Here is a 57,671-nt window from a genome sequence, read left to right as displayed (position 1 = left end):
GCCGCGGTGGCTGGCGATGAAGGTGCAGGCGGCGATCACGTAGTCGCCATTGCGCGTGCCGTCGGGGTCGTCCTCGAACTTGAAGCTGCGCCCGGCCGCGACGTCTGGCCACGGCGTGAGCGCCCAGTGGCGGTCGCGGCGCGCGTTGAGCTCGTCGCCGCGCAGCTTGGCGCGCGTCTCGGCGTCGTCGCCGGTGAAGTAGCCGCCGGGAAACTCGAACATCTCGAACTCCGCGAGCTCGTGCTGGTCGGAGCTGTCGATGTCGGCGCCCAGCTTCTTCTTGATGGCCTTGAAGTCGCTGTCGCGCGACGCATGCTTGCCGGTGTCGAACTGCCGCGCGCTGACCCAGCGCGAGATCTCGTTGAAGCGCGGTTCGGCCGCGTTGACCGCCATGTGGCGCAGCGTGTCGGTGGCGGGCAGCTTGTCGTGCGCCATGTCGCTGGCGTCCGACAGGTGCATGGTGCCGGGCGCGTCGTGCGCGTCGAACCAGTAGTAGATGCCCTCGTCTTCCAGCAGGCGCGACAAAAACTGGTAGTCGCTCTCCTGGTGCTGCACGCAGTAGCGGCGCGGGTTGTGCGTGCCGATGACGTTGGTGGCCTTGGTCTTCTTGAAGCGCTTGATCGGGCTGTCTTCGAACACCGCGTCGAGCACTTCGAGCACCTTCTTTTCCTGGTGGATGCGCGAGTTGGCGCGCTTGGTAAGCAGCCAGAACCACGAGCGCAGCGTGATGCGGTACTCGTAGTGCCGCCCCATGTGGCCCGCGCGCACGAAGCGCACGGCATGGCCCTGGCAATGCCGCTCGTGCGCGCCGCCGTCGGCGTCCTGGAACGCGATGACGACGTCGAAGGCGTGGCCCAGGATGTCCTTGGCGGCGAGGTCCTTGTTCTTCGACAGCACGGTGAGCTCGTAGGCCGCGGGGCGCGCCAGCGCCTCGTGCCCGACGATGCGCCAGAACATCAGGTCGTCCTTGGCGGGCGAATCGCTCTCGATGCGGAACTCGTGGTCGGCCATCTTGGGTCTCTCGGAAGTGGGGCGTCTCGCTGCGCGGGGGTCAGTCGAACGCGTAGGTGAAGTCGGCGTCCTTCACGTCGAGCGCGACGCGGCGGATCTCGCCGCCGGAGGCCAGGCGTTGCAGGTACTCGACCGAAATGGTGGGCAGCACGGTGTTGGTCAGGATCGCGTCGATCACGCGCCCGCCCGACTCCGGGTCCTGGCAGCGCGCGACCACCTGCTCGATCACCGCCTCGGTGTATTCGAAGGGCACGCCGTGGTTGGTTTCCACGCGCTTCTTGATGCGGCCCAGCTGCAGCCGCACGATCTTCTTCATCATGTCGGGCGACAGCGGGTAATAGGGAATGGTGACGATGCGGCCAAGCAGCGCGGGCGGGAACACCTTCATGAGCGGCGCCTTCAGCGCATCGGCCAGCGCGTTCGAATCGGGCAGCAGCTCGGGGTCGCGGCACATGCTCATCACGAGCTCGCTGCCGGCGTTGGTGGTCAGCAGGATGATCGTGTTCTTGAAATCGATCATGCGGCCCTCGCCGTCTTCCATCCAGCCCTTGTCGAAGACCTGGAAGAAGATCTCGTGCACGTCGGGGTGGGCCTTCTCCACTTCATCGAGCAGCACCACGCTGTACGGCCGGCGGCGCACGGCTTCCGTCAGGATGCCGCCTTCGCCGTAGCCCACGTAGCCGGGCGGCGCGCCCTTGAGCGTGGAGACGGTGTGCGCCTCCTGGAACTCGCTCATGTTGATGGTGATGATGTTCTGCTCGCCGCCGTACAGCGCCTCGGCCAGCGCCAGTGCGGTCTCGGTCTTGCCCACGCCCGAGGTGCCGCAGAGCATGAAGACGCCGATGGGTTTCTGCGGGTTGTCCAGCCGCGCGCGCGAGGTCTGGATGCGGCGCGCGATCATCTCCAGGCCGTGCTTCTGGCCGATGACGCGCTGGTTCAGCGTGTCGGCGAGCTTGAGCACTGCTTCGACTTCGTTCTTGACCATGCGGCCGACGGGAATGCCGGTCCAGTCGGCGACGACGGAGGCCACGGCCTGTTCATCGACCGACGGAAGGATCAGCGGGGACTCGCCCTGCACCGCATGGATCTTGGCCTGCAGCGCATGCAGCTCTTCGAGGAGCGCCGCGCGGTCTTCGCTCGCTGGCGCCGGGGACACGACGGCGTTCGCATCGCCGTCGGCCGGTGCCGCATCCACCGGCTTGTTTCCTGCCCGCAACTTGGCGCGCAGTTCGAGCAACCGATCGACCAGCCCTTTCTCTTCCTGCCAGCGCGCATTCAGCCTTTCGAGCTGCAGCTTCGATTCGACCAGCAACGCCTCGACCTGCGCCGAGCGCTTGGTCACGTCGATGCCGATGGTGGCCTCGCGGCCGATGATCTCCTGCTCGACCGTGAGCCCTTCGATGCGGCGCATGCAATCTTCGACTTCCGGCGGCGTCGCGTGCTGCGACACGGCCACGCGCGCGCAGGCGGTGTCGAGCAGGCTCACGGCCTTGTCGGGCAACTGGCGCGCGGGGATGTAGCGATGACTCAGCTTCACCGCGGCTTCAATCGCTTCGTCGAGCAGCTGCACGCGGTGGTGCTTCTCGAGCACGCTGGCCACGCCGCGCAGCATGAGGATCGCCTTGACCTCGTCGGGCTCTGGCACCTGCACGACCTGGAAGCGCCGCGTGAGCGCCGGGTCTTTCTCGATGTACTTCTTGTACTCGGCCCAGGTGGTCGCGCCGATGGTGCGCAGGTTGCCGCGTGCCAGTGCAGGCTTGAGCAGGTTGGCCGCATCGCCGGTGCCGGCCGCGCCGCCCGCACCCACGAGCGTGTGGATCTCGTCGATGAACAGGATGATCGGCGTCGGCGAACTCTGCACCTCGTCGATCACCTGGCGCAGGCGCTGCTCGAACTCGCCCTTCATGCTTGCGCCGGCCTGCAGCAGGCCGATGTCGAGCGTGAGCAGCTTCACGTCCTTCAGCTGCGGCGGCACGTCGCCGCGCGCCAGGCGCTGCGCGAAGCCTTCGACCACCGCCGTCTTGCCGACGCCCGCCTCGCCCGTGAGCAGCGGGTTGTTCTGGCGGCGGCGCATGAGGATGTCGACGATCTGGCGGATTTCCTCGTCCCGCCCGGTCACCGGGTCCATCTCTCCCTTCTTGGCTTTCTCCGTGAGGTCGACAGCAAATTTCTTGAGGGCATCGCCCTTGCCCATGGCGGCCGGCGCCATGGCGCCCGAGTCTTCGCCGGGTGTGCCGCTGCCCATGCCGGTGCCGTCCTGCGCACGCATCTGCGCTTCGGGCGAGGCGTCGCAAATCTTCGGGAAGTTGTCGGCCAGGTCTTCGACCTTGATCTTCTCGAACTGCTTCGAGAGATTGAACAGCGGGTTGCGCAGGCTCTGGGTTTTCAGCATGGCGACCACGATGTAGCCGGTGCGCACCTGCGCTTCACCGAACTGCAGCGTCGCGTAGGTCCACGCGCGCTCGATGGCGTTCTCGATGTGCGGCGAGAAATCGCTGATGGCGGTGGCGCCGCGCGGCAGGCGGTCGAGCGCGGCCGTCATGTCTTTCGCGATCACCGACACATCGAGGCCGTAGTGCTGGATCACGCGGTGAAGGTCGGAGTCCTGCGCCTGCAGCAGCTGGGCGAACCAGTGCTCCAGCTCCACATACGGATTGCCGCGCATCTTGCAGAAGACGGTGGCGCCCTCGATGGCCTTGTAGGCCAGCGAGTTGAGTTTGCCGAAGAGGGCGGTGCGGCTGATTTCACTCATGGAGGACTCCGTATCTCTTCTGAACGAATGAAGAGGGGTTTATTGAAAAGAGGCAGGCTGCGGCAGGCGCGCCCTCGACGGCTGGCTGGCAATGCGCACGTCCGCCGCATCGCGCGTGCGCGGGCGTTCGCCGAGCCACGAGACCCAGCCCAGGCGCGGCGCGTTGCCCCGGGCCTGGCCCAGGCGCGTGGACGGCACCTGTGCTTTTTCGAGCACCAGCTCGGCGTCCCATTCGAGGGTGTCGCCGAGCAGCTGCTGCATCCAGCGCTGCAGCACGGGCTGCGCGTCGCCGATGGGAAGGAACATGCGGTACTGCGCGACCGTGAGCGGCCCCAGGTGCAGGCGCACGCGGTGCTGGCGGTCCCACGCGCGCGTGCCGAGCATCGCGCCCATGCCCATCGAGCGCGAACTCTCGCCCTGCCCCAGCCGCGTGAGGTCGTCCGTCGGCAGGCGCATCCAGTGGCCGACCCAGCGCTCCAGCTTCACCGGCACGCCGAAATAACTGCACAGCACCGACTCCACGCTTTCCGCGTTGTGCACGCGGCGCGCGAGCCAGCCCGAAAAGTGCAGGCGCGCGTCGTCATGGATCTCGTCGCGGTCGATGCGCCCCGGCGTGCCGATGCCGATCAGCGCGCCGACCTGCAGGCGGAAGCGGTCTTCGCCCGGCCGGTCGAGCGCCACGGCCGGACGCGACTGCGCCCACGCGCGGTAGAAGTGCAGCGAGAAGCGGTGCGAGAAGGTGTCGAGAAAAGCCAGCCAGGTCGGGTCGCCGTGGTTCAGGCTGCGCTCGCGGATGAAGTCGCTCAGGTGCACCGGCAGCGGGCCATTGGGGCCGATGTAGCCGAAGAAGTGCTGGCGCAGGCGCGGCGGCGAATAGGCGGTGGCCGGCTCGAAGCGGCTGAAGCTGGCGGGCGCGAACGAGAGCGACGGCTCCTGCCCCACGCGCACCGGCTCGGCGCTGGGCAGCAAGGCGCGGCCCCAGCGCGGCGTGGTCTTCGCGACGGACTCGAGGCGCCGCATCACGGCGAAGTAATCGAAGTCCCACGGCTGCGCCGACCACCCGCGCAGCGCGTTGTCCACCCGCGTGCTCACAGAATCTGTCGTGTCCCGCACAGCGGCCTCCAGCGCATGGCTTCGCCCTTGCCCGCGACGCGCAGCACGGTCTCGACGAAGTGGTTCACCTCGACATGGCGCGCCAGAAACTGCGCGAGCACGGCGCCGAACAGGAAGGCGCTGTGGCCGTGGAAGGCGTCCTTGTCGACCTCGAGCGTCACTTCGAGCCCACGCCCGAAAGCGATCGGACCCGCGAGCGGCAGGCGCCGCGCGACGGACTTGCTCTTCACCGACAGCAGCCCGCGCACCTGGCCCTGGCGCATCTCGTCGGCATGCACGGCGTAGAGCATGAGCGTCTCGCGCAACGCGGCGGCGCCCTGCTCCGGCGTGCTGTCGGACAGCGACAGGTAGTTGAGCGCCAGGTGGTCCACCACGCGCCAGCCCAGCCCCTGGCTCACGACCGGCGACACCGGCCGCGACGGCCCGCGCACCATGCGCACGCGCTGCACGGGAAAGGAATCGACGCAGTCGAAGTCGTTCTCGCGGCCCAGCGGCATCAACAGCGGCAGGTCGCGGTTGGTGCACAGCGCGGTCACGGCGAGCTGGCGCAGCGTGGCGGCATACGGCGCCTGCTGCGGGTCGACGATCTGCATGTAGACCTCGGAGCCGATGTGGCTGCTGCGGTGGCCTTCGGTGCGCTGGCGCACCGAGAGCATGCGCGGCTCGCGCGTGGTCGTGAAGTAGGCCGGGTGGCTGTTGCGGCTGCCGTGGAAGGCCGAGTAGAACGGCCGGAACGGCTGCTCGGCCACCGCGGCGTCGGCACCGGGCGCCCCATGGCCGATGACCTCGGTGACGGTGTGCACCTCGAAGTCCTGCGGCCGCGTGCGGTCGGGCACGAGGTGGAACTGGCTCACGCCTTCGGTCACGGGCACGCGGTCGAGCCGCTTGGTGAACAGGTTGACGGCGGGCACGCAGTGCAGCTGCACGTTGTCGGCGCTCACCAGCTTCTCGAGCGCCGCGTCGCCGCGCGAGAACAGCAGCACGATCTCGATGTCGGTCACCGGCATCGTCGCGAGCAGCGCCTGCAGCCCGCCGATGCGCACGAACTGGAAGCGCTGCGGAAACGCGAAGTACTCCTGCAGCAGCCGGAAGCCCGAGAAGCCCGTGGCCGTGACCGGCAGCAGGGCCTCGTCGTCCGCGAAGCCGACCGCGCCGATGGCGCTGCCCGGCAGGCTGCGCGCGGTGCCCTGCAAGGCACCACCGGCCGTGAGCGGTCGCACCCACACGCCGATGGGCTGGCCCAGCGCGCATTCGTGCAGCTGCCAGGCCACGTCTTCCGCGCCACCGAAATGCAGCACCAGGTCGTCGAGCGCGATCTGGCTGAAGTCCAGACCCGCCGTGGCGCGCAACGCGATGCGCAGGCCGCCGCGGATGGCGCGCGATTGCGGGTGCGTGTTCAGCGGCAGGTCGGGCGCATAGGTGAAGTACTGGGCGCGCTGCACCTCGATCGGCCAGATGCGCAACGCGGCGGCGGTGCGGAACTCGCAGTGCGTGTTCTGCCCCACGGCCTGGCGCGCGCGCAGGCCGGCACCGCGCGGCAGCGTGGGGCCGGCCGCGAGGTTGGCGTCTTCCGGGTCGGGCACGAACGACACCACCGTCATGGCCGGCGTGGGCGCCAGGAAGTGCGGGTAGACGATATCGAGCAGATGGCCCGTGAAGCGCGGGTATTCGGCGTCGAGCTTCAGGCCCACGCGCGCCGAGAGAAAGGCCGTGGCCTCGATCAAGCGCTCCACGTACGGGTCGGCGACTTCCTGGCCTTCGATGCCCAGGCGGTGCGCGATCTTCGGAAAGGCGCGCGCGAACTCGGCGGCGCTTTCGCGGAAGTAGCGCAGTTCCTGCTCGTACAGGCTCAGCAGCCGAGGGTCCATGTGGACTTACCTTGGGTTTTGCGCCATGTCCACGATCTCTATGCGGCCCTCTTCCAGATCGACGCGGCTTCGCATGAGGAACTCGAGCGGCACGGGCTGCGCCCACAGCATGCCGCGGATCTGCAGGCCGATGCTGTTGTGGGACTCCAGGGCCGGGCCTTCCATGACGAGTTCGACTTCGAGTGTGCGGGACAAAATGCGCGGCTCGAACTGCAGGATTGCGTTCTTCAAAGCCTGTTCCATGCTGACACGCTGCACCGACGAGGTGAACTGGCCAGACAGCATAGGCAATCCGTAATTGATGACGGAGCGCGCGGCGTTCGGGTGCTGCTTGTCGTCCATCGAAAGGCCGTGCCCCGTGGCATTGAAGAGCCAGCCGAGGTCGCGCAGCACAGCCTGGCGCAGCGCCTGCTTGGTGAGCGTGCGCTTGTCGTCGCCCTCGCGTTTTTCGTCGGGCGCGTGGTCGACGAGGCGGTCGAGCAGCGAGGGCTGCAGCCGCTCCTGCGCGGTGAGTTCAGCCACCGCCGCTGCTTTCGTCGCCGCCCTCGGCCGTGTCGGCGGCGGCGGGCGTGAAGAGGATCTCGCGCACGTCCATCAGCGCGTACTCGCCCGCGTCGCTGCCGAGCACACGCTGGCCGTAGCCGGCCCAGACTTCGGGGCGCAGCTCGCGCCACTCGGTCTTGCGCGCCAGGCGCAGCTCGCCGTCCTCCTGCGCCTCGGTGCCTTCGTAGCGCGTGGGAATGAGCGCCAGTGTTTCGCCGCCGTTCTCGAACTGCAGGTGCGCGGGCATCCAGACGCAGTCGCGCAGGTCTTCGGGCGGTTCGATCTTGATGTGCGCGAGCCGCGCGTAGGGAATCCAGTAGTACTTGCCGTTGACGAAGGCCTCGAGCACCGGGCCCAGGCGCATGTCGGCGTCGGCCAGCCATTCGAAGGGCACGCCGTCGATGGTGCCGGCAATGGCGGGCGCGCCGTCGAAGGCGCGCTGGCGCAGGTCCTCGGCCAGCCCGCTCTCGCCGCGGCCCTGCCGCAGCAGCGATTCGATGAGCAGTGCCAGCCATTCATCGGGCTGGCCGAAGATCATCGGCGTGCGCGTGCCGGCGAACACGTCGGCACGCAGGCCTTCGCAGCGCACAGCCTCGCCGTACACCTGCTTCATGGGAACGGCGAGCGCGTCGAGCTCGGCCGCGACGGTGAGCTGGTTGAGCGCGCGCTCCCACTGCCCGAGCACGCACAAGAGCTGCGCCATGAAGACGCGGTGCTTGGCGTCGGAGGGCTTGGCGCGCACATCGTCGCTCAGGGCCTTGAGGGCGGCGGCCGGGTCGGCGGCCTTGAGGAAGTCTGCGGCGGTCGTCGTCATGGCGTAGTGCTCCTGGAGGCGTTCAGATTCAGGTCCGGGTGAACTGGCATTCGCGCACCGCGCCGCGCACACCGCTGGTCTTCTGCGGGGCCGACTTGATCTTCACCGTGCGGTAGCTGATGGAGACCAGCTCCGAGGGCACGCCCCAGTGGCCGCCGGAGTTGAGCACCAGCCGGCAGATGCGCGCGTTTTCCAGCGACATCTCGAAGGTCGCCTGCGCCTCGGGCGATTGCGGGTCGCCGCCGGCCTTGTAGGCGCTGATGACGACCTTCAGGTCTTTTTCCTGCGCGCGCAGCAGGCTGGCGAGCGTGGCCGTGGCCGCGTCGCTGCGGCGCGCGACGACCAGGTTGTTGGGCACGACCTGGTTCTGCGCGGACGACTCGGGCACCTGCACCGACCAGTAGTAGCCGCCGATGTTCAGGCGCGCCTTGCCGTCGTCGAAGACGCGTTCGAGCTCGCCCTCGACGGGCGAGCCCTTGCTCTCGATCATCATGACCAGGTCGGTCTCGGCCGAGCCGGTGCCGATCAGTTCATAGAACTGCCGTGCGTCTTCGGGGCTCCAGGAGCCGTCTTCGAGAAATGCCATATCAACCTCCGCATTCGGAAAAAGAAAACAACTGAACCGGCACCACGCGCGCCCGCCTCATGGCCGCGCCCCACCGTCTGCCGTGCTGGCGCTGCTGCTGCCGCTCCTGCGCAGCAAGGCCGCGAACACCTGGCGCTCGCCGCTGGCGGCCGGCGGCTGGCCGCCGCGCACGCGCACTTCCGACACATCGGCCTGCGCCGCGGTGGCCAGGCCGAACAGGCGCGGCGCGCTGTGGGGCGCGGCCGGCACCGCCATGACGAGCAGGCGCGCCTCGCCGGCTGTGTCGAGCCAGGGCAGGTCGAAACGCTTGACCGCCGGCTGCTCGGGCGTGCCGCGCTTGAAGCGGTTGGTTTCGCCGGCCCCGTCGGGGTACACCGCCTGCAGCGCGCCGCGCGCGTCGATGCCGGTGATGACGAGGTCGAGCGAACGGCCGCTGGTGTTGCGCACGTTCAGGCGCACACGCTCGCCAGTACGCAGTTCAGGCAATGCAGGCAGCACGCTCGCGGCCTCGGCGACCGGCACGCTGCGCAGCAGCCGGTCGGCGCTCCAGACTTCGAGCGCCGCATCGAAACCGCCGAGCTGGCCGCCCTTCGCATGGGCCTGCAACTGCGCCAGCCACTTGAGCTGCGCCAGGGCCTGGAGGCGGCGGCGCAGCGCGGCCACGTCGGGCACCACGACGGCCGAAGCGGCGGTGCCGAACACGGGCGCGAGTGCTTCGAGGCGATGGCCCGCAGGGCCGAGGTCGGTCCAGCGCACGTCGGCGCTCGCGGGGTCGTCGGCCAGGCGGATCGCGGCCGGGTAGTCGAGGCTCAGGCCGACGGGCAGCGGCTTGTCGGCGCGCACGCGCAGTGCCGTCGCGGCGGGCTCGGTGACCGGCGTGACACTCCAGAAGGCGCTGCCCGGCAGCTCTTTCAACGCCGCGGGCACGGCGAGCCAGGCGCCGCCGAGCTTGATCTGCGCGATGGCGGCCGGTGCGCGGCGCACGGTGCCGTCGTCGAGCGTCGCGAGCACGCGCACCGCCTGCTGCGCCGCCAGGCCGTCGAGCAGGCCGGCCTTGACGGCCAGGCTGTCGCCGCTGCGCTGCGCGCTCCATACAGGGCGCGTGGACGCGGGCGCGCCGCTGTTGGCAAACAGCGGCGCATCGAGGTTGCCCTCGGCCACGGGCGACGGCAGCTCGCGCGTGGGAAAGCGCTGCGCCAGCTCGTCGATGACCGGCGGGTACAGCGCGAGCACGCCGTCGAACAGGTCGCGCCAGGTGGCGGGCTTGCGCGCCAATGACTCGACCACGGCCCAAGTCAGCAAGCCCTGCGGCCGGGCGCTGCGCGCCTTGCGCGGCAGGCGCAACTCGGGCGTGATCTGATGGCTCTCGGACGCGAACAACGCCACGTAGCGGGCGCGCGGCACGGCATCGGTCGCAGCCGGCGGAGCAGCAAGAGACCGTGCGGGCGACCCGCCGCCCGTGAGCTGCGTCGTGCGCAGGCCGCGCCAGCGCACCTCGTCGTCGGCCGGGCCTTCGGCGGTCGCGGGCGCATCGCCCGTGCCGCGTGTCATGGAGTTGGCGGAGCAGGTGTCGAACACCGAGGCGACGAACACGTTCTTCGCGAGGAAGGCCTGGATCCAGGCGTCGAAGTCGACGTCGCGCAGGTCGCCGCTGAGTGCGGCGTCGGCGCCGAGCGTGCCGCGCACATCGCGCGCGAGGAAGTTCTCGGACAGGCCGTCGGGCTCCTGGTAGCGCTTGGCCACGTCGCGCAGGCGCGTGCCATGGCCGGAGAAATACAGCAGCACGAAGTCGCCGCTGGCCGACTGCGCGAGCAGCCGCGCCAGCGCCTCGTGGATGGCCTGCGATTCGGGCAGCGCGGCGCCGGGCACGCCATCGGCGAGCACGGCGATGTCGGGCGCGGTGAAGCCCTGCTTCAGCAAGGCATCGCGCATGAGCATCACGTCGTTGCGCGGCGCCTGCAGCCACAGGGCCTGCGGCTGGTTGACGAGTTCGGAGACGCCGACGAGCAGCGCGCGCTGCGCGGCGAAGGCGGTGCTGGTGCAGACGAGCAGCGCCAGCATCCACAGCACCTGCAAACCGAGCACCCGCATCGCTCCTTCCCCCGCTGGGGGAAGGCTGGGATGGGGGCAGGCAGAGCGCCCGATGGATGCGCCGCTTGCCCCCACCCCTGCCCTCCCCCAGAGGGGGAGGGGGAAAGACGGATGCACCCGCATCGCTCCTTCCCCCGCTGGGGGAAGGCTGGGATGGGGGCAGGCGGAGCGCCCGACGGATGCGCCGCTTGCCCCCACCCCTGCCCTCCCCCAGCGGGGGAGGGAGAAAGACGGGGGCCGCGCTGCGCGTGTCATCGCTGCTCCGAAGCCGGCCCGGCCGATGCGACCAAGGGCGACGACGCGAGCACCGACAGCCCACCCACCGGATCGGCGACGCGCAGACGCCAGACACCGTTCGCATCCGGCCCGCCGACCACCTCGGCCGACATCGTGCGCAGCAGGCGGTCGGCCTCGTCGATCCGCACGCCGTATTTCCAGCGCACGACCAGATTCGCCTGCGCCGCGACCGGCGCCACAGGCACCGAGCGGAAACGCACCTCGTCGTCTTCCGCTGAACCGCGCCCACCGATGAGCCCCACGTTCTGGATCACCGCGAACAGCGCCACCGCCGCAAACGCCGGACGCGCCCAGCCTTCGGCGCCGAACCAGCGGCGGATGCTGCCCCACCAGCCGTCCTCGGGCCGTGGCAGCGGCCTGGCGGGCGATGGCGGCGGTGCGGCAGCGGCCTCGTCCTGCGGTTGCGCCAACGCACGGCCGAGTTGCAAACCGGCATCGCGGTACAGCGCCTGGTAATCGGTGCGCGGGTCCTGCGGGCCGAGCGGCGTGCCCGACAGCACCGAGAACGCACCGCCCACGGCGCGCAACGCGATGCGCCCCGGCTCCGGTGAAATGGCGGACGCCGCGTGCGCGGCCCATTCGTCGTGCACCGCGCGGATCGCGGCGAGCCGCGTGGCCGACACCTCGCCGAGCACGCGCGCGGCCAGCTGCGGGCTGGGTTCGAGCGTGAGCACGTTCCACGCCTGGACCACGCCGAACATCGGCTCGAAGGGCTCGTCGTCGGGCTCCAGCAGCACGTCGAAGTCCGAAGCCCAGTCGGGCTCGCCGGCGGCCATCCAGCCCTGCCAGAGGTCGCCATGGATGCAGCGGTCGAGCAGCACGCCGAGCAGGCGCCCGTCGTGCACCACGCTCACAAGGCGGCCCGGCGCCCAGCGCGCAGTGAAGGCGCGCCGGGCGACAGCCTCGCGGCGCCGGGCCAATTCGGTCAAGGGGAGCAGCAGATCCGACACGACGGGCGTGCCCGCGCCTGCGCTGCTGCTGCTGTGCGGCATCGCGACGGTGGCAACGCCGGGTGGCGCGTCTCCCGGCGGTGCGCCGGTTTCGAACGCATGGCGGATCACGCTGAGCGGGGGCCAGAGGTCGGTGGTCATGGCGTCTGTTCCTGAATGGCTATGTCTTCAGACATAAGACGCTTCAGCCCCGAGGATTTTGAAAACCTGCAGGATCGCCGCCATGTTGTCCGCCTCGATGGCGATGCCCAGGGTCTGGCCGATCCAGCTGCCGATGCGGGTCTGCGCATAGCCGGCGCCCAGCCCTTCGCGCTTGTGCACGAGGCCCAGCCGCCCGGCGCGGTAGTGGTACGAGGCGATGGCATGACGCGAGGCGATGCCCGACAACCCGCCCTCGGCCTCCTGCCCGAAGCCCTCGCACAGCAGGATGCGCTCGGGCTCGGGCAGCCCGGCAATGAAGGCGCGGGCCGCCAGTTGCACGGCCTGCGCGCTGAGGCCGTGCTCGGCCAGGCACCCGTCCGCGTCTTCGCCCGGGCCGAGTTCGTCTTCGAGCTGGGCCTCGGTGATCTGGTCGCCGATGGAGACCTTGCGGCGGAACGCGCTGGCGCGCGTGCAGTCGATGAGGTAGCGGCGAAAGTACGCGCACAGCGCGAAAGCGGTCGACGGTGCGCTGTGGCCGGCGCGCTCTTCCGACTCATCAGGGTCGGCATCGAGCCGCAGCACCTTCACATAGATGAACTGCGCCACCAGCTCCTGCCGCCCCTCGCCCAGCACCTGCAGCTCGGGCGGGTTGCAGGCCACGAGCGCATCGCCCACGATGCGATACATGGTGCCCATGTCGTTCGAGGACAGCGTCTGCCGGCGCCGCCAGAGGCGGACGAGTTCAGAGCTTTCCGCGGACGAAAGGGTTTCCTGCATGAAGGGCCAAGGGGTTCGAGAAAAGTGGGGTCAGTCGTCGACGCAAACGCCCTCGGTCGGCACCAGGCATTGCGGCAGGCTGGCGCCGACCGGGCCGCCGCGCGTGCGGATCGCACCCGACACCGCCGCCTGCGCCACGGCGAGGCCGCGCGGCAGAAGAATCCACAGCTGCCCGCGCTCCTTCATGCGGCGCGCGTTGGTCGCGGCCTGCTGGCCGTTGCCGAAGAAGTAGTCGGCCCGCACCGCGCCGCGGATGGCGCCGCCGGTGTCCTGCGCGATGGTCAGGCGCTGCATGGGCGCGCCGCTGCCGGGCGTGCGTGTCGACACGAACACCGGGTAGCCCAGCGGCGTGCTGCGCGGATCGACCGCGATCGAGCGACCGGCCGACAGCGGCACGCCGAAGGCGCCCACCGGACCGCCCGCGGGCGAGGTCGATTCCTTGAAGAACACGTAGCTCGGGTCCTTGATGCCGGAGCCGGCCACCGCGCCCGCCGTGCGACGGCCCGGCACCACCACCGCGCCGCTGGCCGTTGGCCGTGCCAGCGTGAAACCGCGCGTGCGGATCACGCTGCTGTCGACGGCACCCGTGTCTTCGTCGTCGCCGTCGTCCAGCGTCAGCTCGAGCGAATCGCCGCGCACCTTCACGGCGCTGCGCGGCTTGCCATTGGCGGCCTGGGCGATGGTCGGGCGGAAGGGCTGGCCGTTCTGCTCGGCGTACGCCACGCGCACGACTTCGCCGCTGGGCAGCTTGATGCGGCCCGAGCCCTGGATCTGCATCTCGTACAGCGCCGTGGCGCTGCTCACGAAGGCCAGCACCTTGGCATTGGGCGCGCCCTTGGTCTCGATCTCTTCGCGCGTGTAGTACGGCAGCAGGCGCTTGCCGTCGATGCGCAGGCGCACCTTGCGGTCGAGCGTGTCGCGGGTGATGGCCGAGAGGTCGAGCGCATAGAGGCCGGGCGCGCCCATGTCGCGCGTGCTGAGGCCGCTTTGCACGATCACGTTGCGGCCCTCGACCTTGGCGGCCACCGTGCCGCTGCCGGCCGGGAGCTTGCGTGCATCGACGAACAGCATGTCCTCGGGCTGCCCGTAGACCGGGTAGATGAACGGCGCAGCGTAGGTGCGGCTGCCCGCGATCTCGGGCTCGAAGTAACCGGTGACCACGCCGTCGGGCTTGCGGTCGTCGTCGCGGATCTGGTAGGCCGAGAACTCGCGCTCGAAGAAGCCGCGAATCGCCTGCGTGCTCTTGCCGTCGACCTTCAGCGCGCGATCGCACACGTCCTTCCACTCGGCGCCGCGGCCGTTGAGCACCCTGCAGCTGCCCAGAAACGCCGGCCAGCTTTCCGAGAAGTCGTCGCGCGCCCAGCCCGGCACGGCGTCGAAGCCGACCGAGGTGTAGGTGGCGAGCTGGGTCGAGAAGGTCCGCGCCTGCCCGGCCACGCTGCCGCCCGTGGGACGGGGTGCGGCAGGTGCCGTGTCGGTCGCGGTGGTCGTGGGGGCGGCGCTGCTCGCGGCGGGCGGCGGCGTGTTGGCGCAAGCGGCCAGCAGCGCCAGTGCCACCACAGCGGCCGTGCGGCAGAGGGGGAGCGCGAAGTGCGGCGACGGTGACGTGTGCATGAAAGTCTCCTGGTCGTGTCGTGGAATGGGGCCGAAAGCGGCCGACGCTCTACAGACGATTACTTCTCGACGATTTTGAAATTCGCGACGCCATAGACGTCGTTGCACGGCGTGGCGCCCGGCGCGCAGACCGGTTTGCCCAGCAGCGGCGACGGCCCGCTGCCGCGCGTGGCTTCGAGCGCCGCGAGCACCGGCAGCGGGAACTGCGGAAACACGCCTTCGTTCTGCACGCCCGAAGCGCCAAAGTCGCGCTCGTGCTCGCTCACGAGCACCGCGAACTGGTTGGTGCCGGCCGGCCCGCCGGCGTCCATCGGCCAGGAGGCGCGCGGCAGCGCGAGCGCGGCGTTGGCGGTGATCTTGTTGTACTTGTCGAGCAGGTTCGGGAACAGCAGGAACATCTCGCCGCCGCTGGACAGCAGGAACACGTAGACGAAACCGTCGCGCTTGCTGCGCACCTCGAAGGCCAGCTTGTCCTTGCCGATCGCGACCTCGGCCTTCTTCGGCGTGGCCGTGACCTCGAAGCCCGGCGCCGCACCGGCGGCGAGCGATTGCAGCGACTCGACGGCGGTGCGCGGCTTGGGTGGCGGCGGTGGAGGGGGTGGCGGTGGGGCCTCGGCGACCTGGGTGGGGGCGTCGGGCGGTGGTGCGGGGGTGGCGGTTTGCGCCGTCTTGCCTGCATCGCCTTCGCCGCCCGTGCGGCCCAGGAACCACCATCCGCCGCCTGCTGCGGCGAGCAGCACGGCAGCGGCGACGGCGCCGAGCACGGCTTTGTTGTTGCTGCCGCTGCTGCTCTTGTTGTTGTTCGCAACAGGTGCCTTGGCGGCGATGGGCTTCGGCATGTGGGCCGTGCCGATCACGGTGGGTGCATCGGCACCCGATGGACTGCTGCTGCTTCGTGCGCCCGACGGCGGCACGGTGCGCGGCGTGGGCGCGATGCTGTGGCCGACCTCGAGGCCCAATGCCGCACGCAACTCGGCCATCGACTGGGGTCGCGCCTCGGGCCGCACGCCCAGGCCCGCATCGATCGCGGCGAGGAGTCGATCGCTGTAGCGCTGGCGCAGGATGTCATTGCCCGCGAGCGGCACGTAGCTGTCGGACAGCAGCCGCGCCACCGACGGCGGGGGCGCACGGCCGCACACGGCCACGTGCATCACGGCGGCGAGCGCGTAGACGTCGGTCCATGCGCCCTGCGACATGTCGGGCATCTCGGCGTACTGCTCGATAGGTGCGTAGCCGGGCTTGAGGATGACGGTGATCGCCTGCGTCTTGTCGGTGATCACGCGGCGCGCGGCGCCGAAGTCGAGCACCACGGGGCGGCCGGAGCCTTCGAGCAGGATGATGTTGTCGGGGGCGATGTCGCGGTGGTAGCAGTTGGCGCTGTGCATCACGGCGAGGGCCTGGGTGACGCCGTCCATGATGCGGGTGAGCCAGGCTTCGTCGACGCCTGCCGGGATCGCTACGAGTGCCTCTCGCAAGGTGTCGCCCTTGTAGAAGGGCATGACCATGTAGGTGGTGCCCTTTTCTTGCCAGAAGCGGTAGACCTTGAGGAGGGACGGGTGGTCGAACTGGGCGAGGAGGCGGGCTTCGTTGATGAAGCTGCGCATGCCCAGGTCGAAGGTTTCTCTGTGTCTTTCTGACAAGGGGACTACGGTGCCGTCTTGCTGTCTTGTGGATAGCGAGGTTGGGAGGTATTCCTTGATGGCTACTACGCGCTCTAGCGTGTGGTCCCAGGCTTCGTAGACGACGCCGAAGCCGCCCTGGCCGACGACTCGGGTGACTTCGAATTCGGCGAGGCGACTGCCTACGGGGAGGAGGCCGGCGTCGTGGGTTGCTGTTGCTGGGCTGGTGACTGGGGTGCCGGAAGCTGTGGTGAAGCCGCCGGCGGTGATGACTGTGGCGCCGCCTGTGTCAGCTTCGGTTGTGGGAGTGCGTGAGACGACTCGGGTGCGGTCGTCTTCCGGGGGGGTTGTGTTGGAGTCGGTCATCGACTGGCTCCTGTTCTTTGAACTGCGTTGGGGGGTTGCTTCCCGAGGCCGGGTCTCGCCCCGGCGGGCGACCTACTTTTCTTTGCTTCGCCAAAGAAACGTAGGCAAAAGAAAGGCGACCCTGCTGTCTGCGTCCCTCCGCTTCGCTGCGGGCAACCTGCGGTGCTCACGTTTCGCGGGGTCTCGCCCAAACTCGCTTCGCTCAAACAAGGGCGAGCCCTGATCCGCGAAACGCTGCGCTCCTCGGCGCATACAGAAGGGCTTTGATACCGAGCGGGCCATCGCTTTGCTCGGCAGCTGAACACCTCACGAGCCTTTGCTTCGCTCGGCTTGCATCGCTCCCTCTCCCCTTGGGGAGAGGGTTGGGGTGAGGGTCCGCGGCACAGAAACACCGCCTCGCGCGCACAAAGGCCGATGCCCTCACCCCCGCCCTCTCCCCAAGGGGAGAGGGAGCAAGTCCCCCGCCGAGCGAAGCGAAGGCCCGATCCCAAGCCGAGCGAAGCAAAGGCCCGCCCGGTATCCCAATCCCCTCTGGCTGCGCCGAGGAGCGCAGCGTTTCGCGGATCAGGGCTCGCAGCTGTTTGAGCCGAAGGCGAGTTCTGCGAGACCCCGCGAAACGCGAGCACCGCAGGTTGCCCGCAGCGAAGCGGAGGGTCGCAGACAGTGGGGTCGCCTTTTCTTTGCTTACTTTCTTTTGGCGAAGCAAAAGAAAGTAAGTCCGCCGCCGGGCGGAACTCCCGGCCTCGGGAAAAAAGAGAAAGCACCGCCCTCATTCCCCACCCCCAAGAAACAGCGCGTCGAACTGCACATCCCGAGGCAACCCCGTAGCCAACATCCGAACCCCGCCCTCTACCCCAGGCGTCTCCATCCAAAGCGAGGCCCCCGCCAAAGGCAACTCAAGCGATCGGCCTTCAACAGAAGCGTCATCAGCAGAAGCCACAAACAACCGCCCCAGCGCCGCATCAAACCGCAACGCATCCAAATCACTCTCAAGCCCTTCAAGCACAGCCAGCGTCCCCAACGCCCACCACCGCAACGCAGCAGCAAGCGCCTCCCCACTCAAAACACCAGAAGCAACGCCCTCATCCAACTCAACAGCCAGAGTGAACGGAAAGTACCGCCCCACCCCATCCACCGAAGGCATCAACACCCCCATCCACCCCCGCTCCCCCACCACCTTCGCCCCCAGCGCAAAGCACCACACAGGCGCCTCCAGGTAGTGAGCAGTCCAATCCGCATGCCGATCCCTCAGCCGCGCCAACCCGCGCTGCAACCACGGATCCCACACCGAGCGAAACGCCTCCGGCAACCGCCGATGCGCAAAGTCCCCCATCCCCGGCAGCTTGCCAAACCACCCTGGCAAATCAGAGGAAGCAAAGAGGGAAGAGGAAGCCAAGCTCACAACCCCTCCGGACAAGAAAACTCCCGCAACTCCTTCAACCGAATCGGATGCTGCACGCTGTTCGTCGTCACCTCGAACCGCGTCTTCCGCGCCCCCACCTGGAAGGTGATGAAGAACTTCTCCGGCGCGTCACCCGCTTCAAGTTGCCCATCGTCCAGCGTGCGAAACAAAGCCCAAGGCCCATCCATCGCCGACCCCGAACTCCCGGTGGTCGACGGCGGACTCACCTGAATGCGCACCTGGTTGCTCCCCTTCGGCCCCGGCCACTGCACCGCCATCGGCACCACCGGCCCATGCGCGTACTTCACGAGCTGCCCGTCCACGTCGAGGATGAACTGCGTGATGCCCGCGTCCATCTCCACCGGCTTGAAGTCCAGCCGCATCGACGGCCCGCGCCCGCCGCCGCGGAAGAAGATGTCCTTGATGCGCGCCGCGCGCTCGAACTGCGCCAGCGCCTGCGTGGTGACGGCGCCGCGCTCGGCCACGGGCTTGTAGCGCCACGGCCGGGTGCTGGTGTCGACCAGCGCGGCTAAACGCTTCTGGAAGAAGTCGTCCATCAGGCCGCCAGCGCCGAACATCTGGCCGAAGTCTTCAGGCAGCACGTCGCGCTTGCTGCTTTGCACGAACGGGTAGCGGCCCGCGATGGCGCGGCTGCAGAACTCGGTCACGGGGCGCAGGTCCTGGCTCAGGTTGCCGCGCTCGGCCACCTGCGCCTGGGTGGCGCCGGTCTGGCTCAGGTTCTCGATCATGCTGCGCACCGGCTCGGGCAATCGGCCCGCGTCCGACTTGAGCTTGCCGGCCACGTCGCCGGGCGGCGGCGAGGTGCGGCCCTTCACGGCCGTGTCGACGGCGTTGAGGTACACGTACACCTCGTTGAAGAGCTTGAGCGCGTCGTCGATCGGCGCGGGCTGGTTCGGTCCGCCGGCGGTGACGAGGCGGCGCAGCGATTCGAAGCGATCGTCCACGATGCTCTCGATGCGCTTGCCCGGCGCCACCTGCTTGCCGGGGTCGCTGCCGAACAGATCTTCCAGACCCTTGCGCGTGTTGCGCACGGTCTCGGAGGCCTTGCTGACCACATCCTTGTTGGCATCGGCCGCGGGGATCAGCGTGGTCTGCTTGACCACCGCACGCAAGAAGTTCGCGAGCGGTGAATCGACACCGGACAGGATGCGGGCGGTCTCGATGTTCTTCTCCAGGCCGCTGACGCGGATCAACCGCACATCGGCCAAGAGTGCTTCCCACTGCTTGACGTACTCCTCGAGGTAGAGACGCCGCACGCGGTCGGTGAGCGCGCCGAGCGCTGCGGCATCGCGCAAACGCTCGCTGGCGTTGCGGTCCTGCCCGAGCACCCACGGGTCCTCGGCGGCCAGCAGGCCGGTGAGCACGACGACCTCGTTCTGGAAGCGCTTGTGGTACCCGTCGTAGGTGAACATGCCCGGCACGCCTTCGCTCAGCGGCTTGCCGCTGATGCGCTCGAACACCAGCGGGCCCGACGGACCGGTGGCCTGCGCCACGCTGAAGCCCGGGATGTCCTTGGTGGCGCGCTGGCGCTTCAAGCGGCTGAACACGCGCTGCTCCAGCGGGTAGCTCGCGAGCACGGCGCGCACGCTGCGCACCAGGTTCTCGTCCATCTTCAGCGGCGAGCGCGGTGGGCCTTGGGCGATGAGCACGTCGAGCTGGTCTTCGAGTGCCTTGCGCTGGTCTTCGGGAATGCCGCGGTCGAGGTTGCGCGCCCAGTCGAGCGTGATCCAGGCCTTCAGCGCCTCGGGGTCGAAGCGCTCGGGCTGGTAGAGCATCAGGTAGCTCTTCAGCGCCTCGTACGTGAACTCGAGGTTGTCCTTCTGCGCGGTGCGCAGCTGGTCTTCGATGCGCTTGGCGATCTGCGGCAGGAAGGCGTCGTTGAGCGCGCGCTGGTGCGTGAGCATGGCGGCGGCATCGAGCTTGTCGCCCTGGTACAGGCCCAGCGTCATCGACAGCGGCTCGTCGCCCTGGCGGTTGTCGGGCGTCTTCCAGATGTCGCGCAGGCCCTGCAGCACGGGCGCGACCTCGACCAGGTTCTGCACGCGCGTCGGCAGCGCGGCCAAAGTCTTCTGCGCGGGCTCGACGCGCGCCTCGACCGACTTCAGGTAGTTGTGGTTCTGCCAGGTGCTGTAGCCCCAGGCCGCGAGCAGGCCGACGGTGACCAGCGTCATCGCGGCCACGCCCGCCAGGCGCAGGGTGTTGCGGCGACGCTCCAGCTTCACGTCGGCGCCCGCGAGACGCTGCTCGGGGAACACCACCTCGCGCAGCAGTGCGGTGAGAAAGTAGCTGCGCCCGCTCGACTTCTGCGGCGCGAGCATGGCGCGCTCGATGCCGAAGCTGCGCGCCAGGCTGCCCATCACGCGATCGATCGGGCTGCCCTCTTGCGTGCCGCTGGTGAAGTACACGCCGCGCACCCATGGCGGTTGCGCAAAGCGCGAGCCGGTGAACACCTGTTCGAGCAAGTCGGACAGCAGCGGGCCGACCGATCCGAACTGCGCCGGAAAACCGAAGATCGCCGCGCGGCGCGTGCCGTCGGTCTCGCGCTGCATGCGTGCGACGAGGCCGTCGTTGATGCGGTTGTGCAGAAGACCGAACTCGCGGTGGAACGCCACCGACAGGCCCTTCTCTTCAAGCTGCACGTTCTCGTCCGCCGGCAGCGTGAAGCCGAAGACCTGCGCGCGCTGCTCCTTGCCGAGGTCGTCGAAGTAGTCGGTGAAGCCGTAGAGCAGGTCGCTCTTGGTGACGAGCACGTACACCGGCAGGCGCGTGGTGAGCTTGCCGTCGAGTTCGAGCAGCCGCGCACGGATTGAGGCCGCAAGCTGCGTGCGCGCCTCGGGGCCCTGGCTCAGCAGGTCGCCCACGCTCACGGTGAGGAACACGCCGTTGAGCGGTCGGCGCGGACGCGCCTTCTTCAGCAGGCCCAGGAAGCCTTCCCACGCACTCTTGTCTTCCGACTGGTGGCTGTCCTGCGTGGTGTAGCGCCCGGCCGTGTCGATGAGCACGGCCTCGTCGGTGAACCACCAGTCGCAGTTGCGCGTGCCGCCCACGCCGCGGATGGCGCCGGGGCCGAACTTCTCGGCCAGTGGAAAGCTCAGGCCCGAGTTGACGAGCGCCGTGGTCTTTCCCGCGCCCGGTGCGCCGATGAAGACGTACCACGGCAGGTCGTACAGATAGCTGCCGCCCGAGATCGACAGCCAGTCGCGCCAGCCCGGCTTCTTGCCGGCGGCGTGCAGGCGCATCTGCTTCAAGGTGGCGACGGCTTCGCTGAAGCGCGTGTCGAGGATCTTCTGTTCGCCATCGACCGGCGCACCGGTCTTGGCGGCGGCCGGCGCCTTCATCAAGCCGTCGGTCAGGTGCTGGCTGGCGCGGCGCGCGCGCCAGCGGCGGTACAGCGCGCGCAGCACCACGATGAGCACGATGACGCCGATGACGATGGCGCGCGTCATCTCGCCTTCGAGCGGCGCGAGCGAACCGATCTTCACCAGCGGGCCGATCCACCAGATCAGCAGCGCGACGACGATGAGCGCGAGCAGCGTCAACAGCAGTGGGCTGAACAGGAAGCCGAAGATTTTCTTGATCATTTCGTCGCTCCGGGGACGGGAGCGGCGGGTGCGGCAGCAGCAGCCACGCGCTCGGGTTCGGTCAGCAGCACGATGTCGACGCGGCGGTTGCGCGCGCGGTTGGCCGGCGTGTCGTTGGCCACCACGGGCTCGGCGTCGGCCTTGCCGTCGGAACGCATGCGCGCGGGATCGACCAGCGTGGTCAGCGCGCCCTTCACCGCATCGGCGCGCGCGGCCGACAGGTGCCAGTTCGACGGATAGCGCAGCGAGCGGATCGGCTGGTTGTCGGAGTGGCCGGTGATGAGCACCTCGCCCTTCACCTCGGCCAGCGCCTGGCCGATGCGGCGCAGCACCGGCAGCGACGCGGCCATCGGCTCGGCGCTGCCCGAGCCGAAGAACGAGTCGCCGCGCAGCCGCACCACGCTGCGGTCGGCCTCGTCGGTCACCGTCACCAGGCCTTGCTTGATCTCGGGCTCGAGAAAACGCGCGAGCCGCGGCGACTTGGCCGGCGCGGCGGGTGGTGCGATCTGGATGTTGGGCACGCGCAGGCTCGACACGGCCGCGTACGTGGTGTCGGAGCGGTGGTTGAGCGTGAGCCGCAGGCCGAACCATGCGAGCGCCAGCAGCAGCGCGAAGCCGGCCGCGAACACCCACAGCGGCAGCGACTCGCGCAGCCGCACCGTGCCCGCGCCCTGCCCGCGCCAATGCGGCGACAGCTCGGGCTCGACGGCCGGACGGTCCTTGGCGATCAGGTCGGCCAGGCGCTGGCGCACCGAGTCGAGCTGCGCGCGGCCGTTGTCGACCACGCGGTAGCGGCCCTCGAAGCCGAGCGCGAGCACGCTGTAGATCAACTCGAGCAACTGGCGGTGCGTGGGCACGTCCTGTGCGAGCTTGGCGAGCAGCTGGAACACCTTTTCGCCGCCCCAGGTCTCGTTGTGGAACTGCACCAGCAAGCTCTGCTTGTTCCATCCGGCCTGCACGCCCCAGGGCGTGTTGGCGACGGCCTCGTCGAGCGCCGTGCACAGCACGTAGCGTGCGGCCAGCACCGACTCGTTGCCCACGCCCGCACGGCGCGCCGCGGCATCGAACTGGTTCACCGCATCGGCGGTGGACGCGCGCAGCGCCGGCACGTTGGGCGGCTGCGCGAGGTTGCGCAGCTTGCCGATCAGCACCAGCAGCTTGCCCGCGGCCGAGACCAGCGGATTGAGCAGGCCGATCTCGCCCACCTCGGCCACGGGCGTCGGATCGGCACCGCCGAAGAACGGCGCGGGAGCCGCAGCAGCCGGCGGTGCGCCGCCCGGCGTGCGCGGCTTGGGCTTGATGACCGTGCGCTCGGACTCGAAGGCGGCAAAGGGGTCGGGAGGGGTACTCATGAGAACTCCACGCAGGTGACGTCCCTTCGGGAGACACCGCGGAACCGGCTTTGCCGGGCCGCAGGTGTCGCCCCCGGCGAGGGGGTTGGCGAAGCGACACGAAGTGCGCGAAGCCTGGGGGTGGTCATGATCTGATGGCCCAGAACGCGAGGTCGAGGCCGGGGAAATCGCCAGCGATGTGCATCGCGATGCCGCCCGATTGCTCGAGCTGGCGCCACAGGTCGCTGTTGCGGGTTTCGAGTTCGAAGTAGTTGGCGCCCGTGTGGAAGGGAATCTGGCGCGGCGCCACCGGCATCGGTGTCAGCGTGACACCCGGCAGCGCGAGGTTCACGAGGTCGCGGATGCGCTCGACCGGCCCGATCTTCACCTGCGTGGGGAAGCGCGCGCGCAGCGCCTCGCTCGGCATGTTCGCGCTCACTGCGAGCACGAAGGTCGCCTTGCGCTGCAGCTCGACGTCGGTCACCACCGCCACGCGCACGCCGTGCTTGCGGTCGTGCAGGTCGATGCGGATGGCCGACTGCTCGAACACCATCGACAGGCTGCGGCGCAGGTCGTCCATCACCGGGCGGAAGCTCAGCGCGAGGTCGTCGTGGATGTAGGGCCCGAAGCGCGCCACGCGGCGCGTGTCGCGAAAACTCGCGAGGTCGCCGGCCAGCCCGAGCGCATGCTCGAAGAAATGCTGCGGGTGCAGCATCGCGCTCTTGGCCAGGTGCGCAAAGATGGCTTCGTTGCGGTTCACCGCTTGCAGCAGCATGAAGTCGGCAATCTCGGCCACGCCGCCCGTGCCGCCCTGGGTCATGCGCCCGGCCAGCGCTTCACCGCGCTGGCGCAGCAGGCCCAGCAGCTCATCGAGCCAGGCACGGATCACCGCATGGCCGGCCACGTCGAGCAGCGGCGGCAGCATCGCGCGGTCGAGCTGCACCTGGTTGTCGACCCGGCGCTCGACCACGCGGGCCACGCCCAGCGTGGCCCAGGCGTCGGTGGCTTCGCTGGCGCGCATCAGACGGGTGTGAAGCTGGCCGAGTTGCAGCATCGCGGTGCGCTCGCCGGCCGTGTTGGAGTCGGGCACGTCCGACTCCAGCACGCGGTGGCGCACCAGCTCTTCGTATGCTTCAGCGTCGGCCTCGCGCGCCCCGGCGCGGCGCAGCGGCAGCGCCAGCACCACGGCTTCGTCGCGCATGGACGCGGGAATGTCGATCGGCTCGGGCAACGGATCGACCGCCGGCATGTCGAACACCGTGCCATCGCCGAAGATGCCCACCGCCCGCACCAGCGCCAGCTTGCCCAGCGTGAGCGCCGCCGCGTCGATTTCGACTTCGGCGAATCCCCAGGCGCAGGGCGTGGTGGTGCGCAACAGCACATGCCGCGCATGATCGGCATGACGCTCGCTTTGCTGCAGGTGCTGAGGCTGCAACAGCATCCCCTCGCTCCAGACCACTTTGGTTCGCCAACTCATCCGCACTCCGTCTACGGCAAGGGTGCCGGGAAGTAAGAAGAAACACGAAGTTTCCGGCGCGGGGGCCTGCGGGCAAATCCGCCTAATGGCCTAGACGGTGGTGATTTGCGTACGGCAAAGGGAGTAGATGGCCAGCGAGGGCGCATCGAAAGGGCGCATGCGAAGCGAGGCGACGCGGCCTCGCGACTTCTTCTCTAGCGAGGTGCGGCAGAACCGCGCAGCGCCTCGACCTGCGCCGCATACGCCTTCTCGATCCGCTGCAACCGCTGCTCCCGCGCCGCATCGTTGACCCACGCTGCCGACAGCGCGCGCTGCCTTCCCAGTTGGTACTCCAGCTTGGCTTCCGGCAACAACGCGCTGTCGTCCGCCGCGACATACCCATACGCCGCGCGCAGATCCTTCAACACTTCACGCTCGGCGTCCGCACGCGTCCCTTTGCCTTTGCCATACCCCACCAGAAAGGCCTGCAGCTTCGCCTGGAACTCCGGCGGGTAGTCGCGGCGCACCACCATCGGCGCGCCGGGCGGCGGTTCGGATTCCCAGATCACCTGCAACCGCGCAGCCTCGACCGGGAACTGATCGCGAAAGCGTTCGAAGTCGGTGGTGTTGTTGGTGGCGACGTCGGCGTCGCCATTCGCCACGGCCAGTGCGGTGGCCTGGTGGGTGCCGACGAACTCGCTGCGAAAGCGGGTTTCCATCTCGATGTTCTTCGGCAGAAAGAGCTGGCTCTGCGGCACGATGAAGCCGGTGACCGAGCGGCTGTCGCCGCGCGCGAGCCGCCAGCGTTCGGGCTGGGCCAGCAGGCCTTCGAGCGTGTTGAGCGGCCCGACTTTGCGCGCGAGCAGCACGGCGCGGTGCTCGGGCATGCCGTCGCGCCGCGCGATCTGCGCGACGACCTTCATGCGCCGCTGCATCACCGCATCGAGCGCCATCTTGGCAGAGAGAAAAGCCATGTCGATCTCGTCGCGGCCGATGGCGCGGTCGAGCTCTTCGTACGATGGCACCGAGTACGCGCTGACAGGCAAGCCCAGCGCGCGGCTCATGTCGGCCATGAGCGGCGTCCACAAGGCGCGCGACTCGACGGTGCCGCCCAGCGGCAGCACGCCGAAGCGCACTTCCTTGATCGCCGATGTGCCCTTGGCGGCGGGCGCGGGCTGCGCACCTGCCCAGCAGGGCGCCATCAGCGACGACGCGGCCAGCGCGAGCATCGTGCGACGGTTCAAGGGCTCACATCCTTCAGTACGGCGAGCTGCTCGGCGTAGCCGTTCTCCAGCCGCTGCAGCCGCGCCTGGCGCGCCGCGTCGTTGACCCACTGCGCGGTCTTCGCGTTCTGCATCGCAAGCTGATAGGCCAGCTTGGCGGCAGGCAGCAGCGAGGTGTTGTCGGCGGCGACGAAGCCCGCGAGGTCGTGCAGCGACTTGAGCACCAGGCGCTCGGCGTCGCCGCGCGGCCCCTTGCCGCGGCCGTAGGCGACCAGGAAGGCCTGCACACGCTGGCGCAGCTCGGGCGGGTATTCGCGGCGCACGACGATCTGGGCGTGCGGGATCAGCTCCGACTCCCACAGCACCTGCAGCCGCTGCGCCTCGGCCGGAAAGCGGGCCTTGAAGCGCTCGAAGTCGGCCGAGTTGTTGGTGGCCACGTCGGCCTCGTTGTTGGCCACGGCGAGCGCGTTGGCCTGGTGCGTGCCGACGACCTCGCTCAGGAAGCGCGTCTCCATGACGATGTGGTTCGGCAGGAAGAACTGCAGCTGCGGCACGATGAAGCCCGACACCGACTGCCGTTCGCCGCGCGCGATGCGCCAGCGTTCGGGCTGGTCGATCATTTCCTTCAAGGTGTTGAACGGCGGCGTCTTGCGCGCGAGCAGCAGGCCGCGGTAGCCGGGCAGGCCGTCGTGCCGCACGACCTGGGCCACGACCTTCATGCGCTTCTGGCTCACGGCATCGAGCGCCATCTTTCCCGAGAGGAACGCCATGTCGACTTCGCCGCGCTGGATGGCCTGCTCCAGCGCCTCGTACGAATTGACCGAGAGCACGCTCACCGGCCGCTGGATGGCGCGGCTGAGTTCGGCCAGCAGCGGGTCCCAGTCGCTGCGCGACTCGAAGGCGCCGCCGAGCGGCAGGATGCCGAAGCGCACCGGCGCGTCCGCTGCGGGAGGGGCCTGCGCCGCAGCCAGCAGCGGCAGCATCAGCCCCACGGCCAGGGCCAGGGCCGCACGGCGGCCGGTGTCGAGGAAATTGCCGAAACGACGCAAGAAGGCGTGCATGGGAGGAGCGGATGACACGGGGCCCGCGGCGAGCCGGCGGGGTCTGACAGGGGCGACGCGGACGCCATTACATCCCAAATGCGCGTCTTTCCCGTGATGTTTTTCCGGTCTTCCCTGTTCGGGGCCGCGGCCCTAAGCTCGCCCCCCATGTGCTCAAGGCCTTCATGAACTGGAACTTCCGCCTCCTGCGCGGGCTGGCCCGCCTCACCTTCGCCCAGCAGCTGATCCTGCTGGCGCTGGTGCCGGCGACGGCGGCCACGCTGGTGGCCATCGCGGTGCTCACGCGCCAGCACCTGGGCAACCTCACCGAACTGATGCGCGCCAACGCGCAGACGGTGGCGCTGCAGGTGGCCACGGTGGCGCAGGCTCCGCTGGCGCGCATGGACCGCCGCGCGCTGGCGCGCACCGCGCAGACGGGCACCTACCAGCCGCACGTGCAGCAAGTGCAGATCTGGACCGAGGACGGCGAGATCGTCGCCAACTCCGAAACCGTCGACCGCCGCCGCGGCGAGGGCCTGCAGGTGGTGGTGCCGATCGTCAGCGACGACGGCCGGCACAACGGCAAGGTGATGGTCGAGATCGGCCTGGACGCGGTGCAGAGCGCGCGGCGCTCGGTGTGGCTCAACGTGGCGCTGGTGCTGGCCGTGAGCCTGCTGGGCGTGGGGCTGGCGGGCTGGTGGGCAGCGCGCCGCATCAGCGAGCCGATCCGTGCGCTGGGCGCGGCGGTCGACCGGCTCGGCGCGGGCGAAGACGCGAGCGTGGCCATCGAAGGCACCTCGGAGGTGCGCCACCTGCAGCATGGCTTCAACCAGGCGGCGCGCGCGCTCGCCGAAAGCCACCGGCTGCTGCAAAGCCGCATCAACGAAGCCACGGCCGAACTGGCGCGCAAGAACCAGCTGCTCGAAGTGGCCAGCCAGGCCAAGACACGGCTGCTGGCCGCCGCCAGCCACGACCTGCGCCAGCCGCTGCATGCGCTCACGCTGTTCTCCGACGGGCTGGCCAACGGCGAGACCGACCCGGTGAAGCTGCAGCGCATCGGCCACATCCGCGAATGCGTGGATTCGCTCGACCGGTTGTTCTCGGAACTGCTCAACCTGTCGCAGCTCGACGCCGGTGTGCTGCAGCCGCAGTGGGCCGACTTTCCGCTCGACAGCCTGTTCGACGAGATCAGCCGCAACTTCCGCCCCGTGGCCGAGCAGCAGGGCCTGCGGCTGGTGGTGCGCAAGACCGAGCTGTGGGTGCGCTGCGACTACGTGATGCTGTCGCGCATCCTCAACAACCTGGTGTCGAACTCGCTGCGCCACACGGTCGAGGGCGGCGTGCTGATCGGCGCGCGCGCACGCGGCAAGGGCGTGCGCATCGACGTGGTCGACACCGGCGTGGGCATTGCCGCGCAGCACCAGGCGCGGGTGTTCGAAGAGTTCTACCAGGTCGAGCCCGCCGGCCGCGGCAACGCGTCCGGCGGTCCGCGCGGCATGGGCCTGGGGCTGGCCACGGTGCAGCGGCTGGCCGAGCTGCTGAACACGCGCGTCGAACTCAGCTCGCGCCTGCACAAGGGCACCTGCGTGCGCGTGCAGGTGCGCGCCGCGCCCGCCGCGCTGCCGGCGCCGGTGGCACCGACGCCCACGCTCGCCACAACCGTCGACGACAACAGCGACAGCCTCGCGGACCTGCGCATCCTCGTGATCGACGACGAGCGCACGATCCTCGAAGGCCTGAGCGTGGTGCTGTCCAACTGGGGCGCCACGGTGCTGGCCGCGCAGACGCGCGCCGAGGCGCTGGCGCTGGCCGATGGCTGGGACACGCCGCCCGACGTGGTGGTGAGCGACCTGCTGCTGCAGGGCGGCGACAACGGCCTGGACGTGATCGCCGCGCTCGAGCGCCACCCCAACGGCATCGGCCCCGGCACCGCGCGCCTGCTGGTCACCGGTGAAACCAAGCCCGACCGCCTGCGCGAGGTGGCCGCTGCCGGCATCGCCGTGCTCTACAAGCCGGTGTCGCCGCGCGTGCTGCGCCAGGCGATCCAGGCGCAGCGCACGGCCGCGCTGTCGATGGCCGCGGGCCTCTGACAACGGTACCTTTCCTGTAGGCGCCGGGTAGTGCGTCGGACATAGGCCAAGCAGCCGCTGCGGTGTGATCTTCCTCACATGCGCAGGCCCTCGCGCACGCGGGCATAAGCCCTCCGCCTTATCGCGGGAAACAGGGCGCGTCCTTACATTGGACCATTGCCCCTCGCTGCACAAAGCAGTCCATGTCCGCCGCCGAGAACCTCCCCATTCCGCTTTTCTTCGGAAGAGTGCACCGCGCTGTCCACGCCCTGCTGGCCTGCGGCCTCGTGCTGTGCTTTGCCGCCGCGCCGCGCGTTGCAGCGGCGGCCACGCTGACGGTGCTCGTCGGCGACGACCAGGCCGCGTCGGCGGAATTCGTGCAGCAGCTGCGCACTGACCAGTCGGCCGCCGGCAAGTTCGAACTCGTGCGCATCGGGCCCGGCGCCACGACCACTGAACCGGCCAGCGCCGACACCGAGCCTGCGGCCAACACCGGCGTGCGCACGCGCAGCCTGCGCACCGCCGGCGATGCGGGCCTCACCGTGGCGGTCGGCACCGCCGCCGCGCGCGCCGCCCTCGAGCGGCCCGGTGCAGAGCCGCTGGTGCTCGCGATGCTGAGCCGGCTCGACTACGAGACCCTGAAGGCCGCCAGCCCTGCCGCCCTGCGGCGCGGTGACCGGCGCGTGGGCGTGCTGCTGCGCGACCCGGCCATGGCCGACCAGCTCGCGCTGGTGAACGCCGTGCTGCCGCAGAAGCGCCGCCTGGGCGTCATCGCCACGCCCGAGTCCGAACCGCTGGTGCGCGAGCTGCAGCGCGCCGCGCAGAGCGCCAACCCGCCCTGGGACCTGCAGGTCGAGATCGCGCCCGACGCCCGCTCGCTGGCCGCCGCGCTGCGCGCCCTCGTGCCGCGCAGCGACGCCCTCATGGTGCTGCCCGACCTGATCGGCGACAGCCAGGCCGCCACGCTCTCGGTGCTGCGTGCCGGCGCCAGTGCGGGCCTGCCGGTGTTCGGCGCCAGCGAGGGGCTGGTGCGCTCGGGCGGCCTGGCGGCGGCGGTCTCCACGCCCGGCCAGCTGGCCCAGCAGGCGCGCCAACTCGGGCAGAAGGTGGCCAGCGCAGGAAGTGCCGGCAACAGCAGCCCGCTGGTGGAGGCGGCCACGCCGGCCACCGTGCGGATCAACGCGACCGTGGCACGCGGGCTCGGCCTGCGTCCGCCGGAGGAACGGGAGCTCACCGAACGACTCGCCGCCCCGCGATGAGCACCACGCCGGTCCCCCCGAGCCCGCTGTCCCGCCCGACGGCGGCGGGAGCGGCCACGGCGACCGAACCGCCATCGCCATCACCTCCGCCGCCACCTCCCCCGCCACCGGCCACCACGTCGCTCGTTGTGCGCGGCAACCTGCAGCGCGACCTGTTCCGCCTGGGCGTCGTGCCTTGCGCGGCGGTGGCGCTGGCGCTCACCGGCTGGTTCACGCACAACCGGCTGCAGACGCTCGAAGCCGCCTTCGACGCCGAAGGCCAGGCGGTCGCCAGGCAGGTGGCGGCGATGTCCGACCTGAGCCTGTATGCGGGTGACCTGCCCGCGCTGCAGAACGTGGCCTCGGCGGCGTTGCGCGGCGGACAGGTGACACGCGTCGAAATCAGCAACAGCGCGGGCGTGTACGTCACGGCCGGGCCCAAGAACGAATCGCTCGCGCAGCTGCGCATGTTCAGCGCGCCGGTCACGCTGCGCGAAGCCTCGCGCGCCAGCGCCTTCGCGCCGGCCGGCTCCACCACGGCGGGCGACACGCCCATCGGGCTGGTGCAGACCTTTCGCGACACCACCGCCTACACGCACGAGCGCAGCCGCTCGCTCATGGCCGGCATCGGCATCGCACTGGTCGCGCTGCTGGCGGCGTGGGCGTCGGTGCGCCACATGGCGCGCACGGTGGCACGGCCGCTGCGGCGCGTGTCGCGCACGGTGGCAGCGCTGGAGGCCGGCCACTTCGAGGTGCGCTGCGGCGTGGTCGAAGGCGGCACGCGCGGCACGCACGAACTGGCCGTGCTCGCGCACGACATCGACCGCCTCGCCGAGCGCCTGCAATACAACCGCCAGGTGAGCGAGGAGCGCGTGCGCGACGCCACCGCCGTCGCGCTGCAGCGCATGGCCGAGGCCGAGCAGGCCGCGCTGTCGCGCGCGCGCTTCCTGGCCGCCGCGAGCCACGACCTGCGCCAGCCGTTGCACGCGATGGGCCTGTTCATCGACGGCCTGCTGCCCAGTGCCACCGACGCCCAGCGCCCGGCTGTGCTGCGGCTGCAGGAGAGCACCGGCTTCATGGGCGTGCTGCTCGACGACCTGCTCGAAATTTCGCGCCTCGACGCGCAGGTGCTCACGCCCGCCATCACGCGCGTCTCGCTGGCCGCGCTGTTCGACCAGCTCGACGCGCAGCACGCGCCCGCCGCCAGCGCGGCGCAGGTGCGGCTGCACTGGCGCGACCGCGGCCTGGCGGTGCGCAGCGACGCGGCGATGGTGCAGCGCATCGTCGGCAACCTCGTGGCCAACGCGCTGCGCCATGCGCCCGAAGGCGGCACCGTGCTGGTGGCCGCGCGGCGCAGCCGGGCCGGCGTGCGCATCGAGGTGCGCGACAACGGCGTGGGCATCGCGCCCATCCACCAGGGCCGCATCTTCGAAGAGTTCTACCAGGTGGCCAACACCGAGCGCGACCGCCGCCGCGGCTTCGGCCTGGGCCTGGCGATCTGCGCGCGCATCGCCACCCTGCTCGGCACCCGCATCACCCTGCGCTCGGCGCTGCAGGCCGGCAGCACCTTCACGTTCACGCTGCCGCCCGCGCGCAAGGCCGACCTCGCACCGCCCGAGCCCGCACCGGTCGCACCCGCGCCGCTGGCGGGCCTGCGCTGCCTCGTGGTCGACGACGACCCCGCCATCCTCGACGGCACGCACGCGCTGCTCACGCAATGGGGCTGCGAGGTCGAATGCGTCACCACCGGTGCCGAAGCGCTGGCGCGGCTGGGCACCGGCGACATCGTCTACGACGCCGTGCTGTGCGACCTGCAGCTGGCCGGCGACGCCGACGGCGTGGAAGTGATCGATGCCGCCCGCCGCCTGCAGCCCGACGCGCTCGCGGTGCTGGTGTCGGGCGCCACCGGGCCCGAGGTGCTGCAGCGGCTGCGCCACGGCGGCGTGACGCTGTTGACCAAACCGGTGGCGCCGGCCAAGCTGCGCGCACTGCTCACCACGCGACGCCACGCGCCCGGCGCCTGAACCTGCATGCCCACTGCCATCGACCTGAAAAACGTCCGCCCTTTCGTCGCCACGCCCTGCCACAGCGGCGCGGTCGGCACCGAGTGCGTGCGCAGCCTGCTCGGCCTCGTCAACCTCGCGTGGACCCACGGCTTCGCGATGCAGACGCGCTTTCTCGATGGCGACAGCCTCGTCACGCGCGCGCGCAACCGGCTGGCCGCCGAGTTCCTGGCCGACACGCGCTGGACGCACCTGTTCTGGATCGACGCCGACATCGGCTTCGAGCCCGAGGCCGCGCTGCGGCTGCTCGGCGCGGGGCGCGACGTGGTGGCCGGCGTGTACCCGCACAAGAGCGACGGTTGGCCCGATGGCGGCCTGCGCGCACCGCTGCCGGCCGGCGCCACGCGCGCGGACTTCGAGGCGCTGCATGCGGCGTTTCCGGTCAACGTGAACGATGCGGCCGCGCATGTCGACGCCGACGGCTTCCTCGAAGTGCTCGATGCGCCCACCGGCTTCATGCTGATCGCGCGCCACGTGCTCGAGCAGATGGCGCAGGCGCTGCCCGAGCTGCGCTACACGCCCGACCGCATGGACGACCCGGTCGTCGCGGCGCGGCCGCACTACCGCTTCTTCGACGTGTTCGCCGAGCCGAACAACGGGCGCTACCTCAGCGAGGACTACGGCTTCTGCCGCCGCTGGCAGTCGATCGGCGGACGCGTGCATGTCGACACGCGCTCGCAACTGTCGCACCAGGGGCTGCGCACCTACCGCGGCGACTTCGCGAGGACGCTGGGGTTGGGCGACTGAGCCGGTTGGAGGTCGGGCGGCAACGTCGTGCGGTCGTAGTCGCGGTCTGGCGCGATGCGCATCAGCTGCAGGCCCGGCCCTTCTTCCGCGAGGTAGTCGTAGCCGATCGATTGGAACTGCCGCGCCGGATCGAGCCGCGTGTAGAGGTCGCGCCGCGCCACGCGGTCTTCGTGCCGGATGCTCTTCAGGTGATAGAGCCGGTAGCGGCTGTAGAACATCAGGCCGTGGCGCTGCGTGTCGTCGGGCAGCCATGTGCCGTGCAGCGTGGGGCTCTGGTCGAACGAAATCTGCTGCGGCAACCGGAACAGCCGCGCGCGCGACTTGCGCCCCCACGGGCCGTCGATGCGCCAGGCGTCGGGCGAGTTCCAGAGCTCGCAGGACACGAGCGACAGGCTGGCGAGCTGGTGGTCAGGCAGCGAATCGACGGTGGCATGCAGGTGATGCAGAAACAGCTGTTCGTAGCGCTCGTCGGCATCGCACACCAGCACCCAGCCTGCGCCGTGGCGGCGTGCGGCTTCGAGCAGGCGGCGCTTGTTCTCGTTCTCGCGCCAGACGTGCGCGCCGTCGTCGCGCGGTGGGTTCGACAGCAGCTCCAGCAGCATCGGTTCGCGCCGCAGGATCTCGGCGGTGCCGTCGGTCGAGCCGTCGTCGAGCGCGACGATGCCGTCCACATGGCCGCGCAGGTGGTCGAGGCAGCCGGGGAGATAGCGCGCTTCGTTGCGTACCTGCATCACGCAGACGATGCGCAATCGCGACGTGAGACGCGGTTCGACCGGCGGGTTCGCGCACGACGGGCAATGGAAGGCGCTGGCCTCGTGGTGCAGCAGCCGCGCGCAGACCTCGCACTGGCGGCGCGAGCCCATCGGCACCACCGGTGCATTGACCGGCCAGTCCGGTGCTTCGGAAGGCCATGCGCTGGCGCCGTCATCGCGCGCGAGGCGATCGAAAGCGAGGCCCCAGCCGGCATCGCCCGCGCGTGCCTCGTGCGGCGTGCACCGGATCCAGTCGACATCGCGATCGAACTGCTCGCCGCCCGTGCGCGTCTCGTCCGACAGGTGCAGCAGGTGCGCGTCCGGACAGGCCAGCAGCTGCCAGCCCGCCATCTCGAGGCGCACGCGCAGGTTGTCGTCGTCGCCGCCCCACTCCTCGAACGATTCGTCGTAGCCGTGCACCGCATCGAAGGCTTCCCGCGCGCAACACAGCGAACCGTAGAAGGTCTGCAGCAGCAGCTCGGGCGGCACCTGGCGTGCGAAGGCCGATTCGAGCGTGCCCGTGAGTTCATCGAAGCGCGCGAAGCCGACACGGCCCACCGCCACGCCGCGCGCGTGCCCCATCGCCGCTTGCAGCAGCAGGCCCGGCGCATCGCCCGCGTAGGCGGACTCGGGCGAATGGACCAGCACCAAGCGACCCGCGCTGCAGCGCACACCGGCGTTGATGGCCTTGCACGGCGGGCGCCATGCATGCGCGACGTCGTTCACCAACACCTTCCAGCGGATCTGCGGAAAGCGCGCGACCAGCGCCAGCACGCCGGCTTCCTCGCCGGGCTCGTCAAGCGCGAGCACGACCTCGATGCCCGGTCGCGCCCAATACCCTGCATTCATCGGCAACACGCGCTCGAACTCGGCGAGCTTGCGGTAGAAAGGCAGCACGACGCTGAGCCACGGGCGGCCCGTGTCGGCCTCCTGACCTTCCGACCTCATGATGTTCACTGCATCGCTCCCTCAGCGATGAAGCACCGGAGATACCCATGCAAGGCTGCTACATCAACCTCGCTCGCAGCACCGATCGCCGCGCCGCGATGGAAGCGCAGTTGCGCCGGCTCGGTCTGACAACCGTGGAACGTTATCCGGCGTTCGATACGGACATGGTCGCCCCTGCTCGGCACGACCGCAATGTCCTCACGCCGGGCGAGCGTGCCTGCTTTTTCTCTCACGCCGAGGCCGTGACGCTGGCGAACCCCGCCGAGATGCTGCTGGTGCTCGAAGACGACGCGCAGCTCAGCGAGGCCCTGCCGGCCGTGCTGCGCAGCGGCGCACTCGCACAGCTCGAAGCCGACGGCTGCGACATCGCGTTCCTCGAATGCCAGCCCGTGACCTCGACGCAGCACCTGCTCGCGCTCTGGCAGAGCCTGCAACGGCGACTGCCGCCGCGAGGCAGCAACGCGCCGCGCCATGCGCTGACGGGCATCGACTTCCTCGACGCGCGCACGCTCTACAACTGGGGCGCGGTCGCCTACCTCGTGACGCCGAAGGGCCTGCGCTTGCTGCCTGCGTTGCTGAAGGAAGCGCTCGCGAGCGGGCCCCTGCAACCGTACGACCTGACGCTGGGCAGCCTGCTGCGCGAGGGCCGCCTGCAAGGCACGGTGCTTTCGCCCTTCCTCGCCACGCCAGCGCTGGGCAGCCATGCCGACAGCACCCTCGGCAGCCCCTCGGAATCGGCGGCGCACGATGTGCTGGGGAGCGCGCTGCGCCGCCTGTTCTTCGCCGGTCCGCTCGAAGGCCTCGACGCGCAAGTCACCGCGTGGCGGCACGCACCGCTCACCGACGACCCGCAGCTGCGGCTGCTCGCGGACCTGATGGCGCAGCTCTTCGTGCTCACGGCCCGCGATCACGCGCCGCGCTGACACGCCTTCAATCTCAGAAGTCCGAACAGCCGTTGCGCCGCTCGGTGTTCACGCAGCTCAGCAGGTTGGGCCGCGAGCGCACGCGCGACCATTCGCGCGCCAGCACGTCGGCGCCCTGCGCCACGCGGTCGCCGTCGAGCGGGCCGGTGGCCAGGCAGATCGGCGCCTGGCCGATGTTCCGGTCGTACAGGTACGAGGTCAGCGGCTCGCGCACCACGTCCACCGACGGCAGCAACGGCAGGCCGCTCACGCGCAGCTGGCCCGGCACCACGCGCACCGCGTAGCCCTCGGCCGACGTGAAGGTGCCGTTGATCGGGTACAGGCCCGGCGGGCTGCCCGGCAGCGCCGCAGAGAACATCGAACCGCTGAAGCCCGCGCCGGTGTCGCCGAGGATCAATCCGGTGAGGCTGTAGATGAAGAACGGGTTGGGCGCCCCCACGCTGCGCGAGGCGTCGGCGATCACCACCGTGGCCGTCGGCTGCTGCGCGTAGATGAAGTGGTTGTCGCCCGGCGTCACGGTCACGGTGCACAGGCCCAGGTAGGCGCAGTGATAGAAGTTGGGCAGCGGGCCCGAACCGGCCAGGCCGCCGCGCGTTTCGCCGACCCAGGTGTCGGCCCACACGCGCCACAGCGCGCCCGAGATGCCGAAGCCGCCCGGGTTCTGCAAGCGCGCCGCCGCCACGAGGTCGGTGCCGCTGGTGCTGCTGACCGGCGCGCCCAGCGTGAGGTCGCCGCTCAGCGTGCGCACGAACACGGTGTTGGCGGCCATCGAATCGATCGAGGTGAGCTGCGGCAGGTTGCCCGCCGCGTCGAAGCCCGTGACCGCCACCGGCCCGATCGTGACCGCGTTCGCATCCACATAAGCAAAGCCGCCCGCCGCGCCGCCGCCGACCGTGGCGACGTCGTTGGCCGGGTTGCGCAGATCGACGCTGCCGTTGCGCGAGCGCGCGAGCAGCGCGCCGGCCGTGATCGCGCCCGCACCCGACTGGCTCACGTTGCCGGCCGACAGCAACCCCAGCGTCGCGGCCGAGACCGGCGCGTTGAGCGCGATGCCGCCGCCACCGCCTTCGTTCTGCAGAGTGAGCGCGCCCGAGGTCGAGAGTGCGCCCGCCACCGTGATGTTCGCGGCATGCGTGGTGCTGCCCGCGACGATGGTCGGCGCCGACAGCTGCGCGAACTCCGCGCCCGACACCGAGAAGCCGTTGACCGTCGGGCCGCCCAGCACGATGGGCGTGGCCGTGTCGTCCGATGCGGTCATGTTCACATCGACCCCGCCCGGGCGCAGGTCGATGGTGCCGGCCGCGACGACCGGCGCTTCGATGACGATCGAATCGCCGCTGCCGTCGTTGCTCGCGCGCAGCAGCACGTTGCCGCTGCTGCGGATGCCCGGCAGCGCGCCCGGTGCTGTCGACCCGCCGCCAGCCTGCAGCACGACACCGCGCCCGCCGTTCTGCGAACGGCCCGTGACCTCGATGTTGCCGCCGCCGGTGGTGACGAGCTGCGCGCCGTCTTCCAGCCGCACGCCGCTGTCTTCGGTGGCGGCCGGCGCCGAGGGATCGTTGTTGAAGTTGTAGCCGCGCAGCGTGATGTCGCCGCTGCCGGTGGTGATGGAGCTGCCGCCGTTGATGAGCACGCCGTGCGCCGCCGCGAAGGTCGACGAGGCCTGGCGCCGTGCCACGCCCTGCACGGTGACGTCGCCGCTGGTGGTGCTGATGGTGCTCGGCCCGAGCTGGCCGCTGGTGATGACCACGCCGCTGTCCCACGTGGTCGAGGTGCCGCGGATGTCGACGTTGCCGGTGGCGGTGGCGATGCGCGCGCCCTGCAGCAGCACGTCGCCGCCTTCGATGCGCACGTTGCCGCCCGCGCCCGCGTCGCTCTGGCCGACGCGCGTGTCGACCTGCACGTCCTGCGTGAGGATCACGTTGCCGGTCGGCGCGCCGGGCTGGCCGCTGAACAGCGACACGTTGCCGCCGTCGGTGATGACCTGCCCGCCGTTCAGGCGGATGAAGCCGCTGCCGGGCGTGCCCGTGCCCACCGCGTTCATCGTCACGCTGCCGCCCTGCGTGAGGATGTTGCCCCCGAAGTCGATGAAGCCGCTGCTGCCCGAGGGCGTGCCGTCGGGGTTGACGCCCGCGTTCATCACCACGTTCAGGTCGTCGCCGCCAGTGGCGCGGATGGTGGTGCCCGGCGTACGGGTCTGGATGCCGGTGGCGGCGTCGAGCTGGAGCGTGAGCGGGCCCTTCGAGCCGGTGTAGTTGATGTCAACGTCGGGTTCGAGCGTGATGACGCCACCGCCGCCCGTGCCCGTGCCGGTAGAGATCCGCACGCTGGTGCCGCCATTGAGCGCGGTGTTGATGTCGCCGTCCTCGATGGTGGAGTTGGCGAGCGCGTCGTACGGGTTGGTGGGCAGCGTGCCGCCGGTCGTGCCGTGGCTGATGGTGAGATCGAAGGGGTCGATGAACCACTGGCCCGCCGTACCCACAGTCGCTGAGGCATCGACGCGCGCTCCGCGCAGGTCGAAGCGCCCGGCCGAGGTCTCGATGCGTCCGCCGTTGCCGCCGGCCGTGCCGCCGCGTGCCGACAACTGGCCGTGGGCGCGCAGCGTCTCGGTCGCCACCACCTGGATGCTGCCGCCGTTGCCCGTGCCCGCACCGGCATTCGCTTCGAGGCGGGTGTTCTTGCCGATGGCGATGGCGTTGCTGGCCGCGATGTCGATGCTGCCGCCGCCGGTCGCGCCGCTCGCATCGAGGCGCGCCACGGCGGGCGAGCCGTCGAAATTCGTGGCGCCGTCGATCAGCACGTTGCGCCCTTGCACCGAGATGCTGCCGCCCTTGCCGCTGTCGCTGGCCACCGAAGCCAGTGTGCCGACGCTGGTGCCCACGCCGGAGAAGGAGGTGACTAGGCGCATCGAGATGTCGGTGCCCTGGGCGTCGATGGCGATGGTGCCACCGCTGGTGCGCAGCGCCATGGGCTGGTCGGCGTCGATGGTGACGGCCACGCCGTAGGTGGGCGTGGTCGATGGCGTGATGATGATGTCGGGGCTGCCGAGCGTGGCGCTGAAGCCTTCGCTGCCCGCATGGCCGATCACGTCGATGCGCCCGCCCGCACCGGCCGAAATCTCGCCGCGGATGGCGACGCCGTTGCCGCCGCCGGCGGACATGTTCCCCGCTGCAAAGCCCGTGTCGGTGCGCAGGCCGTCGAGGTTGGCGCCCTGGCCTTCGATGCGCACGTTGCGCTCGCTCGCCACGGTGGCGTCGTCGATGACGACCGCCGTGCTGGCGCCCACCGCAGCCCCGCCGATGTTGGACGTCCAGGTCGGGCCCTGGCCCTTGATGCCGATGTCGCCCACGGACTTCAGCACCGCGCCGCTGCTGACGGCGACGCCACTGCGGCCGTAGCCTGCGAGGCCGTCGAGCTGCAGGCCGCCGGCGCCGGCTTCGACCGTGCCGCCTGTGATCGACACGCCGTTGCTGCCGCGGAAGACGAAGTCGCTGTTGTCCTGGTCGTCGATCCAGGTGCGGCCCTGGCCGCGCATCGACACGCGGCCTTCGCCGCCGGTCGTGACCTGGCTGCCCGCCAGCGTCACGCCGTCGCGCCACACATAGTCGCCGGTGTCGCCGCCGAGCGGAACCACGCCACCGATGGCACGGCCGTTCTGTGCGTCGCCCTGGCCAAAGAAGCGCACGTCGCCGCCGTTGGCCGCGATGGTCGCGCTGGTCAGCACGATGGCGGCGGCGTAGTCGCTCTCGGCGGAAGGGTTGCCGCTGCTGTTGTTGATGTTCTTCGCGTTGGCGGCGACCAGGCCGGTGGAATCGGCGTTGAAGTCGACATGCAGTGCGCCTTGCTGCGACGTGATGGCCGAGCCCTCGTTCATGACGATGCTGCCGGCCGAGTCGACGCGCAGCCGCGCCGTGCCGCCTTCGCTCTTGATGACCTGCACGCCGGGCGCAAAGGTGACGCCCGCGCCGACACCGGTGCGCCCGCTCACCAGCGTCACGTCGGTGCCGCGGCCCAGCGTGTCGCCGACGCTGCCGGCGCTCACAGAACCACCGGTGAAGAACGGCAACTTGCTGTCGTACACCGGCACGTTGCCGGCCTCGACGATGCCCAGGTCCGACTGCTTCGCGCTCACCGTCCAGCTGCCGTTGGCACCGCCCTGCGCACCACCGCCCGCGTCGACACGCACGGCTTGCACGCGCACCGAGTCGGCCTCGTTCGAGATCGCACCGCCTTTGCCGGCGCCCGCGCCGCGCGCAGTCATCTCGCCGTAGGCCTGCAACCGCGAGGCGCGCTCCGGTGCCGCGTCGGCCTCACCGACCAGGGCCTGGCCCTGGGCGCTGGCCGTGGTGACGGTGCCGCCCGCGCCTTCGGTGATGGCGTCGGCGCGCAGCACCGACGTGGACGACAGCGCCACGTCGTAGCCATGCACCGACACGTTGCCGCCGCCGGCCTGGCCGCTGGCATCGATCACCGCGCGCTGGTCGCCGCCGCCGGTGCCTTCGATGCGCACCTGCCCGGCCGCGATGCGGATGCTGCCGCCGCGCTGGCCCGCGCTCGCGCCGGTGGCGTCGAGCAGGCCGCCGTTCATCTCGATGCGGTTGTCGCGGCCCGCGCCGAGCACGATCTCGCCGTTGACGTTCTCCAGCGTGCGCGCGCGCACCGTGCCCGACTGGTTCACCACCAGCTCGCCCGCCGTGTTGGAGCTGCCGACGAGCATCACGCGCCCGCCATCGGCCTGCAAGCTGGCGCCCGCGGCGTTCACCACCTTGGCGCTGGTGGCCATGGCATCGGCCGCGACCACGAGGTTGGTGAGTCCGTCGTTGCCCAGGTCGAAGCTGATCTTGCGGCCCGACGCCAGCGCGACGGTGCTGCCGTCGGCGACGACGCGGCCGGTGTTGGTCACCTCGGCACCCATCAGCACGACGGGGCCGCCGACGGCGGTGAGCACGCCGGCGTTGCTCACGGCCTTGGTGTTGCCGTCAGGCCGTTCGAACGTGAGCTGGGTGCTGCCTTCGAGGAAGGCGTTGTCGGTGGTGCTCAGGGCCAGCGTGGAGGCCACGAGGCCGCCGACGTTGACCTGCGCGCCCTGGCTGAACACCACGCCGTTCGGGTTGACGAGGAACACGCGCCCGTTGGCCGTGAGCTGGCCGGCGATGGTCGAGAGCTCGTTGCCCATCACGCGGTTGAGCAGGATGCTGGACGCGCCCATCGACTGGTTGATGTTGACCGCGTCCTTCGCGCCAATGGAGAAGGCGTTCCAGTTGATGATCGCGCGCAGCGACGACTGCGAGATCGCCAGCGCCTGTCCGCCCAGCGGCGATGCGGTGGTCGAACCCGCCACGCCCACGCTGCCCTGCGTGGTGTAGCCGCCCGGTCCGAAGCTCGGCAGGATGGTTTGCGCCAGCGCCGGCGCCAGGCCCATGCAGGCGATAGCGAGCGCCAGCGGGCGCAGCGTCGGCCGGGGTTGGAAGTTGCGTGGCTTCATGGTCAGAACGCCTTTTGCAGCTGCACGTACAGCCGCGGATTGCGCCCGCCGCCGTCGGTCTGCGCGGGCGGTGTGCCGGCGCGCCAGGCGAGCGTGGCGTTGATCGAGAAGTTGCCCGGGCGCGACCAGCTCAGTCCGATGCCGTAGCCGCGCAGGCTGTGGGAGTTCTCGCCGTCGAAGGGCGAGGGATGGCGCGCGATCTTTCCGCGTGCCGCGTCGTAGAACAGGTAGGGCGTGACCTCGTCGGTCGCCGCCCACCGGTATTCGAAGGTGCCGATCAGGCCCTCGTCCACCAGCAGTTCACCCGAGGGGTAGGCGCGCACCGCGCGGGCGCCGCCGAGCGCGAGCTTTTCGGAGGCGTCGAGGTTCTTGCTGGCCCACTGGCCGCCGACCGAGAAGTACAGCGAATGGCGCGGCACGATGGACTGCAGGCGCGACACCTGGAAGCTCAGCTTGGTGAAGCCGCCTTCGGTGTGGCGCCCGCCGACCTGCTGGTCGGACTGGAAGCTCTGCGGATCGCGGATCGACAGGTCGCCGTGGTACAGCGTGCCCGAGCTGGCCCAATAGCCGCCGCCCAGCACCTCGTCGCGACGCTCCCAGGCCCAGCCGATGCCGAAGCCCTGCACGCGTTTCTTTGCTGTGAAGTCGACGCCGCGCAGCTCGTCGGTGAGGTCTTTCACGTCGGCCGTGAGGCGCAGGAACAGGTTCTGCTGGCGCTGGCGGATCAGCGGATAGTTGAGCGACACGTCGAGCACATCGGCGCGACCGCGCGCGTCGAGGTCGACGAACTGGCCGCCCAGGTCGTAGCTCACTCGCGAGATGCCGATGCCCGCGCGCAGGCCGCTGGTGCCCAGCGGCGCCTCGTACGACACGCGGCCGTACTGCAGCGCGTTGCTGTTGGACAGCAGCACGCGCGCGTCGAGGTTGTCGCCGATGCCGAAGGGGCTGAGCCAGCGCGCCGTGCCGCCCACGCGGTAGCGCCCTGCCTCCTTGGTGCCGTGGTTGTCGGCCTCGGCCGAGAAGGCCCAGCGCGAGCCGGCCTCGACCTCGACCGACAGGTCGGTGGTGCCGGCCTGCGCGCCTTCCTGCAGGCTCGACGACACCTTCAGGCCGGGCTGGTCCGACAGCAGCAGCATCGCGCGTTCGTAGGCCGGCGCGTTCACGGCCTCGCCCGGCTGCAGCGCCGCCAGGAAGCCGCGCACGCGCGCCTCGCTGATCGGCGCTTCGGGCGCGACCAGCACCTCGACCTTGCCGAGCCGGCCTTCGATGATGCTGATCTCGACGACGCCGTCGCGCACGGTCTGCACCGGCACCACGGCCTGCGCGAGAAAGTAGCCGCGCTCCTTGTAGCGCGTGGTGATCGCCTGCGCGAGCCCTTCGAGGTCGCCGAGCGTGACGTCACGGCCGATGTAGGGTGCGGTGATCGTCTGCAGCTCGTCGTTGCTCAGCGCCTTCACGCCATTCAGGCGCAGGTCGGTGAGCTTGAAGCTACCCGCGCCTGCCGCGGGCCGGGGCGGCGCGGGCAGGGTCTGCGGAGCGACGGCGCCAGGGGCCTGTGCGACGGGACGGTCGCAGCTGCCGCAGGGGTCCTTGGTCGGCAGCAGCGTGGTCGCCTCCTGCGCGTGGGCGCGGGGCACGGCGATCCACAGCGTGGCACCGACGAGGGCCATGGCGGCGAGAGCGACCGGCGTCGGCCGTGGACGAAGGCGAATCGCAAGGGCCATGGCAGTTCTTCTTTGCGAGAGGGAGCGTGGCGAAGACATGTTCAGCTTCCCACGGTGAGACGCCAGTTGCCGATCAGGTTGAACGGCGCCCAGAAGAAGGGGTGGGACATCTTAGGATCCTTCAGCACGGCCAGTTGCCCGGCCTGCATGGCCTTCTGGATGTCGCGGCCCTTGGCCAGCTCGCCGTAGAGCGTGCCCATGAGCACGGCGGTGGCGTCGTCCGACACGGGCCACAGCGAAGCGATGAGGCTGGAGCTGCCGGCCGAGAGGAACGAACGCGTGAAGCCCAGCACCTCGTCGCCCTGCGCGATGCGCCCCAGGCCCGACTCGCAGGCCGAGAGCGTGACCAGTGCCGTGCCTTCCATCGGCATCGCGAGGATCTCGTGCGCCTCCAGAAAGTTCTGCTTGCCGCCTTCGTTGGCCAGCAGGATGCGCGAGTACAGCGGATCGACCTCGTCGGCTTCGGCGTGCGCCGCCACGTGCATCAGCGGCGAGCGCGAGGCCACGTCCCGGAACTGCGTCTTGGTGGCGGCGGCGCCCATGAACACGGTGTTGCGCGGGAACAGCTGCGCGAGCTGCTTCACCTCGGTCTCGGCGCCGGGCAGGTCGTACTTGTCCTCGATGCGCGGATTGCCGAAGGCCGTGAGCGTCGCGTTCACGCGCGGCGTTCGCTGCGCCAGCTGCACCGCGATGCTGATCGACGGCGCCACCGACACCGGGTGCGTCTCGATGAGGTAGCGCCCGTCCAGGCGCAGCGCCTGGAACGGCAGGTAATGCAGCGGCCCGTGCGGCACCACCACCACGCGCTGCCCCGGCACCAGGCCCAGCGGGCCGAGCAGCGCGGCGCCCAGCTTGTCGGCGTTGGTGATGGCGGCGCGGCGGCCGCGCACGATCGAATTGCGGAAGGTCTCGACGAGTTCGGTGAGCTCTTCGCGCTTCACCCCGATGCGCTTCTCGGTGATGCTGTCCGGCCCCACGACCCAGACCATCAGGCGGTCGGGCAGCGCGTGGTACTGCACCACGCGCTCGTCGGCCGCCAGCGTGCGCTGCAGCGCGGCCACGCCGACCATGCCGGCCGAAGATTCACTGAGCTTCGCGCGGCCACGCACCGCATCGAGCAGCGCGCGCGAGCGGCTGTGCTCGCTCACCTCAAAGGCCCGCGTCGGATCGCCCGCTTCGCTGTACACCGCCACGCCACGCTCGAACACCGACTGCAGGTCGGAGAACAGGCCCATCTTCACTTCTTCGCTGCGAAAGCGCGCGCGCACCTGGTCGACGTCGGCGAGCGCGCGGCCCGCGGCGTCGGCCGCGGCCTGCTTCTGGCCCAACGCGAGTTCGCTGCGCGCCACGCCGTCCCAGGCCCAGAGCCGGTAGTAGGCGGTGTCGGTGCCGACCTGGCGCGTGGTGAGCGCGCGGTACTTGTCGCGTGCCTCGGCCGGCTTGTTCTCGGCCAGCAGCAGGCGGGCGCGCGTGCGTTCGAGCTGCGCGGCCAGCGGCGCTTCACGCGGTTCGGCCATGCCGCCGAGCACCTGGCGTGCGCGTGCCGCGTCACCCGCTTCGATGAGCGCGTTGACCAGCGAGGCCTGCACCAGCGGCGCATAGCGCGGCGAGCTGTTGGCCAGTGCTTCGTCGTAACTGAGCACCGCGCCGGCGAAGTCGCCGCGCCGCGTGCGCACGTCGCCGATCACCTTCTGCACCGGACCGACCACCAGCTTCGGATCGCGCGCGGTGTGGCGCAGCGCTTCGCGTGCGAACTCCTCGGCCTTTTCGAGCTGGCCCGAGTAGCTGTAGACGATCGCCAGATCGCGGTTGGCCACGGCGCGCAGGTTCGGGTCGCTGGTGGCGTTGGCCAGGTGCAGCGCCTTGCTCGCGGCGCGCACGCTCTGGCGGAACTCGCCCGCCTCGGCCAATGCGACCGCCTGGCTGCAGTACTGATAGCCCGAGAGCTTGACCGCATCCTGCCCGTAGAGCACCGCGCCTTCGCTGGTCAGCGCCAGCAGCGTGTCGGTGTCCGCAAGGCGCGCCTGCGCCATCCGGTCGGCCGCGGCCTCGGCATTCGGGCCGCCCGCTGAAGCAGCGGACGCCGCAGGCGGTGCTGGCGCGGGTCGTTGCGCCAGGGCTGAAGGACCACCGGGACCCAGTAACAAGACACCCACCAAGCCGACCGCACCGGCAAGACCGGCACGGCGACGCGCCGGATGCGTACATCCCCATCTCGAAAACCACGCCATTGAACCCCCTCGACCCATGCACTCGCTGCCGCGAACGCTCGACGCCGCGGGAGTGCGCGCCGTTCAGGCCTCGAGGGAAAGTCTAGGAGGGGGTGTTCACCTCGCCTATTCGCAAGACGGTCTAGCGCGAATGGACTAAGTCACGAAGGCGAAACCGGGGCGAGCTCCGGTTTCACCGCGTGTTCAGTTCACCGTGTGCGCACCCAGGCCGGCGGAGGTGTCGATCGGAAAGCTGTCCCATTGCACCGACGGATCGAAAGCGGTGGCGGCATTCGCATCTCCCGCGGTGATGGCGGGCTTGCGGCGCAGCGTCTGGTTCAGCGTGCTGATGCCGCCGGCACCGGTCCACTCGGTGCCGGGGTCCGCGCCAAGCTGGCCGAAGCGGTCGATGACTGCACCGGATTTTTCCAGCGTCAGCGCATCGTCGCCATTGAAGTTGGCCACGCTGCTGGTGATCGTCCCCGTCGGCTTGAAGGCCGTCGCGGCACTGGCGTTCGCCAGCACCAGCACGCCGCCGGCCGGCAGGGAGCCGGTCAGCGCAACGGAGTTGGTCGGCGCACTCGCCCCGTTGGCATACAGCCTGACGGTATACAGGCTCAGGTCCACGGCCACCGCGGTCGGGTTGTAGATCTCGATCGCCTTGTTGTTCGACGTGCCCTCCACGTACTCGCTGAAGAACAGGTCCGGATCGCCGGGCGGCGTGACCACGACCACGGGGCTGACGTTCACACTCCCTGTTTGTGTGGCGGTCTGGGCCGCGGAGTTGGTCAGCGTGACGACGACGCTGAAGGTGCCCGCGACCGCATAGCTGTGCGTCACCGCGCCGGTGCCCGGCGCGGTGGTGGCCGCGGTGCCGTCGCCCCAGTCGACGCTCAGCGAAGCCAGCGTGGCCGTGCCACCGGGCGTGGCTTCCGAGATGTTCACGCTGTAGGTTTCGCCGACCTTGACGGCCGTCGGGATCGATGCGGTCACGAGGGGTTGCGTTACCGCCGCATCGGCCGTCAGGGTCAGGCCGACTAGCACGGGGTCGTGGTCCGATGCGCGGAAGGGCGTCGGCGCATAGCGGTCGTCGGTGGTGAAGTCGGTGTTGTAGTCGAGCGCGGTCGGCTCGTCGGCGTTGATGTGCCAGACGCCCACGCCGCTGACCTGCGCGCCCAGCGACGCCGAGGCATAGGCATGGTCCAGCGCGCCGGTCTCGCCGCCGAAGACGTAGGTGTAGCGGTCGCCGGCGGGCATGCGCTTGAGCAGGCTCTCGTTGCCGGCGCCTTCGAGCTCCTTGGTCGGATCTTCCAGCAGGTAGCTGTTGAAGTCGCCCATCATCACCACGTCGGCCTCGGGCGTTCCCATGAGCTTGAGCTTGGCGACGAAGCTGTTCAGCGCCTTCGCCTGCTGCGTGCGCGCGAGGTTGAAGCAGCCCTGCCCCAGGTCGATGTCGCCCGTGGAGGGGCAACTGCCCTTGCTCTTGAAGTGGTTGACCACGAACCAGAAGCCGCCGTTGTTGTCCACCGCGCTGAAGCGCTGGGCCAGCGGCGGCCGTCCGCTCGCCGCGGTGTAGTCGGCGAGGTCCGTGCCGGTCGGAAGCACAGCGTTGCCGACGCGCCGAACCTTCGCCGGCTTGTAGAGGATGTCCACCTTGATGGCGTCCGTGCCGAACACGCCGCTGTGGACGGCGGCATAGGTGCCCGCGCCGACCTTGGCGTTGAGGGCCGCCAGCAGATCGTTCGTCGCCACGTCGGTGTTCTGGATTTCCATCAGCCCCACCACGTCGGCATCCAGGCCCGCGATGGCGGCCACGATCTTGGCCTGCTGGCGCTGGAATTCGACGAGGTTGCTGGCGCCGCGGCAGTTCGCAGCAGAGGCCGGGCCGGTGCCGAACGAGCAACCCTGGCCGGTCTGGCCCGACGCCGTTTCTCCGTTCACGAACGTGGTGAAGTAGTTGAGCACGTTGAAGCTGGCCACCTTGAGCGCACCGCCGACCACCGGCGCGGTCACGGGGCGCGCGTTGGCCTGCGCGAACACCGGCGTCACGGTCGGCTGGATGCGATAGGCCGCGAAGTTGTGGCTCAGGATGCCGGTGACCTTCTGCGTCGTATCGCCCATGCGCCGCGTGCCGTCGGTGCCGGCGGCACTCAGGTAAGGAATGGGATTCGGGTTCTGGCGCGAGGCGCCGTCGTCGAGCACGATGCGCGCGAGCAGGTTCTGCGCATGCGTGGCCGTCGCGTTGCCGTTGGTGGCGTTGAACTGGCGGCCGTTCAATGCCAACACCATCTGGCCATAACGGCCCAGCTCGAACATCTCGGTCACGGCCAGCGGCTGCGCGATCTCGACCAGCATGCCTTCGTAGCGCTCCAGCGTGGAATCGTCAGCCACCGGCAGCGTGATCTGTGTCGGGTTCACGGCCAGGCCGCTGGCGCACACGCTCAGGATCACGGGGGCCTGTGCGGTGCCGGCAATCTGCGTGAGGCTGTCCGGCTTGGCGTTCACGCCGGCGGTCTGGCCGAACTCGGTCACCACGCCGGAGACCTGCACGAAGTCGCCCGCGGCCACACGCGTGGCGTTGTCCGGTGCGTAGACGAAGATGCCTTCCGAGGTCAGCGGATCGGCGTCGGGGTCGATCTGCTGCACGAAGAAACCGTTGAGCTTCACGGTGTCCGTGCCGGTGTTCTGGAAGTCGCCCACGACCACGCCGCGCACGGTCACGGCCTGCGTTGCGAGCGGGCTCGTGTGACCCGTTCCCTGCACGGACGAGATGGAAGTGAGTGGCGCGTCGGCCGGAACGGTGGCGGCACAGGTGGGCGGCGGCGTCACCACGGGGGGCGGGGTGTCCGGCGGCGCGTTGCCTGTCGGCGGCGAAGGGAGCCACGGGAACGAAGCCCCGCCGCCGTTGCCACCGCCGCCGCAGGCGGTCAGCACGAGTGCCAATGCGAGGGCCAGGGACTTGAAATGCCGGAGGGGCCTCGGTGCCGGATGCGTCATGGGGGCTTCTTGAATGGAGGGTGGAAACAGCTGGCGGACAGCGGCTGTTTCTATGGCGCTTGTGTGTCACCTCCAAGAAGCGCGGATGGCACTCGGGTGACGGCCGCGTGGCGGCAGTCACCCGCGTGCTGTGAAGCGGAGGGGCCGGATCGGCTGGAACGCCGGGGCGTTCCTCTAGGCCGGCACGCTGTCGATGTTCAGCCGGTCCCAGTGCCGGTGCTTCGCAATCGCCGCAATGAAGTCGTGCGCGATCTGGGTCGCGGCAGTGGCATCGCCCAGGTTGGTGACAGGCGTCTCGGCCACCACCACGCCGGCCGGTGCCTCACCTTCAGGCGTGACGCCGAGCGACGCCAGCAACTGCACGCCCTCGCCCACCACGCAGATCGCCTTGCAATGCTTGTACGCCTCGAGCACGAAGTGCACGGCATCGCCCTGCGCCGCGAGCGCAGCCGCGCCCTCGGCACCCGCAGGCACGAGCACGGCGTCGAACATCACCGAGGCGGTGTTCGTGAAGGTCATGTCGATGTCGATCTGGCGCTTCGAGGCGCTGGCCACGGTGCCGAGCTTCGGGCCCACCACCTTGCACAGCGCGCCTGCCTGCTCCAGGGCATCGCGGATCGGTTTGAGCGAGGCCGAGTCGACGCCGTCGGCCACGAGGATCGCGACCTTGCGCGTGCGCACGACGCCGTCGGCGCTGCCGTCGCTCATGCGCAATGCAGGCGACTCGTCGATGGGCAGATCGATGCGGTGTTCGCGAAAGCCCGCGTAGCCCGCCGCCGCCTTGGCATCGGGCTCGCCGATACCCAGCGGCTCGGCCACGCGGCGCGCGAGTTTCTCGTCGACGTGCGCGAGGTTGTCGACCATGCGCTGGCGGATGGCGGGCACTTCGAGCTTCGAAAGTTCGAAGCGGAAGGCCGCAACGATGTGCTCCTTCTCGGCCATGCTCTGGCTGTTGAAGAACAGGCGCGCCTGCGTGAAGTGGTCGTCGAACGAGGGGCTGCGGCGCCGCACCTTGGGCGACACGACCTCGTCGGGAAAGGACTGGAAGCCGTGGCTGCCGCCGTCGACACGAAACTCGGTGCCGCTGCCCAGCGTGTTGGGCTCGTAGGCGACCTGGCCGCGCGCGATGGTCTGGCGGTGCATGCCGTCGCGCTGGAAGTTGTGGAACGGGCACACGCCCTTGTTGATCGGCAGCTCGTGGAAGTTGGCGCCGCCCAGCCGCGAGATCTGCGTGTCGGTGTAGCTGAACAGCCGGCCCTGCAGCAGCGGGTCGTTGCTGAAGTCGATGCCGGGCACGACGTGGCCGGGGTGAAACGCCACCTGCTCGGTCTCGGCAAAGAAGTTGTCGGGGTTGCGGTTGAGCACCAGCTTGCCGATGCGCTGCACGGGCACCATCTCTTCGGGGATCAGCTTGGTGGGGTCGAGCAGGTCGAAGCCGAGCGACTCGGCGCGGTCGGGCGCAATGAGCTGCACGCCGAGTTCCCACTCGGGGAAGTGACCCTGCTCGATGGCCTCCCACAGGTCGCGTCGGTGAAAGTCGGGGTCTTTGCCGGCGATCTTCTGCGCCTCGTCCCACACGAGGCCGTGCACGCCGAGCTTGGGCTTCCAGTGGAACTTCACGAAGTGGCTTTCGCCGCGCGCATTCACGAAGCGGAAGGTGTGGACACCGAAGCCTTCCATCATGCGAAGGCTGCGCGGAATGGCGCGGTCGCTCATGGCCCACATCAGCATGTGGGTGGTCTCCGGCATGAGCGAGGCGAAGTCCCAGAAGGTGTCGTGCGCGCTCGCGGCCTGCGGCATCTCGTGGTGCGGCTCGGGCTTCACGGCGTGGATGAGGTCGGGGAACTTCATCGCGTCCTGGATGAAGAACACGGGGATGTTGTTGCCCACGAGGTCGTAGTTGCCCTCGCGCGTGTAGAACTTGACGGCAAAGCCGCGCACATCGCGCACGGTGTCGGCCGAACCCCGCGAGCCGGCCACGGTCGAGAAGCGCACGAACACGGGCGTCCTTGTGTCCGGGTCCTGCAGGAAGTCGGCGCAGGTGTACTGCGACATCGACTGGTAGACCTGAAAGTAGCCGTGCGCCGCCGAGCCGCGCGCATGCACGGCGCGCTCGGGAATGCGCTCGTGATCGAAGTGCGTGATCTTCTCGCGCAGGATGAAGTCTTCGAGCAGCGTCGGCCCGCGCACGCCCGCCTTGAGCGAGTTGTGGTTGTCGGGGATCTGCAGGCCCTGGTTGGTCGTCAGGTGCGTGGGGTGCTCGGCGGTGAAACCGTCGAGCTGCAGCTGCTTGGCGTTGGCGCCGTCACCGGTCTTGGCGGTGCTGGCGCGGCGACCCGCGGCGGCCTTGTTCTGGGGAGACATCGGGGTTCTGGGCACGTCGTGTCGCCCTCTCTCAGCTGGCTTCGTTGTTGCTGTTGCTGCTGCCGCTGCCGCTGCTGCCGATGAAGATGTCCAGGACATTCACCACGGCGATGAGGCCGATGCAGCCGGTCACGGCCGCGACGGCCCAGACCAGGATTTCATCGCCCCACGTGCCCATGAGCGTGTCGAACAGTGTCGAGAATTCCATGATGTGTTCCCTCGGAGAAAGTGATCGCGTCGACCGGCGCGCCCGACGCTCGGGGGAGCCCGGGTCGGTTGGCCAGCAAAAGAGCTTAGGTTCGGCGCGGCCGCGCCCCCGTAGTGGGCGCCCCTCCCCGTCTGTGGGAGAAGGTGGGCGTCCCCGGTAGGAGGGCGCCGACAGCGCCGAGGCTTCAGAGGCCCGGGTCGAGCACGCGGTCGCTGGGCCGCGCGAAGTAGAACCACTCGGCGCCGGGCAGCGCCACGGCATTGGGGAACACGATGAAGCCGTCTTCGGGTGCGCTGACCAGTGTGCCGTCGTGCCGCATGCCGACGGGTTCGCCGCGCTGCACGGGGTCGAAGGTGGCCCAGTCGCGCACGAAGCTGTCGTCTTCGTGCAGGCGGTCGGTCACGCTCGCCAGGCGCAGCAACCGGGGCGGCTGCGCAGGCGCGCCCGACAGGCCCGGCGGCAGCGCCGCCATGCCCAGCAGCGCGAGCGTGCGGCGGATGGCCGCCCACGCCACCTGCGGCGCCTGCGGGTCCTGGTGCTGGCCGCATTCGAGCGTGACGCCGTAGCCGCCGCAGCTGCGGATGTATTCGTTGGTGCCGCGGCCGAAGTCGATGGCGGCCTCGTCGACTGACGCGCCGCGCTGTGCGAGGCCCGCGGCGTAGATGTCGAGCCAGCCCTCGACGACGATGGGCGTGCCGATGTGCAGCGCGAGCCGGCCTTCTTCCTGCGCATGCGCAAAGGGTTCGAGCGGGCCGCTGTTGTCGCGCGGGCCGATCATCGCGAAGGCCTCGCCCTCGCTCTGGAAGGAGTGCAGGTCGAGCAGCACGTCGTGCCGCGCGATGACGGGCGCCAGCCGGTTGGTGATGCGGGCTTCGTAGTCGGCGGGCGTGTCGCTCGGGCGGAACAGGCGGTTGAGGTTGCGCTGGCCCTCGCGCTGCAGGCGGCGCCGCGCGAGCGGGTTGGCGACGGGCACGAGCGTGAGCTCGCCGCGCAACAGGCGCAGGGCGCCGCTGTCGAACTCGGCCAGCACGCGCGCGATGCCCTCGGTGCCGCAGGTCTCGTCGCCATGCACGCCGCCGATCACGAGCAGGCGCGGGCCGGGGTTCAGCGACGCGAACGTGTGCAGGCGCAGGCTGTCGGTGGCGGTCGCGGCGTCGTCGAAAAGGGCGGTGGGCATCGGGCGATTATGCGGAGGCGCCTGTGGCCGCGCAAAAGGCAAGGCCCGGGGATGCGGCGGGCGCGCAGCGCGAACCTACAGCCGCGCCCCCGCCTGTCCTACCGCCCGGCGGCGGGGCGCCGCGCAAGCTGGCGGCAGACCCGAACGTTGATTGAAGAAAGAACCTCGAAGGAGCACACGATGGCCCAGCCGCGCAAGGACACGAAGGACGCAGACAAGGACACCGCGGGGGGCGACACGCGCGTCGAAAAGGACGGTGAATCGGCGCCGCGCCTGCCGCACGAGCGCGACCAGTCGTCGGACAGCCAGGCGATGCAGGACGGCCAGCCGCCCGAAAAGGGCCGGCGCGGTTATGAAGACGTGGAACGCGGCGTGGTCGACACCGACCGCGGGCTGACGCCCGAGCGCACGCCCGACGGCAAGGTCAGACCTTGACGGTGGCCAGCTGCTGGCGCATGTCGCCGATCACGGCGCCGTAGTCCTTGGCATTGAAGATCGCGCTGCCCGCCACGAAGGTGTCGGCGCCGGCCGAGGCCACGCGCGCGATGTTGTCGGCCTTGATGCCGCCGTCCACTTCCAGGCGGATGTCGCGCCCGCTCTGCTCGATGCGCTTGCGCGCCTGCTCGATCTTGCGCAGCGCCGAGTCGATGAAGCTCTGGCCGCCGAAGCCGGGGTTGACGCTCATGATGAGGATGAGGTCGATGTCGTCGATGGCCCAGTCCAGCGCCTCCAGGCCCAGCCCCGGGTTGAACACCAGCCCTGGCTTGCAGCCCGCGGCCCGGATGGCCTGGATGCTGCGGTGCGTGTGGGGCGATGCGTCGGGGTGGAAACTGATGTAGTCAGCGCCCGCTTGCGCAAAAGACGCGGCCAGCGCGTCGACCGGCTGCACCATCAGGTGCACGTCGATCGGCACGGGCGTGCCGTCGGCGGTCTTGGCGTAGGGCTTGAGGGCCTGGCAGATCATGGGGCCGAAGGTCAGGTTCGGCACGTAATGGTTGTCCATCACGTCGAAGTGGATCCAGTCGGCACCGGCCGCGATCACGTCGGTCAGTTCCTGGCCGAGGTGCGCGAAGTCGGCGGAAAGAATGGAGGGCGCAATGCGGAACGGGGTGCTGCTCATAACCCCGGATTCTCGCAGCCGACGGAAATCCGAGGAAAGGCCTCCGTTACCATGCGCCCCATGTCACACAGCCCCTTCAGCGTACAGGTCGAACCGCGATACCTGGCCGACCAGTCCTCGCCCAAGGACAACGTCTACACCTTCTCCTACACGATCACCATCTCCAATGTGGGCACGGTGGGCGCGCAATTGATCGCGCGCCACTGGCTCATCAACGACGCCTCGGGCCATCCGCAGGAGGTCAAGGGCCTCGGCGTGATCGGCCAGCAGCCGCTGCTGGCGCCCGGCGAATCGTTCCGCTACACCAGCGGCTGCCGCCTGCAAGCGGCCAGCGGCACGATGCACGGCAGCTTCTTCGTGGTGACCGAAGAGGGCGAGCGCTTCGACGTGCCGGTTCCCATGTTCGTGCTTGAAGCCGACATTGGCGGCACGCCCGTCTCGCGCGTATTGCACTGAGCGCCCCGCTCTTCTCTTCCTTTTCTCTTCCGCTCCCCATGGCTGCCGCATCGCGCGACTTGCAGGGGCTGCTTGCCGGCCTCGACCCCACGGCCGATGTGGCGCAGCGCCACATCTGGCTCATCAATCTCTTCGACTGGCTGCGCGGCGACCGCGCCTCGCCGCAGGCGGCCATCGGCCGCGTGCAGCTGCTGCTCGACGCCGTCGAGGCGCGGCCCGAGCTGTGCGAACGGCTGCGCGCCTGGTGGCGCGCGTTCACGCAGTCGGTCGACCTCACGGCGCTGCTGGCCGACTACGGCTTTGCGCCGCGCACCGCGTTCCTCAGCGAATTCGGCGAGCGCATGCGCCGCAAGATCCTGCCGGGCACGCCCGAGACCACCGACGCCTCGGACCTGTTCCGGCTGGTGCTGCCGGGCGTGTTCGACGCCGGCTGGATCGCGCTGCTCGACGACACCCAGCTCGCACGCATCGGCGCCCTGCTCTCCGACGCCGCGCCCGCCCACGACGGCTCGCCGCGCTGGCGCCACACGGTGATGGACGCGGTCACCTACTGCTGCAGCCAGGTGGTGGCGACGGGTTTCTCGCCCGAGCTGCGGCTGCGCATCAGCCCCGAAGCGGGCGAGGCGCGTCCTTTTCATGCGCTCATGTCCGACCTCGACGCGCTGCGCGAGCAGATGTTTGCGCAGCCGCGCCATGAAGACGCCCTGCAGGCGGCCTTCGTGGCTTTTCGCGACCGGCTCGACGCCTGCCGCTCCAGCGCTTCGTCGGTCTACACGCACCTGGAAGACAACGGCATCTCGGTCGGCCTGGTGTTCCGGCTGCGCCAGCTGCGCGAGCGCGTGCTGCGCATCCGCGAGCTGCTCGACTGCCTGATCTCGCCCGTGCCCGGGCCGAGCATGGCGCGGCTGGTCGGCAAGCTGGTGCTGGCGGGCGGCGAGCGCAACAGCATCCGCGCGCTGATCGCCTCCAACTCGTCGATGCTCGCGGCCAAGGTGACCGAGCGCAGCGCCGAGACCGGCGAGCACTACATCACGCGCGACCGCCGCAGCTACCTGCAGATGGTGAAAAAAGCCGCCGGCGGCGGCGCGTTCACGGCGCTGACGGTGCTGGCCAAGTTCGGCATCTATGCGCTGGCCCTGTCGGCCTTCTGGAGCGGGCTGGCCTCGGGCCTCATGTATGCGGCCAGCTTTGTCGCGATCCAGCTGCTGCACCTCACGCTGGCCACCAAGCAGCCCGCGATGACCGCGCCCGCCATGGCGGCGCGGCTGCGCGACATCAAGTCGGACGGGGCCGTGGACCAGTTCGTCGACGAAGTGGCCAACCTCGTGCGCTCGCAGGTGGCGGCCGTGCTGGGCAACGTGCTGCTGGTGGTGCCGGCGGTGGGCCTGCTGGTGCTCGGCTACCAGGCCGCGCTGGGCCGGCCGCTGCTCGACGCGGCCCATGCCGCGGCCACGCTGAACGGTCTGTCGCTGCTGGGACCGACCGTTCTTTTTGCGGCATTCACCGGCATCCTGCTGTTTTCGTCCAGCATCATCGCCGGATGGACAGAAAACGCCTTTGTCCTGCATCGCCTGGACTCCGCCATGCGTTACAACCCTCGCATCGGCGCCTTTCTCGGTGCCGCCCGGGCCCGTCGCTGGGCCGCCTTCATGCGCACACACATCTCAGGCTTCGCCTCCAACATCTCGCTGGGACTCATGCTCGGACTGCTGCCTGCGTTCGCGGGCTTCTTCGGGCTCGGGCTGGATGTGCGCCATGTCACGCTGTCGGCCGGCCAGATTGCGGCCGCGGCAGCATCCATCGGGCTGCCGGCACTGCACCAGCCGGCCCTGTGGTGGGCGGTTGCGGCGATCCCGGTGATCGGCGCGCTCAATGTGAGCGTGAGTTTTTATTTCGCTTTCCGGCTGGCGCTGCGCGCGCACAGCGTGAGCCTCGGTGACCGCGCCCGCATCCGCAGCGCGATCTGGGCCCGCTGGCGCAGCCGGCCGGTGAGCTTTTTCCTGCCTACATGAACCTGACCGAATTCATCGCCGAACTCCAGGGCTTCTGGGCCGAATGGGCACGCCCCTCGGCCGGCCTGCCCACCGTGCTCTGGGCCCTTCTGGTGGCCGTTGCCGCCGCCTCCGGCCACCTGGTGCAGCGCTACCTGGGGATGCCGAAGGTCATCGGCTATTCGGTAGTGGGCGCGGTGGTGGGTTTTGCGGGCTTCGAGGGCGCGATCTGGCCGCTGCGCGGCATCAGCCTGTTCCTGCTGGAACTCGGCGCGGCCGTGGTGCTGTTCGAGGCCGGGGGGCGGTTGCCGCTGCGCTGGTTCCGCCACAACCCGATGGTGCTGGTGCAGAGCCTGCTCGAAGCAAGCCTGACCTACTTCGGCGTGTACTGGATCCTGATTCTGTTGGGCCTGCCCGATCCGGTGGCCAACCCCATCGCGCTGATGGCGATCGTCGCCTCGCCCGCCGTGCTCAGCCGCGTGATCATGGACACCCGCGCCGCCGGCCCGGTGACCGAGCGCGCCATGACGCTGGCCACGCTCAACACCTTCTACGCGCTCACGCTGGGCTACGCGCAGGCCGGCCTGATCGAGCGCGCGCCGCAGTCGCTGATGCAAAAGCTCTACCCGGTGGCGGTGGTGCTCGGCATGTCGTTCGTGGTCGGCGCGATCATGGCGCTGGCATTGCGTTCAGCGCTGCGCGTGATGAGCCCGAGCAGCGAGAACACCTCGATCCTGCTGCTGGCGATCATCGCGGCGGGCGCGGCGCTCACGGCCCACATCGGCGGCTCGGCGCCGCTGGCGGCGCTCATCGGCGGCGTGCTGCTCAAGACGCTCAACCCCAAGCCCTGGGCCTGGCAGCGCCAGCTCGGCACCGCCTCGTCGCTGCTGACCATGCTGATGTTCGTGCTGGTGTCGATGGTGGCGGCGCAGGCCGACTGGACCTTGCCCGTGGCCAGCGTCGTGCTGGCCGTGATCGGCGTGCGCCTGGTCACCAAGATCTCGGGCGTGGCCATTGCCAACCCGGGCAGCGGCGCCAGCTGGAAGCAGGCCTTCTGGGTCGGCTGCGCGATGACGCCGCTGTCGTCGATCGCCCTGCTGATCGCCTCCAATTTCGCATCGGCCTCGCCGCTGTTGGGCACCATGATCACGCAGGTCGCCCTGCCCTCGATTCTGCTGATGGAAGTGATGGGCGCCGTGCTCGCCACCGTGGCGATCCACGCCGTGGGTGAGAGCTCGGTCCCCTGGACGCCGCAGGCCTTCAGCACCACGGAAGACACGCAGCGATGAGCAGCCACAGCAACCCCACCTCCGTCCTCCCGATCGATCCGGACAGCGACGACGTGCGCTCCGCGCCGCTGCCCGCCGACCCGGCGAGCCGCGCCGTCAAGCTCGAGCCCTTCAACAAGTCGGAGGCGCTGTCGCTCGGCGTGGAGCTCGAGCTGCAGCTCGTGAACACGCACGACTACGACCTCGCGCCGTATGCCGAAGACATGCTGCGCCTGATGGCGCAGACGCCGCTGCCCGGCAGCGTGGTGCCCGAGATGACGTCGAGCATGATCGAGATCTCGACCGACATCTGCCATTCGGCACAGGACGTGATCACGCAGCTGTCGCCGATCCGCGAGGCGCTGATCAAGAACGCCGACAAGCTCAACATCGCGGTGGTCGGCGGCGGCACGCATGCCTTCCAGCAGTGGCACGAACGGCGCATCTACGACAAGCCGCGCTTTCGCGAGCTGTCGGAGCTGTACGGCTACCTGAGCAAGCAGTTCACCATCTTCGGCCAGCACGTGCACATCGGCTGCCCCGACGCCGACTCGGCGTTGTTGATGCTGCACCGCATGTCGCGCTACATCCCGCACTTCATTGCGCTGTCGGCCTCGTCGCCGTTCGTGCAGGGGCAGGACACGCAGTTCGACTCGGCACGGCTGAACTCGGTGTTCGCGTTTCCGCTCTCGGGCCGCGCGCCCTTCACCACGAGCTGGAAGGAATTCGAGGCCTACTTCGAGCGCATGACCCGCACCGGCGTCGTGCGCAGCATGAAAGACTTCTACTGGGACATCCGTCCCAAGCCCGAGTTCGGCACCATCGAGATCCGCGTGTTCGACACGCCGCTCACCATCGAGCGCGCCGCCGCGCTCGCGGGCTACGTGCAGTCGCTGGCCGCATGGTTCCTGCAGGAGCAGCCCTTCGAGCCGTGCGAGGACGACTACCTCGTCTACACCTACAACCGTTTCCAGGCCTGTCGCTTCGGGCTCGATGCGGTGTATGTCGACCCGGCCAGCGGCCAGCACATGCCGCTGCGCGACCACATCCTGATGACCATGACCCAGCTCGAGTGGCACAGCGAGGCGCTCAACGCCACGCAGGCGCTGGGCGAGCTGCGCACCAGCGTCGAAGCCAACCGCAACGATGCGCGCTGGCTGCGCGAGAAGCAGGGCAAGGAACGGCTGCTGGCGGAAGTGGTGCGGCAAGCCTCGCTGCGCTTTCGCGGCGCGGCCTGAGCTTCCACACGCAGTCGCTCAGGCCGCCACGGCCTCCTGCGAGAACTGCCGCCGGTACGCCGTGGGCGACACCTTGAACGCCGTGGCGAAGTGCTTG

At 69.8% G+C, this 57,671-nt stretch carries 38 protein-coding genes (2 of these 38 cut by a window edge); 10 read left to right on the top strand and 28 right to left on the bottom strand.

Annotated features, from left to right (window positions below):
• The 18 genes from RZE79_RS02880 to phnD (RZE79_RS02795) all read right to left on the bottom strand — a co-directional run.
• Nucleotides 1–1,011 carry the beginning of a type VI secretion system tip protein TssI/VgrG gene (locus tag RZE79_RS02880; protein WP_319358944.1) on the bottom strand. Its footprint begins 2,067 nt before the window's first position, so only the first 1,011 of its 3,078 coding nucleotides appear in the window; it begins with the start codon at nucleotides 1,009–1,011; the stop codon falls past the left edge of the window.
• Nucleotides 1,012–1,051: 40 nt separating this feature from the next.
• Nucleotides 1,052–3,763, bottom strand: a complete 2,712-nt coding sequence (gene tssH / locus RZE79_RS02875) for a type VI secretion system ATPase TssH (RefSeq protein ID WP_319358943.1) — start codon at nucleotides 3,761–3,763, stop codon at nucleotides 1,052–1,054.
• A 39-nt stretch (nucleotides 3,764–3,802) separates the two neighbouring features.
• Nucleotides 3,803–4,855 (bottom strand): type VI secretion system baseplate subunit TssG, encoded by a 1,053-nt coding sequence (gene tssG, locus RZE79_RS02870; protein WP_228121907.1) that lies wholly within the window; start codon nucleotides 4,853–4,855, stop codon nucleotides 3,803–3,805.
• A complete protein-coding gene (gene tssF / locus RZE79_RS02865; protein WP_319358942.1) occupies nucleotides 4,852–6,744 on the bottom strand; it encodes a type VI secretion system baseplate subunit TssF in 1,893 nt (630 codons plus the stop codon). Before tssF ends, tssG begins: the two co-directional genes overlap by 4 nt.
• A 6-nt stretch (nucleotides 6,745–6,750) precedes the next feature.
• Entirely contained in the window at nucleotides 6,751–7,266 is a 516-nt protein-coding gene (gene tssE, locus RZE79_RS02860; RefSeq protein ID WP_062481207.1) for a type VI secretion system baseplate subunit TssE, read from the bottom strand.
• A complete protein-coding gene (locus tag RZE79_RS02855) occupies nucleotides 7,259–8,101 on the bottom strand; it encodes a type VI secretion system accessory protein TagJ (RefSeq protein WP_319358941.1) in 843 nt (280 codons plus the stop codon). The genes tssE and RZE79_RS02855 overlap by 8 nt, the downstream gene beginning before the upstream one ends.
• Nucleotides 8,102–8,129: 28 nt before the next feature.
• A complete protein-coding gene (locus RZE79_RS02850) occupies nucleotides 8,130–8,687 on the bottom strand; it encodes a type VI secretion system tube protein Hcp (protein ID WP_153280905.1) in 558 nt (185 codons plus the stop codon).
• Nucleotides 8,688–8,744: 57 nt separating this feature from the next.
• Nucleotides 8,745–10,778: a caspase family protein gene (locus RZE79_RS02845; protein WP_319358940.1), complete on the bottom strand. Its 2,034-nt coding sequence runs from the start codon at nucleotides 10,776–10,778 to the stop codon at nucleotides 8,745–8,747.
• 251 nt (nucleotides 10,779–11,029) lie between these two features.
• Nucleotides 11,030–12,166, bottom strand: a complete 1,137-nt coding sequence (locus RZE79_RS02840; RefSeq protein ID WP_319358939.1) for a hypothetical protein — start codon at nucleotides 12,164–12,166, stop codon at nucleotides 11,030–11,032.
• Between the two features lie 27 nt (nucleotides 12,167–12,193).
• Complete coding sequence (locus tag RZE79_RS02835) at nucleotides 12,194–12,862, bottom strand: hypothetical protein (protein WP_319358938.1); 669 nt, start codon at nucleotides 12,860–12,862, stop codon at nucleotides 12,194–12,196.
• A gap of 111 nt (nucleotides 12,863–12,973) precedes the next feature.
• Nucleotides 12,974–14,557, bottom strand: coding sequence for an MltA domain-containing protein (locus RZE79_RS02830; RefSeq protein WP_319358937.1), 1,584 nt, complete (start codon nucleotides 14,555–14,557; stop codon nucleotides 12,974–12,976).
• A 59-nt stretch (nucleotides 14,558–14,616) separates the two neighbouring features.
• On the bottom strand, nucleotides 14,617–16,542 hold the full coding sequence (locus tag RZE79_RS02825) for a serine/threonine-protein kinase (RefSeq protein WP_319358936.1): 1,926 nt from the start codon (nucleotides 16,540–16,542) through the stop codon (nucleotides 14,617–14,619).
• A gap of 769 nt (nucleotides 16,543–17,311) precedes the next feature.
• A complete protein-coding gene (tagF, locus tag RZE79_RS02820; protein WP_319358935.1) occupies nucleotides 17,312–17,944 on the bottom strand; it encodes a type VI secretion system-associated protein TagF in 633 nt (210 codons plus the stop codon).
• Nucleotides 17,941–21,546: a type VI secretion system membrane subunit TssM gene (gene tssM / locus RZE79_RS02815; protein WP_319358934.1), complete on the bottom strand. Its 3,606-nt coding sequence runs from the start codon at nucleotides 21,544–21,546 to the stop codon at nucleotides 17,941–17,943. Before tssM ends, tagF begins: the two co-directional genes overlap by 4 nt.
• Nucleotides 21,543–22,898: a DotU family type VI secretion system protein gene (locus RZE79_RS02810; RefSeq protein WP_319358933.1), complete on the bottom strand. Its 1,356-nt coding sequence runs from the start codon at nucleotides 22,896–22,898 to the stop codon at nucleotides 21,543–21,545. The genes tssM and RZE79_RS02810 overlap by 4 nt, the downstream gene beginning before the upstream one ends.
• A 124-nt stretch (nucleotides 22,899–23,022) precedes the next feature.
• Nucleotides 23,023–24,354, bottom strand: coding sequence for a type VI secretion system baseplate subunit TssK (tssK, locus tag RZE79_RS02805; protein ID WP_319358932.1), 1,332 nt, complete (start codon nucleotides 24,352–24,354; stop codon nucleotides 23,023–23,025).
• A gap of 194 nt (nucleotides 24,355–24,548) precedes the next feature.
• Nucleotides 24,549–25,562 carry a phosphate/phosphite/phosphonate ABC transporter substrate-binding protein gene (gene phnD / locus RZE79_RS02800; protein ID WP_373696562.1) on the bottom strand — a complete coding sequence of 338 codons (1,014 nt, stop codon included), beginning with the start codon at nucleotides 25,560–25,562 and terminating at the stop codon, nucleotides 24,549–24,551.
• An 11-nt stretch (nucleotides 25,563–25,573) separates the two neighbouring features.
• Nucleotides 25,574–26,617, bottom strand: coding sequence for a phosphate/phosphite/phosphonate ABC transporter substrate-binding protein (gene phnD, locus RZE79_RS02795; RefSeq protein WP_319358931.1), 1,044 nt, complete (start codon nucleotides 26,615–26,617; stop codon nucleotides 25,574–25,576).
• 164 nt (nucleotides 26,618–26,781) lie between these two features.
• Here phnD (RZE79_RS02795) and RZE79_RS02790 point away from each other — a divergent pair, with 164 nt between their 5' ends.
• The 4 genes from RZE79_RS02790 (at nucleotide 26,782) to RZE79_RS02775 (ending at nucleotide 32,713) form a co-directional block, all read left to right on the top strand.
• Complete coding sequence (locus RZE79_RS02790) at nucleotides 26,782–28,686, top strand: hybrid sensor histidine kinase/response regulator (RefSeq protein WP_319358930.1); 1,905 nt, start codon at nucleotides 26,782–26,784, stop codon at nucleotides 28,684–28,686.
• Nucleotides 28,687–28,868: 182 nt separating this feature from the next.
• Complete coding sequence (locus RZE79_RS02785; protein WP_319358929.1) at nucleotides 28,869–29,924, top strand: ABC transporter substrate binding protein; 1,056 nt, start codon at nucleotides 28,869–28,871, stop codon at nucleotides 29,922–29,924.
• Entirely contained in the window at nucleotides 29,921–31,927 is a 2,007-nt protein-coding gene (locus RZE79_RS02780) for an ATP-binding protein (RefSeq protein ID WP_319358928.1), read from the top strand. The genes RZE79_RS02785 and RZE79_RS02780 overlap by 4 nt, the downstream gene beginning before the upstream one ends.
• 6 nt (nucleotides 31,928–31,933) lie before the next feature.
• Nucleotides 31,934–32,713, top strand: coding sequence for a hypothetical protein (locus RZE79_RS02775; protein WP_319358927.1), 780 nt, complete (start codon nucleotides 31,934–31,936; stop codon nucleotides 32,711–32,713).
• On the opposite strand, the gene RZE79_RS02770 is transcribed toward RZE79_RS02775, so the two are convergent.
• A complete protein-coding gene (locus RZE79_RS02770) occupies nucleotides 32,671–34,413 on the bottom strand; it encodes a glycosyltransferase family 2 protein (RefSeq protein WP_319358926.1) in 1,743 nt (580 codons plus the stop codon). The two genes, RZE79_RS02775 and RZE79_RS02770, sit on opposite strands and share 43 nt — an antisense overlap.
• A gap of 47 nt (nucleotides 34,414–34,460) precedes the next feature.
• On the opposite strand from RZE79_RS02770, the gene RZE79_RS02765 reads away from it, so the two are divergent.
• Nucleotides 34,461–35,336, top strand: coding sequence for a glycosyltransferase family 25 protein (locus RZE79_RS02765; RefSeq protein WP_319358925.1), 876 nt, complete (start codon nucleotides 34,461–34,463; stop codon nucleotides 35,334–35,336).
• A 13-nt stretch (nucleotides 35,337–35,349) separates the two neighbouring features.
• Here RZE79_RS02765 and RZE79_RS02760 read toward each other — a convergent pair whose 3' ends face one another.
• The 7 genes from RZE79_RS02760 to RZE79_RS02730 form a co-directional block, all read right to left on the bottom strand.
• Nucleotides 35,350–40,821, bottom strand: coding sequence for a filamentous hemagglutinin N-terminal domain-containing protein (locus RZE79_RS02760; RefSeq protein ID WP_319358924.1), 5,472 nt, complete (start codon nucleotides 40,819–40,821; stop codon nucleotides 35,350–35,352).
• A 2-nt stretch (nucleotides 40,822–40,823) separates the two neighbouring features.
• Complete coding sequence (locus tag RZE79_RS02755; protein ID WP_319358923.1) at nucleotides 40,824–42,545, bottom strand: ShlB/FhaC/HecB family hemolysin secretion/activation protein; 1,722 nt, start codon at nucleotides 42,543–42,545, stop codon at nucleotides 40,824–40,826.
• 41 nt (nucleotides 42,546–42,586) lie between these two features.
• Nucleotides 42,587–44,578 (bottom strand): CHAT domain-containing tetratricopeptide repeat protein, encoded by a 1,992-nt coding sequence (locus tag RZE79_RS02750; RefSeq protein ID WP_319358922.1) that lies wholly within the window; start codon nucleotides 44,576–44,578, stop codon nucleotides 42,587–42,589.
• Nucleotides 44,579–44,959: 381 nt separating this feature from the next.
• Nucleotides 44,960–47,752, bottom strand: coding sequence for an ExeM/NucH family extracellular endonuclease (locus RZE79_RS02745; RefSeq protein WP_319358921.1), 2,793 nt, complete (start codon nucleotides 47,750–47,752; stop codon nucleotides 44,960–44,962).
• A gap of 174 nt (nucleotides 47,753–47,926) precedes the next feature.
• A complete protein-coding gene (locus RZE79_RS02740; RefSeq protein WP_319358920.1) occupies nucleotides 47,927–50,116 on the bottom strand; it encodes a catalase in 2,190 nt (729 codons plus the stop codon).
• 31 nt (nucleotides 50,117–50,147) lie between these two features.
• Nucleotides 50,148–50,324: a hypothetical protein gene (locus tag RZE79_RS02735; protein ID WP_194274025.1), complete on the bottom strand. Its 177-nt coding sequence runs from the start codon at nucleotides 50,322–50,324 to the stop codon at nucleotides 50,148–50,150.
• Between the two features lie 184 nt (nucleotides 50,325–50,508).
• Entirely contained in the window at nucleotides 50,509–51,501 is a 993-nt protein-coding gene (locus RZE79_RS02730; RefSeq protein WP_319358919.1) for a succinylglutamate desuccinylase/aspartoacylase family protein, read from the bottom strand.
• Between the two features lie 180 nt (nucleotides 51,502–51,681).
• On the opposite strand from RZE79_RS02730, the gene RZE79_RS02725 reads away from it, so the two are divergent.
• Complete coding sequence (locus RZE79_RS02725; protein WP_319358918.1) at nucleotides 51,682–51,936, top strand: hypothetical protein; 255 nt, start codon at nucleotides 51,682–51,684, stop codon at nucleotides 51,934–51,936.
• On the opposite strand, the gene rpe is transcribed toward RZE79_RS02725, so the two are convergent.
• Nucleotides 51,926–52,621: a ribulose-phosphate 3-epimerase gene (gene rpe / locus RZE79_RS02720; protein WP_319358917.1), complete on the bottom strand. Its 696-nt coding sequence runs from the start codon at nucleotides 52,619–52,621 to the stop codon at nucleotides 51,926–51,928. The genes RZE79_RS02725 and rpe overlap by 11 nt on opposite strands.
• A 60-nt stretch (nucleotides 52,622–52,681) precedes the next feature.
• On the opposite strand from rpe, the gene apaG reads away from it, so the two are divergent.
• From apaG to RZE79_RS02700, 4 genes are read left to right on the top strand one after another with little or no spacing between them, the layout of a single operon-like run.
• Complete coding sequence (apaG, locus tag RZE79_RS02715; protein WP_153280938.1) at nucleotides 52,682–53,077, top strand: Co2+/Mg2+ efflux protein ApaG; 396 nt, start codon at nucleotides 52,682–52,684, stop codon at nucleotides 53,075–53,077.
• A gap of 38 nt (nucleotides 53,078–53,115) precedes the next feature.
• A complete protein-coding gene (locus tag RZE79_RS02710; RefSeq protein WP_319358916.1) occupies nucleotides 53,116–55,089 on the top strand; it encodes a site-specific recombinase in 1,974 nt (657 codons plus the stop codon).
• Nucleotides 55,086–56,357 carry a cation:proton antiporter gene (locus RZE79_RS02705; protein WP_153280940.1) on the top strand — a complete coding sequence of 424 codons (1,272 nt, stop codon included), beginning with the start codon at nucleotides 55,086–55,088 and terminating at the stop codon, nucleotides 56,355–56,357. Before RZE79_RS02710 ends, RZE79_RS02705 begins: the two co-directional genes overlap by 4 nt.
• Nucleotides 56,354–57,574, top strand: coding sequence for a YbdK family carboxylate-amine ligase (locus RZE79_RS02700; RefSeq protein WP_319358915.1), 1,221 nt, complete (start codon nucleotides 56,354–56,356; stop codon nucleotides 57,572–57,574). Before RZE79_RS02705 ends, RZE79_RS02700 begins: the two co-directional genes overlap by 4 nt.
• Before the next feature lie 18 nt (nucleotides 57,575–57,592).
• Here the strand turns inward: RZE79_RS02700 and RZE79_RS02695 are convergent, their stop codons facing one another.
• Nucleotides 57,593–57,671: the 3' portion of a helix-turn-helix domain-containing protein gene (locus RZE79_RS02695; RefSeq protein ID WP_319358914.1), read on the bottom strand. Its footprint extends 911 nt past the window's final position; the window shows 79 of its 990 coding nt (coding positions 912–990); its start codon lies beyond the right edge, outside the window; the stop codon is at nucleotides 57,593–57,595.

Source organism: Variovorax sp. EBFNA2, from assembly GCF_033802765.1.
In the GTDB taxonomy this organism is placed as follows: domain Bacteria; phylum Pseudomonadota; class Gammaproteobacteria; order Burkholderiales; family Burkholderiaceae_C; genus Variovorax; species Variovorax paradoxus_H.
The sequence above is the reverse complement of the archived record's forward strand: the minus strand, read 5'-3'. Positions and strand labels throughout refer to the sequence as shown.

Excerpts from the sequence above, each read along its gene's own strand:
- RZE79_RS02705 (WP_153280940.1), top strand. The coding sequence starts at position 55,086 with ATGAACCTGACCGAATTCATCGCCGAACTCCAGGGCTTCTGGGCCGAA.
- RZE79_RS02840 (WP_319358939.1), bottom strand. The coding sequence starts at position 12,166 with ATGACCACCGACCTCTGGCCCCCGCTCAGCGTGATCCGCCATGCGTTC.
- RZE79_RS02780 (WP_319358928.1), top strand. The coding sequence starts at position 29,921 with ATGAGCACCACGCCGGTCCCCCCGAGCCCGCTGTCCCGCCCGACGGCG.
- RZE79_RS02725 (WP_319358918.1), top strand. The coding sequence starts at position 51,682 with ATGGCCCAGCCGCGCAAGGACACGAAGGACGCAGACAAGGACACCGCG.
- RZE79_RS02700 (WP_319358915.1), top strand. The coding sequence starts at position 56,354 with ATGAGCAGCCACAGCAACCCCACCTCCGTCCTCCCGATCGATCCGGAC.
- RZE79_RS02765 (WP_319358925.1), top strand. The coding sequence starts at position 34,461 with ATGCAAGGCTGCTACATCAACCTCGCTCGCAGCACCGATCGCCGCGCC.
- tssK (WP_319358932.1), bottom strand. The coding sequence starts at position 24,354 with ATGAGTTGGCGAACCAAAGTGGTCTGGAGCGAGGGGATGCTGTTGCAG.
- apaG (WP_153280938.1), top strand. The coding sequence starts at position 52,682 with ATGTCACACAGCCCCTTCAGCGTACAGGTCGAACCGCGATACCTGGCC.
- RZE79_RS02845 (WP_319358940.1), bottom strand. The coding sequence starts at position 10,778 with ATGCGGGTGCTCGGTTTGCAGGTGCTGTGGATGCTGGCGCTGCTCGTC.
- phnD (WP_373696562.1), bottom strand. The coding sequence starts at position 25,562 with ATGCTCGCGCTGGCCGCGTCGTCGCTGATGGCGCCCTGCTGGGCAGGT.
- tssF (WP_319358942.1), bottom strand. The coding sequence starts at position 6,744 with ATGGACCCTCGGCTGCTGAGCCTGTACGAGCAGGAACTGCGCTACTTC.
- tssH (WP_319358943.1), bottom strand. The coding sequence starts at position 3,763 with ATGAGTGAAATCAGCCGCACCGCCCTCTTCGGCAAACTCAACTCGCTG.
- RZE79_RS02755 (WP_319358923.1), bottom strand. The coding sequence starts at position 42,545 with ATGGCCCTTGCGATTCGCCTTCGTCCACGGCCGACGCCGGTCGCTCTC.
- RZE79_RS02790 (WP_319358930.1), top strand. The coding sequence starts at position 26,782 with ATGAACTGGAACTTCCGCCTCCTGCGCGGGCTGGCCCGCCTCACCTTC.
- RZE79_RS02730 (WP_319358919.1), bottom strand. The coding sequence starts at position 51,501 with ATGCCCACCGCCCTTTTCGACGACGCCGCGACCGCCACCGACAGCCTG.
- RZE79_RS02850 (WP_153280905.1), bottom strand. The coding sequence starts at position 8,687 with ATGGCATTTCTCGAAGACGGCTCCTGGAGCCCCGAAGACGCACGGCAG.
- RZE79_RS02760 (WP_319358924.1), bottom strand. The coding sequence starts at position 40,821 with ATGAAGCCACGCAACTTCCAACCCCGGCCGACGCTGCGCCCGCTGGCG.
- RZE79_RS02835 (WP_319358938.1), bottom strand. The coding sequence starts at position 12,862 with ATGGGCACCATGTATCGCATCGTGGGCGATGCGCTCGTGGCCTGCAAC.
- RZE79_RS02830 (WP_319358937.1), bottom strand. The coding sequence starts at position 14,557 with ATGCACACGTCACCGTCGCCGCACTTCGCGCTCCCCCTCTGCCGCACG.
- RZE79_RS02825 (WP_319358936.1), bottom strand. The coding sequence starts at position 16,542 with ATGACCGACTCCAACACAACCCCCCCGGAAGACGACCGCACCCGAGTC.
- RZE79_RS02775 (WP_319358927.1), top strand. The coding sequence starts at position 31,934 with ATGCCCACTGCCATCGACCTGAAAAACGTCCGCCCTTTCGTCGCCACG.
- phnD (WP_319358931.1), bottom strand. The coding sequence starts at position 26,617 with ATGCACGCCTTCTTGCGTCGTTTCGGCAATTTCCTCGACACCGGCCGC.
- rpe (WP_319358917.1), bottom strand. The coding sequence starts at position 52,621 with ATGAGCAGCACCCCGTTCCGCATTGCGCCCTCCATTCTTTCCGCCGAC.
- RZE79_RS02710 (WP_319358916.1), top strand. The coding sequence starts at position 53,116 with ATGGCTGCCGCATCGCGCGACTTGCAGGGGCTGCTTGCCGGCCTCGAC.
- RZE79_RS02750 (WP_319358922.1), bottom strand. The coding sequence starts at position 44,578 with ATGGCGCAGGCGCGCCTTGCGGACACCGACACGCTGCTGGCGCTGACC.
- RZE79_RS02810 (WP_319358933.1), bottom strand. The coding sequence starts at position 22,898 with ATGAGTACCCCTCCCGACCCCTTTGCCGCCTTCGAGTCCGAGCGCACG.
- RZE79_RS02740 (WP_319358920.1), bottom strand. The coding sequence starts at position 50,116 with ATGTCTCCCCAGAACAAGGCCGCCGCGGGTCGCCGCGCCAGCACCGCC.
- RZE79_RS02735 (WP_194274025.1), bottom strand. The coding sequence starts at position 50,324 with ATGGAATTCTCGACACTGTTCGACACGCTCATGGGCACGTGGGGCGAT.
- RZE79_RS02855 (WP_319358941.1), bottom strand. The coding sequence starts at position 8,101 with ATGACGACGACCGCCGCAGACTTCCTCAAGGCCGCCGACCCGGCCGCC.
- RZE79_RS02745 (WP_319358921.1), bottom strand. The coding sequence starts at position 47,752 with ATGACGCATCCGGCACCGAGGCCCCTCCGGCATTTCAAGTCCCTGGCC.
- RZE79_RS02785 (WP_319358929.1), top strand. The coding sequence starts at position 28,869 with ATGTCCGCCGCCGAGAACCTCCCCATTCCGCTTTTCTTCGGAAGAGTG.
- RZE79_RS02770 (WP_319358926.1), bottom strand. The coding sequence starts at position 34,413 with ATGAGGTCGGAAGGTCAGGAGGCCGACACGGGCCGCCCGTGGCTCAGC.
- tssM (WP_319358934.1), bottom strand. The coding sequence starts at position 21,546 with ATGATCAAGAAAATCTTCGGCTTCCTGTTCAGCCCACTGCTGTTGACG.